The organism is Aeromonas sp. S5(2024), assembly GCF_041403025.1.
GTDB classification, from domain to species: Bacteria; Pseudomonadota; Gammaproteobacteria; order Enterobacterales; family Aeromonadaceae; genus Aeromonas; species Aeromonas hydrophila.
On sequence record NZ_JBGLRI010000017.1, the window covers coordinates 1 to 46,286 of the forward strand.

48 protein-coding genes are annotated in these 46,286 nt (G+C 63.0%); 21 read left to right on the plus strand and 27 right to left on the minus strand.

Annotation, left to right across the window (positions count from 1 at the left end; translation table 11 throughout):
• Positions 1 to 324 precede the first annotated feature (324 nt).
• Positions 325 to 864, plus strand: coding sequence for a gamma carbonic anhydrase family protein (locus ACB032_RS21625; protein WP_371138739.1), 540 nt, complete (start codon positions 325 to 327; stop codon positions 862 to 864).
• A 79-nt stretch (positions 865 to 943) separates the two neighbouring features.
• On the opposite strand, the gene polA is transcribed toward ACB032_RS21625, so the two are convergent.
• Positions 944 to 3,697 (minus strand): DNA polymerase I, encoded by a 2,754-nt coding sequence (gene polA, locus ACB032_RS21630; RefSeq protein ID WP_371138740.1) that lies wholly within the window; start codon positions 3,695 to 3,697, stop codon positions 944 to 946.
• 400 nt (positions 3,698 to 4,097) lie between these two features.
• On the opposite strand from polA, the gene elbB reads away from it, so the two are divergent.
• Positions 4,098 to 4,748, plus strand: a complete 651-nt coding sequence (gene elbB / locus ACB032_RS21635; RefSeq protein ID WP_371138741.1) for an isoprenoid biosynthesis glyoxalase ElbB — start codon at positions 4,098 to 4,100, stop codon at positions 4,746 to 4,748.
• Positions 4,749 to 4,820: 72 nt separating this feature from the next.
• Here the strand turns inward: elbB and ACB032_RS21640 are convergent, their stop codons facing one another.
• The 4 genes from ACB032_RS21640 to ACB032_RS21655 form a co-directional block, all read right to left on the minus strand.
• The gene (locus ACB032_RS21640) at positions 4,821 to 5,030 is read right to left on the minus strand and encodes a cell division protein ZapB (protein WP_016349028.1); all 210 of its coding nucleotides are present in this window, start codon (positions 5,028 to 5,030) and stop codon (positions 4,821 to 4,823) included.
• A 223-nt stretch (positions 5,031 to 5,253) separates the two neighbouring features.
• On the minus strand, positions 5,254 to 6,534 hold the full coding sequence (locus tag ACB032_RS21645; protein ID WP_171281895.1) for a hypothetical protein: 1,281 nt from the start codon (positions 6,532 to 6,534) through the stop codon (positions 5,254 to 5,256).
• Between the two features lie 21 nt (positions 6,535 to 6,555).
• A complete protein-coding gene (cysE, locus tag ACB032_RS21650) occupies positions 6,556 to 7,335 on the minus strand; it encodes a serine O-acetyltransferase (RefSeq protein ID WP_371138742.1) in 780 nt (259 codons plus the stop codon).
• An 8-nt stretch (positions 7,336 to 7,343) separates the two neighbouring features.
• Positions 7,344 to 8,255 carry a cation diffusion facilitator family transporter gene (locus tag ACB032_RS21655; protein WP_016349026.1) on the minus strand — a complete coding sequence of 304 codons (912 nt, stop codon included), beginning with the start codon at positions 8,253 to 8,255 and terminating at the stop codon, positions 7,344 to 7,346.
• An 86-nt stretch (positions 8,256 to 8,341) separates the two neighbouring features.
• Here ACB032_RS21655 and ACB032_RS21660 point away from each other — a divergent pair, with 86 nt between their 5' ends.
• From ACB032_RS21660 to trmL, 3 genes are all read left to right on the plus strand, one after another.
• Entirely contained in the window at positions 8,342 to 9,037 is a 696-nt protein-coding gene (locus ACB032_RS21660) for a response regulator (protein WP_016349025.1), read from the plus strand.
• Positions 9,034 to 10,389 (plus strand): ATP-binding protein, encoded by a 1,356-nt coding sequence (locus tag ACB032_RS21665; RefSeq protein ID WP_371138743.1) that lies wholly within the window; start codon positions 9,034 to 9,036, stop codon positions 10,387 to 10,389. Before ACB032_RS21660 ends, ACB032_RS21665 begins: the two co-directional genes overlap by 4 nt.
• 68 nt (positions 10,390 to 10,457) lie before the next feature.
• Positions 10,458 to 10,928, plus strand: a complete 471-nt coding sequence (gene trmL, locus ACB032_RS21670) for a tRNA (uridine(34)/cytosine(34)/5-carboxymethylaminomethyluridine(34)-2'-O)-methyltransferase TrmL (protein WP_371138755.1) — start codon at positions 10,458 to 10,460, stop codon at positions 10,926 to 10,928.
• A gap of 28 nt (positions 10,929 to 10,956) precedes the next feature.
• On the opposite strand, the gene dinF is transcribed toward trmL, so the two are convergent.
• The 4 genes from dinF to lexA form a co-directional block, all read right to left on the minus strand.
• A complete protein-coding gene (gene dinF / locus ACB032_RS21675; protein WP_371138744.1) occupies positions 10,957 to 12,342 on the minus strand; it encodes an MATE family efflux transporter DinF in 1,386 nt (461 codons plus the stop codon).
• Between the two features lie 22 nt (positions 12,343 to 12,364).
• Positions 12,365 to 12,991, minus strand: a complete 627-nt coding sequence (locus ACB032_RS21680; RefSeq protein WP_045790911.1) for an SCO family protein — start codon at positions 12,989 to 12,991, stop codon at positions 12,365 to 12,367.
• A 221-nt stretch (positions 12,992 to 13,212) separates the two neighbouring features.
• On the minus strand, positions 13,213 to 13,500 hold the full coding sequence (locus ACB032_RS21685; protein ID WP_101150965.1) for a hypothetical protein: 288 nt from the start codon (positions 13,498 to 13,500) through the stop codon (positions 13,213 to 13,215).
• Between the two features lie 439 nt (positions 13,501 to 13,939).
• Positions 13,940 to 14,563 carry a transcriptional repressor LexA gene (gene lexA, locus ACB032_RS21690; RefSeq protein ID WP_011704201.1) on the minus strand — a complete coding sequence of 208 codons (624 nt, stop codon included), beginning with the start codon at positions 14,561 to 14,563 and terminating at the stop codon, positions 13,940 to 13,942.
• A gap of 204 nt (positions 14,564 to 14,767) precedes the next feature.
• Between lexA and plsB the strand changes: the two genes are divergently transcribed.
• Positions 14,768 to 17,191 carry a glycerol-3-phosphate 1-O-acyltransferase PlsB gene (plsB, locus tag ACB032_RS21695; RefSeq protein WP_011704200.1) on the plus strand — a complete coding sequence of 808 codons (2,424 nt, stop codon included), beginning with the start codon at positions 14,768 to 14,770 and terminating at the stop codon, positions 17,189 to 17,191.
• Between the two features lie 65 nt (positions 17,192 to 17,256).
• Here plsB and ubiA read toward each other — a convergent pair whose 3' ends face one another.
• A complete protein-coding gene (gene ubiA / locus ACB032_RS21700) occupies positions 17,257 to 18,120 on the minus strand; it encodes a 4-hydroxybenzoate octaprenyltransferase (RefSeq protein WP_011704199.1) in 864 nt (287 codons plus the stop codon).
• Positions 18,117 to 18,653, minus strand: a complete 537-nt coding sequence (locus tag ACB032_RS21705) for a chorismate lyase (RefSeq protein ID WP_041216379.1) — start codon at positions 18,651 to 18,653, stop codon at positions 18,117 to 18,119. The genes ubiA and ACB032_RS21705 overlap by 4 nt, the downstream gene beginning before the upstream one ends.
• Positions 18,654 to 18,798: 145 nt before the next feature.
• On the opposite strand from ACB032_RS21705, the gene ACB032_RS21710 reads away from it, so the two are divergent.
• Positions 18,799 to 19,233, plus strand: coding sequence for a flagellar basal body-associated FliL family protein (locus tag ACB032_RS21710; protein WP_011704197.1), 435 nt, complete (start codon positions 18,799 to 18,801; stop codon positions 19,231 to 19,233).
• 105 nt (positions 19,234 to 19,338) lie between these two features.
• Positions 19,339 to 19,509 (plus strand): hypothetical protein, encoded by a 171-nt coding sequence (locus ACB032_RS21715; RefSeq protein WP_005307551.1) that lies wholly within the window; start codon positions 19,339 to 19,341, stop codon positions 19,507 to 19,509.
• A 13-nt stretch (positions 19,510 to 19,522) separates the two neighbouring features.
• Here ACB032_RS21715 and ACB032_RS21720 read toward each other — a convergent pair whose 3' ends face one another.
• The 4 genes from ACB032_RS21720 to ACB032_RS21735 all read right to left on the minus strand — a co-directional run bounded on the left by ACB032_RS21720 (position 19,523) and on the right by ACB032_RS21735 (position 22,223).
• Positions 19,523 to 19,864 (minus strand): DUF2799 domain-containing protein, encoded by a 342-nt coding sequence (locus tag ACB032_RS21720; protein WP_371138745.1) that lies wholly within the window; start codon positions 19,862 to 19,864, stop codon positions 19,523 to 19,525.
• 129 nt (positions 19,865 to 19,993) lie between these two features.
• Positions 19,994 to 20,116 carry a hypothetical protein gene (locus tag ACB032_RS21725; RefSeq protein ID WP_016349017.1) on the minus strand — a complete coding sequence of 41 codons (123 nt, stop codon included), beginning with the start codon at positions 20,114 to 20,116 and terminating at the stop codon, positions 19,994 to 19,996.
• 74 nt (positions 20,117 to 20,190) lie between these two features.
• The gene (locus ACB032_RS21730; protein WP_011704193.1) at positions 20,191 to 21,171 is read right to left on the minus strand and encodes an MDR family oxidoreductase; all 981 of its coding nucleotides are present in this window, start codon (positions 21,169 to 21,171) and stop codon (positions 20,191 to 20,193) included.
• A gap of 29 nt (positions 21,172 to 21,200) precedes the next feature.
• Positions 21,201 to 22,223: a LacI family DNA-binding transcriptional regulator gene (locus ACB032_RS21735; RefSeq protein ID WP_024946139.1), complete on the minus strand. Its 1,023-nt coding sequence runs from the start codon at positions 22,221 to 22,223 to the stop codon at positions 21,201 to 21,203.
• Positions 22,224 to 22,475: 252 nt separating this feature from the next.
• On the opposite strand from ACB032_RS21735, the gene ACB032_RS21740 reads away from it, so the two are divergent.
• The 3 genes from ACB032_RS21740 to ACB032_RS21750 are packed head-to-tail and all read left to right on the plus strand — an operon-like array spanning position 22,476 to position 24,556.
• A complete protein-coding gene (locus ACB032_RS21740) occupies positions 22,476 to 22,919 on the plus strand; it encodes a PTS sugar transporter subunit IIA (RefSeq protein WP_005307534.1) in 444 nt (147 codons plus the stop codon).
• Positions 22,920 to 22,951: 32 nt separating this feature from the next.
• Positions 22,952 to 23,239, plus strand: coding sequence for a PTS sugar transporter subunit IIB (locus tag ACB032_RS21745; RefSeq protein WP_026142047.1), 288 nt, complete (start codon positions 22,952 to 22,954; stop codon positions 23,237 to 23,239).
• A 60-nt stretch (positions 23,240 to 23,299) separates the two neighbouring features.
• A complete protein-coding gene (locus ACB032_RS21750) occupies positions 23,300 to 24,556 on the plus strand; it encodes a PTS ascorbate transporter subunit IIC (RefSeq protein WP_011704190.1) in 1,257 nt (418 codons plus the stop codon).
• Between the two features lie 66 nt (positions 24,557 to 24,622).
• Here the strand turns inward: ACB032_RS21750 and waaA are convergent, their stop codons facing one another.
• Together waaA and waaF are read right to left on the minus strand one after the other, a co-directional pair.
• Complete coding sequence (gene waaA / locus ACB032_RS21755; RefSeq protein ID WP_371138746.1) at positions 24,623 to 25,888, minus strand: lipid IV(A) 3-deoxy-D-manno-octulosonic acid transferase; 1,266 nt, start codon at positions 25,886 to 25,888, stop codon at positions 24,623 to 24,625.
• 1 nt (position 25,889) lies between these two features.
• Positions 25,890 to 27,005, minus strand: coding sequence for a lipopolysaccharide heptosyltransferase II (waaF, locus tag ACB032_RS21760; RefSeq protein ID WP_016349010.1), 1,116 nt, complete (start codon positions 27,003 to 27,005; stop codon positions 25,890 to 25,892).
• A 241-nt stretch (positions 27,006 to 27,246) separates the two neighbouring features.
• Here waaF and ACB032_RS21765 point away from each other — a divergent pair, with 241 nt between their 5' ends.
• Entirely contained in the window at positions 27,247 to 28,035 is a 789-nt protein-coding gene (locus ACB032_RS21765) for a glycosyltransferase family 2 protein (protein ID WP_042067291.1), read from the plus strand.
• Between the two features lie 69 nt (positions 28,036 to 28,104).
• Here ACB032_RS21765 and ACB032_RS21770 read toward each other — a convergent pair whose 3' ends face one another.
• Positions 28,105 to 29,148, minus strand: coding sequence for a glycosyltransferase family 9 protein (locus tag ACB032_RS21770; RefSeq protein ID WP_039214867.1), 1,044 nt, complete (start codon positions 29,146 to 29,148; stop codon positions 28,105 to 28,107).
• A gap of 223 nt (positions 29,149 to 29,371) precedes the next feature.
• Here ACB032_RS21770 and coaD point away from each other — a divergent pair, with 223 nt between their 5' ends.
• Positions 29,372 to 29,854 (plus strand): pantetheine-phosphate adenylyltransferase, encoded by a 483-nt coding sequence (gene coaD / locus ACB032_RS21775; protein ID WP_011704185.1) that lies wholly within the window; start codon positions 29,372 to 29,374, stop codon positions 29,852 to 29,854.
• 54 nt (positions 29,855 to 29,908) lie between these two features.
• Here the strand turns inward: coaD and ACB032_RS21780 are convergent, their stop codons facing one another.
• The 6 genes from ACB032_RS21780 to radC all read right to left on the minus strand — a co-directional run bounded on the left by ACB032_RS21780 (position 29,909) and on the right by radC (position 33,586).
• The gene (locus ACB032_RS21780) at positions 29,909 to 30,790 is read right to left on the minus strand and encodes a VirK/YbjX family protein (RefSeq protein ID WP_011704184.1); all 882 of its coding nucleotides are present in this window, start codon (positions 30,788 to 30,790) and stop codon (positions 29,909 to 29,911) included.
• A 178-nt stretch (positions 30,791 to 30,968) separates the two neighbouring features.
• The gene (mutM, locus tag ACB032_RS21785; RefSeq protein ID WP_371138747.1) at positions 30,969 to 31,781 is read right to left on the minus strand and encodes a bifunctional DNA-formamidopyrimidine glycosylase/DNA-(apurinic or apyrimidinic site) lyase; all 813 of its coding nucleotides are present in this window, start codon (positions 31,779 to 31,781) and stop codon (positions 30,969 to 30,971) included.
• A gap of 29 nt (positions 31,782 to 31,810) precedes the next feature.
• Entirely contained in the window at positions 31,811 to 32,266 is a 456-nt protein-coding gene (locus ACB032_RS21790) for a hypothetical protein (protein WP_371138748.1), read from the minus strand.
• A gap of 93 nt (positions 32,267 to 32,359) precedes the next feature.
• On the minus strand, positions 32,360 to 32,527 hold the full coding sequence (gene rpmG, locus ACB032_RS21795; protein ID WP_005307500.1) for a 50S ribosomal protein L33: 168 nt from the start codon (positions 32,525 to 32,527) through the stop codon (positions 32,360 to 32,362).
• Between the two features lie 11 nt (positions 32,528 to 32,538).
• Positions 32,539 to 32,775 (minus strand): 50S ribosomal protein L28, encoded by a 237-nt coding sequence (gene rpmB, locus ACB032_RS21800; protein ID WP_005307492.1) that lies wholly within the window; start codon positions 32,773 to 32,775, stop codon positions 32,539 to 32,541.
• A 136-nt stretch (positions 32,776 to 32,911) separates the two neighbouring features.
• Entirely contained in the window at positions 32,912 to 33,586 is a 675-nt protein-coding gene (gene radC, locus ACB032_RS21805; RefSeq protein WP_011704181.1) for a DNA repair protein RadC, read from the minus strand.
• A gap of 147 nt (positions 33,587 to 33,733) precedes the next feature.
• On the opposite strand from radC, the gene coaBC reads away from it, so the two are divergent.
• From coaBC to ACB032_RS21825, 4 genes are all read left to right on the plus strand, one after another.
• The gene (gene coaBC, locus ACB032_RS21810) at positions 33,734 to 34,936 is read left to right on the plus strand and encodes a bifunctional phosphopantothenoylcysteine decarboxylase/phosphopantothenate--cysteine ligase CoaBC (RefSeq protein WP_371138749.1); all 1,203 of its coding nucleotides are present in this window, start codon (positions 33,734 to 33,736) and stop codon (positions 34,934 to 34,936) included.
• Positions 34,937 to 34,976: 40 nt separating this feature from the next.
• Positions 34,977 to 35,435 (plus strand): dUTP diphosphatase, encoded by a 459-nt coding sequence (gene dut, locus ACB032_RS21815; protein WP_016349004.1) that lies wholly within the window; start codon positions 34,977 to 34,979, stop codon positions 35,433 to 35,435.
• Between the two features lie 68 nt (positions 35,436 to 35,503).
• Positions 35,504 to 36,100: a nucleoid occlusion factor SlmA gene (slmA, locus tag ACB032_RS21820; protein ID WP_371138750.1), complete on the plus strand. Its 597-nt coding sequence runs from the start codon at positions 35,504 to 35,506 to the stop codon at positions 36,098 to 36,100.
• A gap of 186 nt (positions 36,101 to 36,286) precedes the next feature.
• Positions 36,287 to 37,123: a mechanosensitive ion channel domain-containing protein gene (locus tag ACB032_RS21825; RefSeq protein ID WP_168756232.1), complete on the plus strand. Its 837-nt coding sequence runs from the start codon at positions 36,287 to 36,289 to the stop codon at positions 37,121 to 37,123.
• 125 nt (positions 37,124 to 37,248) lie between these two features.
• On the opposite strand, the gene ACB032_RS21830 is transcribed toward ACB032_RS21825, so the two are convergent.
• Positions 37,249 to 37,437: a holin gene (locus tag ACB032_RS21830; protein WP_005323764.1), complete on the minus strand. Its 189-nt coding sequence runs from the start codon at positions 37,435 to 37,437 to the stop codon at positions 37,249 to 37,251.
• 416 nt (positions 37,438 to 37,853) lie between these two features.
• Between ACB032_RS21830 and pgi the strand changes: the two genes are divergently transcribed.
• The gene (gene pgi / locus ACB032_RS21835; RefSeq protein ID WP_371138751.1) at positions 37,854 to 39,503 is read left to right on the plus strand and encodes a glucose-6-phosphate isomerase; all 1,650 of its coding nucleotides are present in this window, start codon (positions 37,854 to 37,856) and stop codon (positions 39,501 to 39,503) included.
• 148 nt (positions 39,504 to 39,651) lie between these two features.
• Here pgi and ilvC read toward each other — a convergent pair whose 3' ends face one another.
• Complete coding sequence (gene ilvC / locus ACB032_RS21840; RefSeq protein WP_371138752.1) at positions 39,652 to 41,133, minus strand: ketol-acid reductoisomerase; 1,482 nt, start codon at positions 41,131 to 41,133, stop codon at positions 39,652 to 39,654.
• Between the two features lie 217 nt (positions 41,134 to 41,350).
• On the opposite strand from ilvC, the gene ilvY reads away from it, so the two are divergent.
• The gene (ilvY, locus tag ACB032_RS21845) at positions 41,351 to 42,244 is read left to right on the plus strand and encodes an HTH-type transcriptional activator IlvY (protein ID WP_017411123.1); all 894 of its coding nucleotides are present in this window, start codon (positions 41,351 to 41,353) and stop codon (positions 42,242 to 42,244) included.
• Here ilvY and ACB032_RS21850 read toward each other — a convergent pair.
• Positions 42,233 to 43,105, minus strand: coding sequence for a substrate-binding periplasmic protein (locus ACB032_RS21850; RefSeq protein ID WP_371138753.1), 873 nt, complete (start codon positions 43,103 to 43,105; stop codon positions 42,233 to 42,235). The two genes, ilvY and ACB032_RS21850, sit on opposite strands and share 12 nt — an antisense overlap.
• A 183-nt stretch (positions 43,106 to 43,288) precedes the next feature.
• On the opposite strand from ACB032_RS21850, the gene ACB032_RS21855 reads away from it, so the two are divergent.
• Entirely contained in the window at positions 43,289 to 43,480 is a 192-nt protein-coding gene (locus ACB032_RS21855; protein WP_011704172.1) for a hypothetical protein, read from the plus strand.
• A 72-nt stretch (positions 43,481 to 43,552) separates the two neighbouring features.
• Complete coding sequence (locus ACB032_RS21860) at positions 43,553 to 46,129, plus strand: GNAT family N-acetyltransferase (protein ID WP_371138754.1); 2,577 nt, start codon at positions 43,553 to 43,555, stop codon at positions 46,127 to 46,129.
• Positions 46,130 to 46,286 lie beyond the last annotated feature (157 nt).

A 46,286-nucleotide genomic window follows, 5' to 3' on the forward strand; every position in this document is an offset into this window, starting at 1 on the left:
ACAGATTGCTTGATTCAAATTGTTAAAGAGCGACGCAGCTTTTGGCTGCTGCGGGAGTGGCATTCTACTCAACCGCCTTCTCGAGTCAAGCCTTATTTGCAAAGGCTTTTCAAGGCTACCGACCCGGTTGTTTGCGTTGCCGCTTGCCGTGTCGATGGAGGCGCATTATAGGGAACGGATTCTTTCTGGCAACCCCTCATCGGCAATAAAATTGCAAAAAACTGCACTTTTTTAGTTATTCATATCCAAGCACAGCTTTTATACAAACTTATCCACAGAAACCGGGCTCGAATTGCTAGAATGGCCGAAAACAAGGAGGCCGAGATGGACTTGCGACTGAGACCTTACAAGGGAAAACGCCCGCAATTGGGCAAACGGGTATATGTGGACCCCTGCGCCACCCTGGTGGGGGATATCCAGCTGGGTGACGATGCCAGTATCTGGCCCATGGTAGCGGCACGGGGGGATGTGAACCATATCCGCATCGGGGCGCGCAGCAACATTCAAGACGGCACAGTGCTGCACCTGACCCGCAAGAGTGCCAGCAACCCCGGCGGCTATCCGCTGCTGATCGGCGAGGATGTCACGGTCGGTCATAAAGCCATGCTGCACGGTTGCACCATCGGCGACCGGGTGCTGGTCGGCATGGGTGCCATCCTGCTGGATGGGGTGATCGTTGAAGAGGATGTGATGATCGGGGCGGGCAGCCTGGTGCCGCCTGGCAAGCGGCTCGAGGCCGGCTTTCTTTATATGGGCAATCCGGTCCAGCAGGCCCGAGCCCTCAAGCCGGCCGAGATCGCCTTCCTCAAGGCCTCGGCCGACAACTATGTACTGCTCAAGGATGAGTATCTGCAAGAGGCCTGATACCCCGCCACCACAAACAGGAAGCCCGGCATCATGCCGGGCTTCTCTTCTTATATAGCTATATGACCGTCAGACGGGATCAGTGGGCCTGATCCCAGTTGTCACCGGTACCCGCTTCCACCACCAGCGGCACATGCAGCTCGGCTGCGGCTGACATCTTCTCCTTGATGATGGCGATGTACTCTTCCAGCTTCTCTTCGCGGATCTCGAACACCAGTTCATCGTGCACCTGCATCAGCATGCGGATCGACTGGTCTTCAATTCCGAGGATCCAGCCATCCACGTTGATCATGGCACGCTTGATGATGTCGGCGGCCGTACCCTGCATGGGTGCGTTGATGGCGGCCCGTTCGGCCGCCTTGCGCAGACCTGCGTTGCGCGACTTGATATCCGGCAGATAGAGGCGGCGGCCAAACAGGGTTTCGACATAGCCCTGGGCATCCGCCTGCTGGCGGGTTCGCTCCATGTACTCCAGCACACCCGGGTAGCGTTCGAAGTAGAGATCCATGTACTTCTGCGCTTCGGCACGGCCGATCCCCAGTTGCTTGGCCAGACCGAAGGCACTCATGCCATAGATGAGGCCGAAGTTGATCGCCTTGGCACTGCGGCGCATGTCGCTGGTCACCGCCTCGAGCGCCACCCCGAAAACCTCGGCGGCGGTCGCCTTGTGGATGTCCTTGCCCTCGGCGAAGGCAGTCAGCAACCCCTTGTCGCCGGAGAGGTGCGCCATGATGCGCAGCTCGATCTGGGAGTAGTCCGCCGCCACCAGCTTGTAACCGGCGCACGGGATGAAAGCCTGCCGAATGCGGCGTCCCTGTTCGTTGCGCACCGGGATGTTCTGCAGGTTGGGATCGGTGGACGAGAGCCGGCCGGTCGCCGCCACCGCCTGATGATAGGAGGTGTGCACCCTCCCGGTCTGCGGCTTGATCATCAGCGGCAGCTTGTCGGTGTAGGTGGACTTGAGCTTGGCCAGCCCACGGTGCTCCATCAGCAGTTGCGGCAGCTCATAGGTCTCCGCCAGCTCGGCCAGCACCTCTTCCGCAGTGGATGGCGCTCCCTTGGGGGTCTTTTTGATGATCGGCAGCCCCAGCTTGATGAAGAGGATCTCCCCCAGCTGCTTGGGCGAGGAGAGATTGAACTCCTGCCCGGCCAGCTCGTGGGCCTGTTTCTCCAGCTCTGCCAGACGCACTTCGATCTCCTGACTCTGCTGGTGCAGCAGCTTGGGCTCGATGGTGGTACCGAGTCGCTCCATCCGCGCCAGAACCGGCAGCAGCGGCAATTCGATCTCGCTGAACACCTTGGCGAGACCCGGCTCGGCAGAGAGCTTGCCCCACAGCGCCTGATGCAGACGCAGGGTGATGTCGGCATCTTCCGCCGCGTAAGGAGCCGCCTGCTCCAGTTCAATCTGGTTGAAGGTGAGCTGCTTGACCCCCTTGCCGGCGATATCTTCAAACGAGATGGTCTCGGCATTCAGATATCTGCGGGCCAGCGAATCCATGTCGTGGCGGCTGGCAGTGGAGTTGAGCACATAGGATTCGAGCATGGTGTCATAGGCGATGCCCTGCAGATCGATACCGTGATTAAGCAGCACGTTGCGATCGTACTTGAGGTTCTGTCCCACCTTGAGACGGGTCGGATCTTCCAGCAGCGGCTTGAGCTTGCCCAGCACCACGGCCTCGGTCAGCTGCACCGGCGCCCCCAGATAGTCGTGGCCGAAAGGCACGTAGGCCGCCTTGCCCGGCTCGATGGCAAAGGAGACGCCCACGACGCGCGCTTCCATATAGTCGAGACTGGTGGTCTCGGTATCGAAGGCAAACAGCGGCGCCGTCTGCAGACGGGCCAGCCACTCGTCGAATTCGGCCTCGTCCAGGATACAGCGATAGTCGGTCTCGATGGCAGCTACCGGGGCGGCGCCTTCATCATCACCCTCGGCGCCGCTCTCCTCCGCGCCGCCGGACTCCAACTCTTTGATCAGGTTGCGCAGCTCGTACTCACGGTAGACCGCCAGCAGAGCCTCCTTGTCGATGGGGCCGAGCTGCAGCTCTTCCAGGCTCTGTTCCAGCGCCACGTCGGTCTTGATGGTAGCCAGCACGTAGGAGAGGCGCACCTGCTCCTCCTGCTCGCGGAACTTGTCGGCAAACGCCTTGGAGCCACGGAAGCCGAGCGCAGCCACCTTGTCGAGGTTGGCGGCGATCTCGTCGATGCTGCCGATCCCCTGCAGCAGGGCCAGCGCGGTCTTCTCGCCGACGCCGGTCATGCCGGGGATGTTGTCCACCTTGTCCCCCATCAGGGCCAGGTAGTCGATGATGAGCTCGGGCGGTACGCCGAACTTCTCGATCACCCCTTCCCGATCGGTCTTCACGTCTTTCATGGTGTCGATCAGGGTGACATGGTCGGAGACCAGCTGTGCCATGTCCTTGTCCCCCGTGCTGATCAGCACCGGCAACTGCTTCTCGGTCGCCTGACGGGCCAGAGTGCCGATCACATCGTCGGCTTCAACGCCTTCCACCATCAGGAAGGGGAAGCCCATCGCCTTGATCATCTGGTGGATGGGGGCAACCTGACTGCGCAGATCGTCCGGCATGCTGGCCCGGTTGGCCTTGTATTCGGGATAGATGTCGTCGCGGAAGGTCTTGCCCTTGGCATCGAACACCACGGCCACGTGGCAGTCGGGGTACTGCTTGCGCAGGCTGCGCATCATGTTGGCCATGACACGGACGGCGCCGCTCGGCAAACCAGTCGAGGTGCGCAAATCGGCCTGCTGGGAGGCAAAGAAGGCGCGGTAAAGATATGAAGAGCCGTCGACCAGAATAAGGGGATTGCTAGGGGCCATGAAATCGTCCTGCCAGAGATAAACAGCCGCTAGGATGCCACAGGGCCCCCCTCACACCAAGAGGGGCAAAGACCCTGCCGGCGGATCCTCACAGGCCATCAATCTGTGGATAACTCTGTGCTCAAAAATGGGGGGCAGTATGAACCACAGTGATAAAACTGTGCACAAAAATATAAAAACCAATAAATAACAATTGGTTGCATATGTAAAAACCGATCGCGAGACGACTTGAATGATCTCGATCAATGTGGAAAAAAATTTAAGGGAGTAAGTACGGCAGGATCTAAAACGAAACAATCCTAGCACAGCAAGATGACTTGACCAGCTGAGGACGAACGATAACCATACAAAAGTACAACAATCCATTCTGGCTCACATTTTCAACAACGAGGAGTCTGTCATGAAAAAAGTGGCCGTGATCTTGAGTGGCTGTGGCGTCTTTGACGGGGCCGAAATCCACGAGGCTGTCATCAGTCTGCTGGCGCTGGCCAGGCAGGGCGCAGCAGTCCAGTGCTTCGCTCCCAATGTTCCACAGCTCCATGTGATCAACCACCTGACCGGGGAAGTGAGTGAAAGCGAGCACCGCAACGTGCTGGTTGAAGCGGCCCGCCTCTGCCGTGGCCAGATAAGGGACGTGGCCGAGCTGGATGCGGCCGACTACGATGCCCTGCTGGTGCCGGGTGGCTTTGGCGCCGCCAAGAACCTGTGCGACTTCGCCATCAAGGGAGCCGAGTGCCAAATCCAGCCGGATGTATTGAAGGCGTGCCAGAGCTTCGCCAAGGCCGGCAAGCCGGCCGCCTACATCTGCATCGCACCGGCCATGATCCCGCTCATCTACGGGGCCGGCACCCTGGCCACCATAGGCCATGACGAGGGCACCGCCAACGCCATCGAGGCGATGGGAGGCAGCCATCTCAACTGCCCGGTCAACGAGTTCGTGGTGGATCAGGAGCGCAAGGTGATCTCCACCCCCGCCTACATGCTGGCCAACAACATAGTGGAGGCGGCGGACGGCATCGAGAAGACTGTCAAACAGCTGCTGGCACTCTGATTGCCAGACTGACCCAAACAAACGGGCCGCTCATGGAGCGGCCCGTTTTCAATTCTCGCGGATGGCGATGACTCAGATGCTTTCGCCCATCTGGTCCATCTTGCCCAGCAGGGCACGCAGACGCTCTTGCCAGGCGACGTGCTCGTTGCGCAGCTGATGGTTCTCGTCTTGCAGCTTGTTGTTCTGCTCTTTCAGCTCGTCCAGCTCCATCTTCAGCAGGGAGATGTTGTCGACGGCGGATTGTACTTTGGATTCGAGTTGCTCAAGGACTTCTAGTGACATATGCATACCTGTATGTTCAATTGCGATGCCCCACAGAGGGCGATTCAAGCGCGTGAAGCCAGCATACCCCGAGCCTATCGGCACAAACAAGCCGGTGCGCTGTAAAATGCGCCTTCCATGGATGTATTGCCTAAATATGCGTCTATTTTTCTCGCATCCTGCGCCCAGGCCACGGCCGGCCCCGCACAACCGCCCTACACGCCCTTGCCGCAAGCCCGCATCATCAGGCGTGCAGGGCGATATAGGCCCCCAGCAGCAGACAGGCGACCCCGTACATCAGCAGGCCGTAGAGCAGGTTGCCGCGCAGAATCGCCCCGGCACTCAGGTTGTAGCGGGAGGCCAGCGCCAGGTTGGAGCCGGAAAGCGGACTGGTGCCGGTAGCCAACCCCCAGCCCAGCAGGAAGCACATGCCAAGCAGGCTGGGATCCGGCGAGAGCGGCCACAGCAGCGGCGCCAATCCTGAGATGCTGATGAGCGGGTGCACCCCGACGATGGCCACCAGCAGGATCAGCAACAGAGTGAGCGAAGACTCCAGCCAGCCGAAGTGATGGAAGAAGGGCAAGCCGTGGCCGCCACTCAGCTCAAGCACCGACAGCGCACTGTTGATGCCGGCGGCCAGCAGACCCGCCCCCAGAAACAGCACCAGTTGGCCGCCGATGGCGGGGAAGCGTTCCACCACCTGCCGCTTGAGGGCCGGGCCGCGCCCCGCGCTCGGCATGAAGGCAAAGGCCAGCAGCGGTGCCACTAGGGCGATCACCGCCAGGATGCCGAGATCCGGCCAGATCTGCTTGATCAACAGCACCAGCAGGGCCAGTGCCACCGGCAATCCCAGGGTCTGCAGCCGCAGCGGATAGCCGGCAAAGTCCGCCACCCCCAGCCGCTCCACCTGCCAGGCGGTCAGCCCCATCGCCAGCAGGGTCGCCACCACCCCGAACGGCAGGATGCGCGACAGCTGCAAGCCGGGCGCATAGGTGAGCGCCACCGCCATGGCGACGAAGAAGGGGGACCAGAAGGCCGCCGCGCAGAAGATCCGGCTCAGCACCAGCACCTGACGCCGCTCAAGGGTGCCGTTACGTTCCAGCCGATCGCCGATGATGAACAGCACCGAGAGGTTGATGACGGCCCCCAGCAGGTTGAGGCTGGCCATGGTGCTCCACAGCCCCTTGCGCCCTTGCCATGAGGTGGTACCGGTCAAGAGACCCGAGGTGGCGAGATTGAGGGTGCTCACCGCCGCAAACATGGTGAGCATGTTGATGTTGGGCAGCAGCCAGTCACCGGCGGTGAGGCTTGCCCCCCGCCAGCAGGAGAAGATCAGCAGTGCCAGCGCCGCGCCGTACAGGGCCAGCGCCTGGCGCCGCGCCGCCCCCACCAGCCAGGGCCAGGTGAGCAGTGAGGCCCCCCAGGCCGCGATGGCCGCCGGCCAGGGGGAGAATCCCAGATAGAGGTGCAGCAGATTGAGCAGCCACATCCCCAGGATCAGATAACCCGACCAGCGCTTGGCCATCGATGCACCTCGGTCAGGGGATCAGAGACACTGATCCATGTCCAGCGAAGGCTTGTCGCACTCCGGACGCCCCACGATCTTGGCGGGTACGCCCGCCACCGTGGTGTGCGGCGGCACCGGGTTGATCACCACGCTGCCGGCGCCGATCTTGGCCCCCATGCCCACCTCGATGTTGCCGAGCACCTTGGCGCCCGCCCCTATCATCACCCCTTCCCGGATCTTGGGGTGACGATCGCCACTCTCCTTGCCGGTACCACCCAGGGTGACGCTCTGCAGGATGGAGACATCGTCCTCGATCACCGCCGTCTCGCCGACCACGATGCCGGTGGCATGGTCAAACATGATGCCCTTGCCGATGCGGGCGGCCGGGTGCACGTCCACTCCGAACACCACCGAGATCTGGTTCTGCAGGTAGAGCGCCAGCGAACGGCGCCCCTGGCGCCACAGCCAGTTGGCGACCCGGTAGCCTTGCAGGGCATGGAAGCCCTTGAGGTAGAGCAGCGGGGTGGAGAAGAGATCAACCGCCGGGTCGCGCTCCTGCACCGCACAGATGTCGGCCGCCACGACCGCCAGCAGCTGGGGCTCGCTGCGCAGGGCCAGCTCGATCACCTCGCGCAGGGCGATGGCGGGCATGGTGGCGCTGTCGAGCTTGTTGGCCAGCTGGAAGCTGAGGGCCGAACGCAGGTTCTTGTGATTGAGAATGGTGGAGTGGAAGAAGCTGGCCAGCATGGGCTCTTCGGTCGCCATGCTCGCCGCTTCTTGCTGAATTTTTTGCCAGGTTCTGGCAACCAGATCATCCATGTTGCAGCCTACTGTTGTTCTGAGGGAGTGCCTTGCTGTTCCTTGTGCACCACGGAGATGGGATCCATATGAATGATGACATCCATGCGCTCGAACGCCTGACGAACCGCCAGTTCGGCTTCATCGGCAATCTGATGGGCCTTGACCAGAGGGAGCTGATCGTCCAGTTCCAGATGCAACTGCACGAAACGGGTCGGACCGGATTGGCGGGTGCGCAGATCATGCACCCCGTGTACACCTTCGACGTCACAGCAGAGGGCCATTATTCTCGCTTGTTCCTCGGCTGGCAACTGACGATCGAGCAGCGCCTGCACCGATTCATAGCCGATGTGCAGCGCTCCCCACAGCAGGAACAGCCCGATCAGGATGGCAAACAGGCCGTCGGCCCAGTACCAGCCCTGCCCCGCCAGCACCAGTGCCAACAGCACGCCGCCGTTGAGCAGCAGGTCGGAGCGGTAGTGCAGCATGTCGGCCTTGATGGCCACGCTGTTGGTCTTGCGGATCACCAGGCTCTGGAAGCTGACCAGCAGCAGGGTCAGCACGATGGAGCCACCGCTGACCCACAGACCCGCCTCAAGCCGCTCCAGCGGCGCCTGCTTGAGCAGGGAGGAGATGCCGTGCATCACCAGCAGCAGGGCGGAACCGGAGATGAAGGCCGCCTGGATCAGCCCGGCCAGCGACTCCGCCTTGCCGTGGCCGAAGCGGTGTTCGTCGTCGGCCGGTGACAGGGCGTAGCGGATCGCCAGCAGGTTGATGATGGAGGCGCTCACGTCCATGAAGGAGTCGGTGAGGGAGGCCAGCAGGCTCGAGGAGTCGGTCATCAGCCAGGCGATCAGCTTGCCGGTGATCAGCAGGGTGGCGGTCGTGACGGCGGCCATGCTGGCCAGCGTCACCCAGCGGGAATATTGTTGATGGCTCAAAACCGGCTTTCCTCTTGCGGTTAAAAATCTATTATACCCTGACCCCGACGCCGGATTGGCGCGAAAAATCAGCGGAATGACTTCAGATGCACAAAATACTCCTGGTCGACGACGATCTCGAGCTGACCCAGTTGCTCACCGAAATTCTGACCCTGGAAGGCTTCCAGGTGACCGTCGCCGAGGATGGCGAAGAGGGCTTGCAACGGCTGGCCGAACAGCACTTCAACCTGGTGCTGCTGGACGTGATGATGCCCAAGCTCAACGGCTTCGCCATGCTGGCCCGACTGCGCAAGACCCACGACACCCCGGTGCTGATGCTGACCGCCCGTGGCGACAGCCAGGATCGGGTCAACGGGCTGGAGGCCGGGGCTGACGACTATCTCGCCAAGCCGTTCGACGATCGGGAGCTGCTGGCCCGGGTGCGCGCCATCCTGCGCCGAACCCAGGGTACCCAGCCCCAGCGCGGCGGCAGCTCGGAAGAGGTACGCTTCATGGATCTGGTGCTGCAACCCGGCCTGCAGCAGGCCAGCTGCCACGGCGAACTGCTGGAGCTGACCGCCACCGAATTCGGCCTGCTGGAGTGCCTGCTGCGCAACCCGGGCCAGATCGTCAGCAAGAGCCAGCTCTCCGAGCTGGTGCTCGGCAAGAAGCTGGAGCCCTTCGATCGCGCCATCGACATGCACCTGAGCAACCTGCGCAAGAAGCTGCCTGAGCGTACCGATGGCCAGCCCCGCTTCAAGACGGTGCGCGGCAGAGGTTATCTGTGGCTGGAACAGGCATGAGAACCGCCCGCACCTTCAACGGTCTCTCCACCCAGATCTTCCTCTGGTTCTGGTTCATGCTGTTGCTGGTGGTGGCCGCCGTGGTGATCCTGCCAACCCTGGATCCCCGCAACATCATTCCGCTGCCGGCCCACGAGATCACCCGCCTCAACAACAACCTGAAGGCGCTGCAGAAGGGGGCTGACCCCAATCAGGATTTCGATCTGGCCCAGGCCATCGATGCCGCCGGTCTGCTGCCGGTCGACAACATCTATTTGCGCGATGCCAAGGGGCAGATGCAGTCCAGCACCCGCCTGAGCAAGTTCGTGATCCGTTTCATGCTCGACTCGGACAACCCCGCCAAGCCCATGCTGGGCAGCGAGCACAAGCGGGCCATCGCCGGCCCCTTCCAGATGACGCATCACGGCCAGATCTACCACATCTACTTCGGCCTCAATGTCGAGAACTCCTATCTGTTCCTGTTCATCCAGATCCTGGATCACCCGATCCAGATCCTCGGCATCGCCATGCTGGTCAGCACCCCGCTCTGTCTGCTGCTGGCCTGGCGGCTGACCCGCCCCATCCTGCAACTGCAGCAGTCGGTCTCCCAGCTGGCGGAGGGCAATCTGGAGGCGCAGATCCCCAACCTGGGGCGGCGGGACGAGATCGGCCAGCTAGCGGATCACGTCAGCCACATGGTCGATACCCTCAAGAACATGATCCAGAAGCAGAAGCAGCTGCTCTCCGACATTTCCCACGAGCTGCGCAGCCCGCTCACCCGCATCCAGCTGGCGCAGGCGCTGATCCGCCGCAAACAGGGGGACAGCAACGAGCTGGCACGGATCGAATCGGAGATCGGCCGGCTCGACAAGCTGATCGGCGACCTGCTCGACCTGTCGCGGGTACAGCAGCATGTGGAAGCGCCGGTGGTGATGCCGTTGGCCGATCTGCTGGAGCCCATCCTGGACGATGCCATGTTCGAGGCCAACCAGAGCGGCAAGCAGCTCCGGCTGCCGCCGCTGCCGGCTGAATCGCTGCGGATGTGGCCTGATCTGCTGGCCCGAGCACTGGAGAACCCACTGCGCAACGCGCTCAAATACGCCCGCGAGTTCATCAAGGTGGACTGGTATCGGGAGGGACTGGAGTGGGTGATGACCATCCGTGACGACGGTCCCGGCGTGCCGGTGGCGCAGCAGGCCCAGCTGTTCCTGCCCTTCTTTCGGGTGGACGATGCCCGCAACGCCAAGACCGGCGGCACCGGGCTGGGGCTGGCCATCGCCGCGGAGGCCATTGCGCGCCACGGCGGCACCATCCGTGCCAGCAGCAATCAACCGGCCGGGCTGACCATCACCATCCGCCTGCCCATCAGCTGAGCAGACTCTTTTCATCCGCACGGGCGCTGGGTATGCTGGCGCCCTTTTCGCCCCATCAGGACGCCGTCATGCTCGACATCGTGCTCTACCAACCGGAAATTCCACCCAACACCGGCAACATCATCCGCCTCTGCGCCAACACCGGCTATCGACTGCACCTGATAGAGCCGCTGGGGTTTGAGTGGGATGACAAGCGGGTGAAACGGGCGGGGCTCGACTACCACGAGTTTGCCGAGGTGAAGCGCTGGCCAAGCTTCGAGGCCTTTCTGGCGGCGGTGGCACCGACGCGGGTATTCGCCTGTACCACCAAGGGGCGCACCGCCCATTCGGCGGTGCAGTTTGCCGCGGGCGATGCCCTGCTGTTCGGGCCCGAGAGCCGCGGCCTGCCCATCGGGATCATCGAGAGCCTGCCGTTCGAGCAGCGGTTGCGCATCCCCATGCTGCCCCAGAGCCGCAGCATGAACCTCGCCAATGCGGTAGCGGTGTTCGTCTATGAAAGCTGGCGCCAGCTGGGCTACGCCGGCTCGCTGCAGGAGTAATCCCGACAGATCCAGGCAGACGTCAACGTCAGGAGGAAGCCTGCTGCGCCGCTCCCACCCCGTGGGCTGAATGCAGCAGCCGGCCATCGCGCTCCAGCTGCCAGCAGAGCCAGCCCAGCGTCACCCCCCGCCCCGCCATCAGGGCCGCCATCGCGGCCCACAAGGCCGCCACGCCCCAACCCTGACAGAGCCACCAAACCGGGAAGAAGCCGCACAGTGCCGCCACCAGCATGCTGTTGCGCATCTCCCGCGCCCGGGTCGCTCCGATGAAGACCCCGTCCAGCAGGAAGCACCAGACCGCCAGCAGCGGCATGGCGATGAGCCAGGGCAGCTGCGCGTTGGCGGCGGCGATCACCGCCGGCAGATCGGTGATGTGCGCGATCAGCCGGCTGCCGCCCACCGCAAACAGCAGGCTGAACGTCAGGGCAATCAGCAGCGCCCAACCGAGATTGAGGACGATGGCCTCCCGCAACCCCTGCCGATCCCGCCGCCCGATGGCGCGGCCCACCATGGCCTCCACCGCGTAGGCGAAGCCATCCAGCCCGTAGGAGATCAGCATCAGGAAGTTGAGCAGCACCGCATTGGCCGCCACCGCCACATCCCCCAGCCTGGCCCCCTGCAGGGTCATGAAGGCGAAACAGAGTTGCAGGCAGAGGGAGCGGATGAAGATGTCCCGGTTCAGGGCCAGCAGTCGCAGCAACGCGGGCCACTGACGCCAGCGCTGCCAGGCACCCTGCCACGCCGATGCGGCCAGCCGGCGCAGGTGACGGCTCACCAGCCAGAGCCCCAATCCGAGTGCGCTGTAGTCCGCCAGCAGCGAGGCGGCGGCGACCCCTTTCACCTGCCAGCTCAGCCCCAGCACGAACCAGGCATCGAGCCCCATGTTGACCAGATTGGTGAAGATCAGCAGCAGCATGGGGCTGCGCGCATCCTGCATGCCCAGCAGCCAGCCCATGATCACCAGGTTGCAGAGCGCCGCCGGGGCGCTCCAGACCCGCACCGAAACATACTCGGCGGCATAGTGCTGCACCTCGGCGGAGCCACCGCTGAGCGCGATGAGAGTGGGGATCAACGGCAGCAACAGCAGCAGCAATATCACTCCCAGCCCGACGGCGAGCCCCAGCGCACGGGCCAGGGTGTCGAGCTGGCCGGCCGGGCTGCTGGCACCGTGAGCCTGGGCGGTCAGCCCCGTGGTGGACATCCGCAGGAAGCCAAGAAGCCAGAACAGCAGATTGATGAGGGTGGCGCCGACCGACACGCCGCCGAGGAACCAGGCCTGACCGAGATGACCGATCACCCAGGTATCCACCAGCCCCAGCAGCGGAGTGGTGACATTGGAAAACACCATGGGCAGGGCCAGGGCAAACACGGCGCGGTGGCGCCGCCCGTCCCGCCACCAGACAGGGGTCAACATGTCGCAGGGAGCCCGTTGCTCATCATGCGTCGTCCAGCCGCACTATCTTGGCAAAGTCCGACACCATGCTCGCCATGACGACCCTGGGCACACTGCCCTCGCTCACACGGGGGCGAAACACGGCCTCCAGCTTGCCGGCTGGATTGATCAGCACGATGGAGGCGGAGTGGTCGATCAGGTAATCCTTCTCACCCTGGTCGGCGATGGAGTAGATGAGCCCCAGATTGCGCACGAAGGGGAACAGCTTGTCGTGGGGGCCGGTCGCCGCCTTGAACTCCGGGTTGAAGAAGGCGGTATAGGTCTTGAGACGGGCCACGTCATCCCGCTGCGGATCCGCCGAAATGAACACCACCTGGCTGCTCGGGGCGATCTTTTTCAGCTCGGGGTAGACGGAACGCAGATCCGCCAGGGTGGTCGGACAGATGTCGGGACAGAAGGTGTAGCCGACGAACAGGAAGGTCCAGTGGCCGGTCAGGCTGGCGGGGACGAACGGCTGACCATCCTGATCGGTGAAGGCGAACGGATTGATGTCCCGCCCCGCCGGGTAGTAGTCGGCATGCTCGGGCAGGGAGGGCTGGTTCCAGTAAAATCCGGCCATCATGCCCCCGACCAGCAGCAGAAACAGCAAGGGGTAACGCGGTTTAACCATAAGAGAACAGACCCTTTCACTTCGACATACCCGCCAACCGGGCCCGAATGGAAGAGCCATTGTAACCCAGCCGGCGCCACACCGGTCACCCCCTTGTAGCGGATGCCCGTTCGCTGGCCAACTTCCGTCAGAAGATGACGCAAGGGCCGATGATGCCGGCCCGAACCCGCCCAAAACAACAGCCCCACCATGGGGTGGGGCTGTACAAGAAGCAGTGACGCTCAGGGCTGCTGTCGACGCCGCTCATGCGGGCGTCTGGATTGTGCCCGCAGCGGGATGACGGGGGCGGTCCAGAGGGCGTCGGCCAGCCCGCCGTCATGATGGCTGTGAAACAGGCGCACCAGCCGGACAATCTTGTCCTTGGGGCACCCCAGCCAGATGGTCCAGCAGGCACCCTTGTGGTGTACCCAGAGGGCATAGAAACGGGTCATCCGGTTACCCTTGATGAAACGGGTGATGGAAGAAACGGGCGATGCCAGACCCGGATCCCATGGCGAGCTTGAAGCCATACCTGTCCTCCTCGATCAACAGGTCACGCCAACCGGCACCGCCCATCACCACCTGGGTGAATGAGTCGATGACTGCCGCGTGTCGACTGCGCGAGTGTGCCGCTGCGGTGCCGACTGCCGGCGCCCTGCTGACCACTCTCCCTTCTATCCCGCAAGCGCCTCTTTGCCAGGTGTGCGCTGCACACCGCACGAGGCTGTTGTTTTTTCCGGCTGCCCTCCGGGTTCCTGCTATCAGCGATCTGGATAACGCGCGTCATGGCGAGCAGCGGGGGCGGCTCAAGCCAACGAGTCCGCCCTACCAAATGATATATCTGAAATGAATCGCCTGCGGTCACCGCCCGCAGACAAAAGTGACGGGTATCAGGATCTGATTGAAATCATGGGGAAAGGAGTACAGAAACGAAACGGCCTCCCGCAGGAGGCCGTTTCATGGCAGGGATTACATCCAGTCGGCGTTGCGAATGACACCGACCGCCAGCCCCTCGATGGTGAGCTGTTGGCAGGAGAGATCCACCTCGATGGGGGAGAGCTCTTCGTTCTCCGGCAGCAGCCACACCTGGCTGCCCTTGCGCTGGAAGCGCTTGACGGTGACATCCTCGTCGAGCCGTGCCACCACCACCTGGCCGTTGCGCACCTCCTGGGTCTTGTGTACCGCCAGCAGATCGCCATCCAGAATGCCGATGTTCTTCATGCTCATGCCCTGCACCCGCAGCAGGAAGTCGGCCCGTGGGTGGAACAGGGCCGGATCCACCTGGTAGTGGCTCTCGATATGTTCCTGCGCCAGGATGGGCTCACCGGCGGCCACCTTGCCAATCAGCGGCAGACCGCTCTCTTCCAGCGGCTCTTCCTCTTCGAGCAACAGGCGGATACCGCGGGACGTGCCCGGCATGATCTCGATGACCCCCTTTTTGGCCAGGGCCTTCAGATGTTCCTCGGCCGCATTGGCCGACTTGAAACCAAGCTTCTGGGCTATCTCGGCGCGAGTCGGCGGCATGCCGGTTTCGTTCATGTTCGCCTTGATCAACTCCAGCACTTCGGCCTGGCGGGGAGTAAGGGGTTTCATAGCATGGGCACCTGTCTTTTTATACAGCACACTGGCAGTATATACAGTGCAGTGGCCAAGGCAAGGCGCAGCTGACATTTGTCGCGGCCCGGCGCTCATTTGCTGCAGATTTGATCCCGCGCAGCCGACTCATCGTACCTCTCGGCGACAAGCAGTCGGTGATTTGCTATGCTCACGCCGCATTTTTTTGGAGAGCAGACGCACATGTCCCTTGGACAGAACATTTCCAGAGCCATCTTGCAATGGCCGGTCAGCGGCTTGGTCAATCACAAGAGCCTGCCGGAAAATCCCATCACCGAGCTCAAGCTGGATCCGGCCAGACCCATCGTCTACGCCCTGAAGACCAGCTCGATCACCGACCTGATGACCCTGCAACAGTGCTGCGAGGATCTCGGCCTGCCCGGCCCCTTCACCCCGCTGGAGCTGAACGGCCAGTTGCTGCCCCGTTATGTCTGTCTGGACCGTCCGCCTCCCCTGTTCGGCAAGCGCAGCAAGCCGCTGCCCTTCCTGCAGGAGTTCCACCAGCTGCTGGATCTGCACAAGCAGGATCCGGCGCTGGATATCCAGGTGGTGCCCGTCACCCTGTTCTGGGGCCGTGCCCCCGGCCGGGAAGGGGAGGAGGCCTCCGGCTGGAACATCATCAGCAGCCTGGCGCCAAACCGCCTCAAGAAGGCGTTGATCGTGATCCTGAAAGGACGCGAGAACCTGGTGCGCTTCTCCCCGCCGCTCTCCCTGCGTCACATGGCGGACAAGCACGGCACCGACGAGGCCATCGCCCACAAGCTGGCGCGGGTCGCCCGCACCCACTTCAGCCGCCAGCAGCTGGCCGCTACCGGCCCCAAGCTGCCCAACCGCAACCTGCTGTTCAAACAGCTGCTCGATTCGAACGTCATTCAGCAGGCCATCGAGGAAGAGGCCCAGCGCGAGGGGATCAGCCTGGAGAAAGCCCAGAAACGGGCCCACGGCTACATGGACGAGATCGCCTCCGACTTCTCCTACCGGCTGATCCGGCTCGGCGAGAGCTTCCTCGGCTGGCTGTGGAACAAGCTCTACCGCGGCCTCTCCGTCAACGGCGCCGAGAAGGTGCGCCAGCTGGCCCAGGAAGGGCACGAGATCGTCTATGTGCCCTGCCATCGCAGCCACATGGACTACCTGCTGCTCTCCTACGTCATCTACCACCAGGGCATGGTGCCGCCCCACATCGCGGCGGGCATCAACCTCAATTTCTGGCCGGCGGGCCCGATCTTCCGCCACGGCGGTGCCTTCTTCATCCGCCGCACCTTCAAGGGCAACCCGCTCTACAGCACGGTATTCCGGGAATACCTCAACCTGCTGTTTGCCAAGGGTTATTCGGTGGAGTTCTTCACCGAGGGCGGGCGTTCGCGTACCGGCCGCCTGCTGCCGCCCAAGACCGGCATGCTGGCGATGACCCTGCAGGCCATGATGCGCGGGCTGGACAGACCGGTGACCCTGGTGCCCGTCTATCTGGGCTACGAGCACGTGATGGAGGTGAACACCTACCACAACGAGCTCAAGGGCAGCCGCAAGGAGAAGGAGAGCTTCCTGCAGGTGCTCGGCATCCTGCGCAAGCTGCGCAACTACGGCCGCGGCTTCGTCAACTTCGGTGAGCCGCTGACCCTCAACAATTACCTCAACGAGCACGTGCCCAGCTGGAAGGAGCACATCGGCGAGGAGGAGCGTCCCGAGTGGATGGCGCCCACCGTCAACCAGCTGGCCGAGCTGCTGATGACCCGCATCAATGGGGCTGCTGCCGTCAACGGCCTGACCCTGAGCGCGCTGGCGCTGCTGGCCGCCGAGCGTCATGCGCTGACCCGCGACGAACTGCAGGCCCAGCTCAACACCTATCTGGACCTGCTCAAGCAGGTGCCCTACAGCCCGCACAGCACCATCCCGGACGAGGATGCCAAGACCCTGCTGGATCAGGCGATGGAGCTCAACAAGTTCGAGGTGAGCGAGGACAAGCTGGGCCAGATCGTCAGCCTGGACCGCTATCAGGCGATCCTGCTGACCTACTACCGCAACAACATCCTCCATCTGTTCGCCATGCCCTCCCTGGTGGCGGCCCTGATCGAGCGCTGCGAGGGGATCTCCCGCAGCGAGATCGTTGCCCGTTGCATCGACATCTACCCGCTGCTCAAGACCGAACTGTTCCTGCGCTATGAAGAGGACGAGCTGCCGGAGCTGGTCGATGCCCTGCTGGCCGAACTGCAGCGCCAGCAGCTGATCGAAGCCCGCGACGGCGGCTTCTGGGTCAATCCGGTCAACCAGACCCGCCTGCTGCTCTTGGCCGAGAGCATCCAGGAGACCCTGCAGCGCTACGCCATCGTGCTGACCCGGGTGCTGGCCCAGCCCCGCATCGAGGCCGAGCAGCTGGAGGCGGACGGCCTGATGATGGCGGAGCGCCTCGGCACCCTGCACGGCATCAACGCCCCCGAGTTCTTCGACCAGAAGCTGTTCAGCACCCTGATCCACACCCTGCGCAGCGAAGGCTACCTCGACCCGGGCTGCAAGCCGGATCTGGGCCGCTTCCAGGCGCTGGCCGACAATATAGTGCCGCTGCTGAGCACCAAGATCCGCCGCACCATCCAGGCCGGCAACCGGCTCTGACCCCGCTCGCACGACACCATAAAAAAGGCCGCAACATGCGGCCTTTTTTCATGACAGGGGCTGGCTCACAGGTAGTTGATCACTACCCCGGCAAAGATCAGCGCCCCCACGTAGTTGTTGTTGAGAAACGCCTGGAAGCAGGCCTCCCGCTGCCGCTCGCGGATCAGCCGCTGCTGATAGACGAACAGCGCCGCCGCCGCCAGCAGCGACCAGTAGTAGCTGGAGCCCAGCTCGCTCAACTGCCCCACCAGCAGCAGGATCAGCAGGGTCAGCAACTGCAGCGCGCCGATGATCCGCTTGTCGTGGCGGCCGAACAGGATGGCGCTCGACTTGAGGCCGAGCTTGAGGTCGTCGTCCCGGTCCACCATGGCGTACTGGGTGTCGTAGGCGATGGTCCACAGCAGGTTGGCGAGAAACACCAGCCAGGCCACCGCCGGCAAGGCGTTGGCCTGGGCCGCATAGGCCATGGGAATCGACCAGGAGAAGGCCATGCCGAGCACCAGCTGCGGGATCGGGATGTAGCGCTTCATGAAGGGGTAGCAGACCGCCAGCAGCAGGGCCGCGAACGACAGGCCGATGGTGAGCGGGTTCATGGTCAGTACCAGGGCGAACGAGATGAGTGCCAGTACCGCAAACAGCGCCAGCACCTCCCGCGGCTTGACCTTGCCCATGGGCAGCGGCCGGCCGGCGGTGCGCTTCACGTGACCGTCAAAGTTGCGATCCGCATAGTCGTTGATGACGCAACCGGCGGAGCGCATCAGAAACACCCCCACCACGAACACCAGCAGGGTCCAGAGATCCGGCAGGCCGTCAGCCGCCAGCCACAGCGCCCACAGGGTCGGCCACAGCAGCAGCAGGGTACCGATGGGCTTGTCGATGCGGGCCAACTGCACGTAGGCCAGTCCCCGCTCCTTGGTTAACAGATTCACTCCAGCTCCTTGTTGCATGACAGAGAGGGCAAGAAGAGTTCATGGACCAGCAGTGGCCATTGCCCCAGAAACAGACGGGAACGACGTCCCCAGACGATGCCGGCCGGACACCAGGGATTGCTCGCAATCTCGAAACAGGCCAGTTGCAGGTGATCGCGCCGGGCAGGCTCGTCACCAAAGATACGTTCGCCCAGGGGTTGCTCACCCAACTCGCGCAGACCGCTCTCTTGCAGCGCGGCTTCGGCAAACAGGGTCCAGCCCAGTACGGCCGGCCCATGATCGCCGTGCAGGATCACCTCGCGGCACAGGCCCATGGGATGCTCGGCGACCACCAGCTGCTGCTCGTCGGCATCGAGGGCGACGCTGCGATTGCCAAACAGTTGTACCGAGAAGTGGCGATTGTGGCGACGCAGGCGCCGGGTCATGGAATCGGCCTCCAGCAACCAGGGCAGCAAGGCCTCGGGCGGCTCGCACTGCGCGGGCGTCTGCCAGGGCACGAGCCGGGCAAGGGGAACAGTCAACTCGGACTTCACAGCTTCACCATCCGGAGATTTCCGTTATCAGGTTAAAATCCGGTTTATTATCCGTAAATCAATCGAGAATTGTAAGAACATCCGTGCTTGACGGCCCCGATGGCAGCATCAAAAATGGGGTATCTCTTGCTGATGAGCCATCCCTATGAAGCTATTCAAATTTCTGCTGGTGTTGTTGCTAAGCTGCGGTGCACTTCAGGCCTATGCCTCCGAAGGGGGGGAAGCCCCTGCAGAAGGGGAAGCTGCCGCCGCCAAGCCGGGTTTCTTCTATCACCTGCTGGATCCCGACATCATCACCAACTACCTGAGCGATGGCAAAACCCTCGGCTACGTCCGGGTGACGGTGGAGCTGATGGCCGAGAACGAGGCCGACCTCAAGCTGCTGGAGCAGCATGACCCCCTCATTCGTGACGCCATCATCCGGCTGATGGGCAGCAAGAGTGCCGACCAGATCAAGTCGCTGGTCAGCCGTGAAGACCTGCGCAAAGAGTGCCAGACCCGGGCCAACGAGCTACTGGTGAAGGAGACCGGCAAGAAGGCGGTGCGCGAGCTGATCTTTACCAAGTTCCTCTATCAGTAATCTCCCGTCACCACGAGCGGGCCACGAGATCATCCTGGCCCGCTCGCTGTTTTAGAAATGAAAATTGATTACACTAGGGCCCACCGAGTTGTCGAGGTAGTCGAGATGGGCAACAAGACCCTGTGTGAATGGCGTCGCAGCGAGATCCCGGCCGATCTCAAGACCCTGCGCAAAATCGTGCGCAAACCCAAGTTCGTCTGTGGCAAATGTGCCCGCAGCGCCAACGACAAGAGCTATCTGTGTCAGCCGCTGCGGTTGAAAGAGAAAGAAGCCTGAGTCGCCAGCCCGGCTACTGATCGGTCCAGCCCTGGCGGCCCTGCTCGAACAACCGGCGCGCCTGGACGTCATTGGGGCAGACCCCGCGATACTCGCCACCGGAACGGCCCGCCAGATAGAGGTGCTCCGGCCGGCAATACCAGGCCAGTCCCTTCTGATGCCCCTGTTTCCACAGCTCGGCATCCACCTTCTCGCCGCACTGGGCCTGATGAAACTCGACCCGCTCGGCGTTAAAGCCCAGCTTGCCGTCGGCCTCCCCCACCTCGCTCCACACCTTCTCGCACGGATCGTCCGAATGGGAGGCGCAGCCCCCGAGCAGAACGGCAAATACTATCACCGAGAGTCGCATAATCATCCTTGAGTGTCGTTTGAGCAGTTCATTCTAGCCAGAGCCGCAGCCCCCTCCAAGCACCTCTCCCCATTCCTGTGAGCCGCCCAAAAAAACAGGCGGGCCCGAGGCCCACCTGTGTATTCAATGCGCGGATTACTGGTCGTCGAGAGGGTCATCATCCTGCCAGCTCTCGTCTTCCCATTCATCCAGCTCTTCTTCCCAGGATTCCGGCTCCCAATCGTCATCGAGGTCGTAATCCGGCTTGTGTCCACCCATGCTCATTCTCCTTGGATAGTGCACCCGCACTCAAAGTCTATCCAGAAAAATGGGGCTCGCCAGTCAGGGCTGGATCAAAGTTTGACCAGGGTGCGCCCCGCGATTTGCCCTTGGGTGATGGCTTCGGCGGCCTCCGCCACCTGCTCCAGCCCGATCTCGGTGACCGCCTGCGCAAAGAAGCTGGCGGGCAGATCCCGCGCCAGTCGCTGCCACGCCAGTTGGCGGCGCGCCAGCGGGCACATCACCGAATCGACCCCCTGCAACCGCACGTTGCGCAGGATGAAGGGCATCACGCTGGTAGGCAGATCGAAGCCACCCGCCAGCCCGCAGGCCGCCACGGCGCCGCCGTAGTTCATCTGGGCCAGCAGCTTGGCCAGCACCTGACTGCCGACGGTATCGACCGCCCCGGCCCACAGCTGCTTCTCCAGCGGCTTGGCGGGCTCCAGCAGCTCGCTGCGCGGCACGATGCGGCTGGCACCGAGCGCCGTCAGCAGCTCGCCCTGCGCCTCTGGGCGGCCGGTCAGGGCCGCTACCTGATAACCCAGCGCGGCCAGCAAGGCGACGGCGGTGGAGCCCACCCCGCCGGCGGCGCCGGTCACCAGGATCTCGCCGCTCTGCGGGGTCACCCCCGCCTCTTCCAGTGCCAGTACGCAGAGCATGGCGGTCAGACCGGCGGTACCGATGCACATGGCCTGGCGCTCATCCAGCCCGGCCGGCAGCGGCACCAGCCAGTCGGCCTTGACCCGCGCCTGTTCGGCCATGCCGCCCCAGTGCCCTTCCCCCACGCCCCAGCCGGTCAGCACCACCTTGTCGCCCGGCTGATAGCGGTCGTCGGCAGATTCCAGCACGGTGCCGGCGAAGTCGATACCGGGCACCAGCGGCCACTGGCGCACTATCTTGCCCTTGCCGGTGATGGCCAGCCCGTCCTTGTAGTTGAGGGAACTGTAGCTCACCGCCACCCGCACCTCGCCGGCCGGCAGCTGACTCTCGTCCAGCCGGGTCAGGGTCGGCACCGTCTTGCCGTCTTGGTTTTCCAGTAACAGAGCCTTGAACATGGTTGCCTCTTTGATGAGTGTGAAAGGGGTCAGCTGCTTTGCCGCTTCTGCAGCTGGAAATCGAGGGTCAGCGCCGAGCCCATGACGGGTTCACCGGCCAGCTGACGCAGGATGAGATCGGCCGCCTCCTGTCCCATCCGCTGATAGGGGATGCGGACCGAGGTGAGGGCCGGATAGCAGGCCCGCGCCACGTCCAGATCGTCGAAACCGGCGATGGCGAGCTTGCCCGGCACGTTCAGGTGGCGGCGCTGGCATTCGAACAACACCCCGGCCGCCAGCTCGTCGTTGACGCAGACCAGTGCATCCAGTTCGGGCCAGCGCAGCAGGAACTCCCCCAGCATGGCCGCCCCCGTGCTGAAGCTGGGCCGCTCCGAGGTGTTGATGATGGCATCGGGGGAGAGGTAGTTGTCCAGCAGCGCCTTCTGCCAGCCCTGCATGCGCTGCTGCAGCATCCACTGCTCCTGGCGGGCGCAGAGAAAGCCGATATTGCGGTAGCCGCGCTCGATCAGGTGGCGGGTCAGCTGGTAGCCGGCATCGAAGTTGGAGACCCCGACGTTCATGTCGATGGGGCTGCGAGCCATGGCCCCCACCTCCACCACCGGCAGGCGGGCCGCCTGCAGCCGCTGGCGGATGGTCTCGCCGGGATCGCTGCCAAACAGCACCACGGCCGCCGGATTGTGCTGCAGAAAGCTGGTCAGCAGGCTCTCCTCCTGCTGCTTGAGGTGCTGGGCATCCCCCAGCATGATCTGGTAGCCCTCGCCCCGCAGCGTCTGCTGCAGCCCGGCGATCACCTCGCCGCAGCCGCACTCGGTCAGGCTGGGCACGATCACCACTATGGTCTGGGAGGTGGCGGACGCCAGCGCCCCCGCCGCCCGATTGGGGATATAGCCGAGTTCGTCCACCGCCGCCTCGATGCGCTCGCGCATCTTGTCGGACACCAGCTCGGGGGTGCGCAGGGCGCGCGACACCGTCATGGCCCCCACGCCGGCCAGCTGGGCCACATCGTTGAGGGTCACCCGACCCGTGCTACGGCGTTTCTTCGCTTCTGACATCCTTTCCCTTCCTCGGCATACGGGTGCTCACTTTAAGGCAAAAGCGGGGCACTGACTATTTGCTCAAACCGGATTTTACCTCCTTTGAGCCAGAGAAGGGGCAAGATGAATCCCTTCTATGGGAGAAATGATAGCGCTATCACAGATCGATGTTAGCGCTATCTGGTAGCGCTAACTTTCGCGATCAGGCTCACAGTTATCAGCCGGCAAGATCGCTAGATTGGCGCCATCTTATCCAGCCCGGACATTGCCATGCTGACCCAATTGCTGACCGAGGAGGTCATTTCCATCGAAGCGGGTGCCCGCGACTGGCGTCACGCCATCGAGCTGGCCACCGCCCCCCTGCTGGCCAACGGCACCATCGAGCCCTCCTATGTGGCGGCGCTCTATCGCTCCCACGAAGAGCTCGGCCCCTACTACGTGCTGGGCCCCGGCCTCGCCATGCCCCATGCCCGCCCGGAAGACGGAGTCAACCGGCTGGGACTGGCGCTGACCGTGCTGAAGGAGGGGGTCAACTTCGGCTCCGAGGGCAACGACCCGGTCCGGCTGCTGGTCACCCTGGCCGCCAGCGACAGCAACTCCCACGTGGAGACCATCGCCCAGCTGGCCGAGCTGTTCATGAATGAAGAAGACGTGGCGGCCATCATGGCGGCCACCAGCAAAGACGACATCCTGCGCATCCTGGCGCGTTATTGAGTGGCGCCCTGCGCCCGACAGAGGAAGAGCACATGAAGATTCTGGTTGTATGCGGACACGGCCTGGGCACCAGCCTGATGATGGAGATGAGCATCAAGAGCATTCTCAAGGAGCTGGCCGTGACGGCTGAGGTGGATCACCGGGATCTCGCCTCCGCCGGCAGCGAGCGCGCCGAGATCTTTGTCGCCACCCGCGACATCGCCGAACAGCTGGTCAGCATGGGCGTCGACGGCCGGTTGGTGTCGCTGGACAACATGGTCGACAAGGCTGCCATGAAAGAAAAACTCGCCATCGCCCTGCGCGAGCTGGGCGCACTCTAACCCCTTTGCGACTATCTGGGCGGCCGGTGAGCCGCCGCTTCCATCTGCTTGGAGCTGACCATGGAATTTTTCAATTTTCTGATGTTTGACGTGCTGTCGGAGCCGGCCGTGCTGGTTGGCCTCATCGCCCTCATCGGTTTGATCGCCCAGAAGAAACCGGTGACCGAGTGCATCAAGGGCACGGTCAAGACCATCATGGGCTTCGTCATCCTGGGGGCCGGCGCCACCCTGGTGGTGAACTCGCTGGGCGACTTCGCCACCATCTTCCAGCACGCCTTCGGCATCAAGGGGGTGGTGCCCAACAACGAGGCCATCGTCTCCATCGCCCAGCAGTCGTTCGGCAAGGAGATGGCGATGATCATGTTCTTCGCCATGCTGGTGAACATCCTGATCGCCCGGCTCACCCCGTGGAAATTCATCTTCCTGACCGGTCACCACACCCTGTTCATGTCCATGATGGTGGCAGCCATCCTCTCTGCCGGCGGCATGAGCGGCATTCCGCTCATTGCGGTGGGCAGCCTGGTGGTCGGCGTGACCATGGTGCTGTTCCCGGCCCTCGCCCACCCCTACATGAAGCAGATCACCGGCTCCGATGACGTGGCGCTCGGCCACTTCTCCACCTGCTCCTACGTGCTGGCCGGCTGGATCGGCGCCAAGTTCGGCAACAAGGCCCACAGCAGCGAAGAGGTGCAGGTGCCCAAGAGCCTGCTGTTCCTGCGCGATACCCCGGTGGCCATCTCCTTCACCATGGGCATCATCTTCCTCATCACCTCCGCCTTCGCCGGGCCCGAGTTCGTCGCCAGCGTCGCCAAGGGCAAGCACTGGTTCATGTTCTCCCTGATGCAATCCATCACCTTCGCCGCCGGGGTCTACGTGATCCTGCAGGGGGTGCGGATGGTCATCGCCGAAATCGTGCCGGCCTTCAAGGGGATCTCCGACAAGCTGGTGCCCAACGCCAAACCGGCGCTGGACTGCCCCATCGTCTTCCCCTACGCCCCCAATGCGGTGCTGATCGGCTTCCTGTCGAGCTTTGCCGCCGGCCTGGTGGGCATGGTGCTGCTCTACCTGCTGGGGCTCACCGTCATCATTCCAGGCGTGGTGCCGCACTTCTTCGTCGGCGCGGCAGCCGGGGTGTTCGGCAACGCCACCGGCGGCCGTCGCGGCGCCCTGCTGGGGGCCTTCGCCAACGGCCTGCTGATCACCTTCCTGCCGGTATTCCTGCTGCCGGTGCTGGGGGATCTCGGCTTTGCCAACACCACCTTCAGCGATGCCGACTTCGGCGTGGTGGGGATCCTGCTCGGCCTGATCGTGCGCTGAGCCAGCCTCGCCAAAACAAAAACGGAGCGCCATGCGCTCCGTTTTTTTATGTCCGCCTGCCCGGATTCAGTCATTCTCCAGGCTGGCGAGGCAGTGAGACAAGGTGCGCGCCAGCGCCCCCTGGTTGCGCAGCACCACGGCGCGGGCCTGCTCGCCCATCTCCCGACGCTGGCTCTCGTCGGCCAGCAGCACACTCACCTGCTCCCCCAGCTCGGCGGCATCGGCCACCACGGCGGCGCCCCCCTGGGCCACCAGCTGGCGGGTGATGTCGCTGAAGTTGAAGTAGGCGGGGCCGCTCAGACAGGGTTTACCCAGCGCAGCCGGCTCCAGCAGGTTGTGGCCGCCCACCTTGACCAGGCTGCCGCCGACGAAGGCCACGTCGGCCGCCGCCAGCATCAGCGGCAGCTCGCCCATGGTATCGCCCAGATAGATCTTGTCGCGCTCGCCGACCGCACTGCCCGCCGTGCGCCGCACGCAGCCGTAGGGGGCGCACTGCGCGGCCACCCGCTCGAACCGTTCGGGGTGGCGCGGCACCAGGATCAACAGGGCCGACGGCTGCGCCGCGAGCACCCGGTCGAAGGCGGCCAGCACCTGCTCGTCCTCCCCCTGATGGGTGCTGGCGGCGATCCAGACCGGCCGATCCGCCCCCAGCAGTTGGCGCAGGGCACGGCCCTTGGCCTGCACCTGCTCATCGAGCTGGATGTCGAACTTGATGGAGCCGGTCACCGCCAGCCGCTCGCGCCCCAGCCCCAACCGATGGAAGCGATCCGCGTCGTCTTGGTGCTGGCAGAGCAGGTGGGTCAGTGGCCGGCTGAGGGCATCGAACGCCCCCTGAAAGCGGCCATAGCGCCGGCAGGATCGCTCCGAGAGGCGGGCATTGATGATGGTCACCGACAGGTGGCGCGCCTCGCAGGCGGCCAGCCAGTTCGGCCACAGTTCGGTTTCCATCACCCAGAGCGCGCGCGGTTTGACGGCATTGAGGAACGCCGCTACCGCCCAGGGGTAGTCGAGCGGCGCGTAGCGGTGCTCCACCAGATCCCCCAGCCTGGCAGCCTGCTCGGCGCCGGTGCGGGTGGTGGTGGTGAGCAGGATCGGCAGATCGGGCCGCTCGGCCTTGAGGGCGCGGATGAAGGGGCTGATGGCCAGCGTCTCCCCCACGCTCACCGCATGGATCCAAAGCGGCGCCTCCTGCCCGGTGGCGGGCGTTCGCCCCAGGTGCTCGGCCCAGCGCTTGCCAAAGCCGGGCTTGCCCTTCTTCGGCTTGTAGAGCGCCAGCAGCGCCAGCGGCAATCCCAGATGGATCAGCAGGTTGTAGAGCAGCCGATAGCCCATGCTAGTGCGGCTCCCCGCGCTTGCCCGGCTCGGCGACGAAACGGGGCGGTTCGCCAGGCGGCAGCGCCAGCGGCGGGGCCGGCGTCTCGCTGCACTCCAGCCGGCGGCCAGCCTCGATGACCTGCTCCGGCATCAGCTCGATCAGGCACTTGAGGTGGCCGAACTTGCAGGTGCGCTTGAAGCAGGGGCGGCACTCGATGTCGGTGTGGACGATCTCGACCCGGTCCGCCAGCGGCGGGGTGTAGAGCGGCGAGGTGGAGCCATAGACCCCGATCAGCGGCCGGTTAAGGGCGGCGGCGACGTGCATCAGGCCGGAGTCGTTGGCGATCACCCGCCCGGCCAGCGCCATCAGGTCGATCGCTTCGTACAGATTGGTCTTGCCCGCCAGCACGTGGCAGTTGGGGCGCGACAGCGGGTTGATCCGATCGCGGATGGTGTTGGCCACCGCCGCGTCCTTGGCGGAGCCGAAGATCCACACCTGCCAACCCTCGTCGAGGTGTTTTTGCGCCACCACGGCGTAGTGGCCCTCCGGCCAGCGCTTGGCCGGGCCGAACTCGGCCCCCGGGCAGAGCACCAGCACCGGGCGGGCGCGATCCAGTCCGAGCCGCTCCAGCGCCTTCTCCTGGTTGATGAGATCGACGTTGAGGGCCGGCTGGGGAATGGTCGGGATGTCGGCCCGGCTCTTCATCTGTGCCTTGGGATAGGCCAGCGCCAGGTAGGCCTCCACCATCAGCGGAAAGGCGGACTTGTTGCTGCGCATGTCGTTGAGCAGGCCGAAGCGGTGCTCCCCCTTCCAGCCGGTGCGCACCGGGATGCGGGCAAACCAGGGGATCAGCGCCGACTTCATGGAGTTGGGCTGGATGATGGCCTGATCGTACTTCTCGGCCGCCAGCTGCTTGCCGAGCCGGCGGCGGGCCCCCAGCTTGAAGTCGCCGTGGCCAAGCGGCATCGGGATGGCTTTGTCCACCTCCGGCATCCGCTCCAGCAGGGCACCACACCAGGCGGGCGCCATCACGTGCAGCTCGCTGTCGGGGTGATTGGCCTTGATCGCCTTGTAGAGGCTCTGGGACATCACCATGTCGCCGACCCAGGAGGGGCCGATCACCAATATCTTCATCTCGCGCGTCTCTTGGGCCAAGCCCTGCGGTTAATCGTTGCTGGCCGAGATTATGCCCCAAGAATGGCCCGAGAAATAACAGAAGATCCCCGCACCACCCGCTCTCATGCCAAAAAGCATCCCATTTGAAACTGACGCAGCCCCGGCAGCCGGAACCATGCCCCGCCTGCCGTTTTAGGCTAGAATGGGCGCCAATTTGAGCATGGCCCGCCAGCCGGGCGCCAACAAGAGCCTTTAATCCGTGAACAAACCGACTCTGGCGGCTGTCCTTATCGTCAAGAATGAAGCCGAAAACCTGCGCCCCTGCCTCGCCTCCCTCGATGGGCTGGTCGACGAGATCGTCATCATGGACTCCGGCAGCCAGGACGAAACCCCGGCCATCGCCGCCGAATTCGGCGCCCGCTTCTTCGTCAACCCGGTGTGGCCGGGCTTCGGCCGCCAGCGCCGCCTCGCCCAGTCCCACGTGCAATCCGACTGGGTACTGTGGCTGGATGCGGACGAGCGGCTCACCCCCGAGCTGAAAGCAGCCATCGCCGCCGTCATGGCCAACCCGGCCAGCGACACCATCTACTCGATCCCGCGCCTCTCCTGGGTATTCGGCCGCTTCATCCGCCACAGCGGCTGGTATCCGGACCGGGTGCTGCGCCTCTATCCCAAGGCGCTCACCAGCTACAACGAGGTGCTGGTGCACGAGAAGGTGGAAGTGCGCGCCAACATGAAGATCGTCAACCTGCACGGCGACCTGCTCCACTTCACCTATCGGGATCTGGAGCACTACCTGGTCAAATCGGCCGGCTATGCCCGCGCCTGGGCCGATCAGCGCACCGCCCGCGGCAAGAAGGGCTCCCTCGGCCAGGGGCTGGTGCACGCGCTGGGCTGCTTCCTCAAGATGTACCTGCTCAAGGCCGGCTTCCTCGATGGCAAGCAGGGGCTCTTGCTGGCCATCCTGTCGGCCCACTCCACCTTCGTCAAATACGCCGACCTCTGGATCCGCCAGCAGCCGCAGGCACCGGATCAGGCGGACAAGTAAGCCGCAGCACTTCCCCTCATACGAGACAGGGCCCTTCAAGGGCCCTGTCTGCATTTACATCATCTGGTATCAGTGTTCAGTGCGCCAGAACGGCGGCGCCCAGCGGGCGATCGCCGCCGCCATGGTCTTGGGATCGAGCTGGCTCATGTCTTCCGGGTGATCGCTGTCTTCCGGCGGGCTGAACGCCAGATGGCGCCCTTCGCTGTTGAGCGGACGCCAGCGCAGCGGCGTCGCCGAACGGTGGGCCGGGAAGAAGCCGATGGTGGGCACATCCAGCGCCGCGGCGATGTGCAGCGGCCCGGTGCTGCCCGCCACGAACAGGGCGGCGTTGGCCATCACCTGGCAGAACTTGGGCAGCCCCTCGTCGGAGCGGTAGATCCAGCCATTGCCGCCGTGGGCCAGCAGCTCGGCCGCCAGCTGTTCGGCGATCTTCTCCTCCCCCGGCCCCGCGGTCAGGATGCACTGCAACTCGGGACAGGCCTGGTTGAGCTTGATGATGAGGCGGGCGTACTGCTCGATGGAGAGGTTGTTGGCCGAGCCGCCACTGCCGGCATGCACCATCAGCCAGGGGCGACCGGCATCGAGCCGCAGGCGGGCGGCGACCTGCTCGCGCACCTGTTGCAAGCTCTCGGCATCGAAGCTGAGGTAGGGGCCCTGCGGCTCCACCGCGCTCACCTGCTGGTCGGCAAGGAAACGGCGCACCAGATCCAGGTTGTATTCGTACTCCGGCTTCTGGGAGCGGGAGCGGCGCTGGATCAGGCGCTGGTTGTAGAGCACCTGGGCCAGCTTGGTGGCCGGCGCCAACCGGTAGGGAATGTGCGCCTTCCACACCAGCATGGCGTTGCGGGAGTTGGAGAAGAGGCAGATGGAAGCATCGAAGGCGGCGGCCTTGATGCGCGCCTGCAAGGCGCGTTGCTGTTCCTTGTCGGCCCGTGAGCCCGGATCCAGGATGATCTCGTCAATCCAGGGGCAGAGGCGGGCCAACGGCGCCGTGTAGGCAGGAACCAGGGCAGTCACATGACACTCCATGGAGCGCTTGAGCATGGCAAAGCTCGGCCAGGCCAGCATGAAGTCACCAATCTTGTCATTGCGGACTACCAGAATACGTTTCATAAAAAATCCCTTTGCTCCCTGTCACCAATGCAAGGAGGCTTGATGCGCGGTGCGGGTATTCTTGCCTGATGTATCGCTATTCTCAAGCGAAGAGACCCGGTGACCCCGATTTGGATCGGCAAAGCCGGCATCGGGGCGCCAAAACTCGCCCCAAGGCGGTCGCGCCAATCCCCCAACAGACCCTATAATGCGACCAAATTTCCCGGTTGCAGGAATCAGCAGCATGACCAACAAGGTAATCTATCCCGGCACCTTCGATCCCGTCACCAACGGCCACACCGACCTCATCGGCCGGGCCGCCAAACTGTTTGATGAAGTGGTGGTCGGGGTGGCCAACAGCCCGAGCAAGCGGCCGCTGTTCGATCTGGACGAGCGGGTGCAGCTGGCTCGCCAGGTGACCGCCCATCTGCCCAACGTCAAGGTGGTCGGCTTCTCCGGCCTGCTGGTGGATTTCGCCAGGGAGCAGCAGGCCAACGTGCTGATCCGCGGTCTGCGCGCCGTCTCCGACTTCGAGTACGAATTCCAGCTGGCCAACATGAACCGCCGCCTGATGCCGGAACTGGAGAGCGTGTTCCTCACCCCGGCCGAGGAGAACTCTTTCATCTCCTCCACCCTGGTGAAGGAGGTGGCCCTGCACGGCGGCGACATCCGCCAGTTCGTCGACCCCGCGGTGGCCGCCGCCATCAAGGCCAAACAGACCAAGTAACAACGAAACAGGCTACCCGAGGGTAGCCTGTTTGCTGCTGGGGGCCTGTGCGGCTCAGCCCGCCAGACGCGGGCCCAGCAGTTGCTGACTCGCCAGGGTCAGCTGATCGAGCCACTCGTAACGGCGCCGGTACATGGCCCGCTTCTTGGAGGCGATCTCCTCCAGCGGCTTGCGCTGAGCGGGCTGCAGCCGCACGAAGTTGCTGTCCAGATCGATGGCGCCAAACTCCTGCCACAGCTCGTCATAGTCCGCCTGCAGACAGGCTTTCTTCTTCTTGCTGTAACGCCGGGCCTGATAGATGTGGGCCTTCATCCGCACCGCCGAGATATGCTCGGCCTGCATCGCCTCGGCCAGCTCCATCACCAGCATCACCACCAGCGACTTGGGCCGCAGACCGTGGCCCTCCTTGGTCAGCGCACGCACCTTGTCCTGCGCCTGCTCGATGCAGGGCTCAGGCCCCTGTACCGAACCGATCACCACAGCCAGCCGGTTGGGGGTGCCGGCCAGCGAGAAGGCACAGCTGTAGAGCCGCTTGCCCTGCGGGTCGACGATGGAGAGGGCCAGCTCCGCCTCGCGGCGGAAGGTGCCGTCGTGGCGCAGCACGATGCGGCAGCCGCTCTCGGGATAACGGCCGAGCTCGATGCCATCCCCCAGATAGAGCGGGTCGATCAGATCCGGGTAGCGAGCCAGCATCAGCCGGTAGTGGTTTTCCAGCATCTCGGCCCGCTCGGTCGCGGTGGAGCCGGCAAAGCGATAGGGCCGCATCGGCTTGTCGAGCAGCTCGGGATAGTGGGCAGGCAGGGCCTTGAGCGGTTCGGCCTGAAACAGCTCGAACACCCGGCTCAGCTGCTGCCGATAGAGCAGGCTGCGCAGCACGAACTTGGCGCGATTGAAGGTTTTGCGGGCGCTGTCATCGGGATAGAGGAAGCGCGCCATTTTTTGGGCACAATAGTGCCCCTGCCGGGACAAATGGTCCCAGTCTATTGATTTAGCTGTCATTTTATTTTCTCAAACCGCCTGAACGGTCGAGATAGTAGTGACAGGCGAGCAAATCTTCAACAGACTGGAAATACTCTCTTACAACTTGGCCATTTCAGGCCAAAAAAACCGCGATTCAGCGCTGGCAGTGGGAACAGAACACGGTGGTACGCTGCCCCAGCCGGATTTCACTGAGCAGGGTGTGGCAGTGGAAGCAGGGCTGGCCGCCCCGCCCGTACACCTGCAACTGCTGCACGAAATAGCCCGGTTTGCCGTCTGCGCTGGTGAAATCCTTGAGGGTGGTACCGCCCTGCCGGATGGCTTCGGCCAGCACCTGCTTGATCTCGGCCACCAGGGTGCCCAAGCGCTCGGCGCTGATGTTGCCCGCCGCCCGTTTGGGGTGAATGCCGGCGGCGTAGAGCGCCTCGTTGGCGTAGATGTTGCCCACCCCGACCACCACCTGGTTGTCCATCAGGAAGGTCTTGATGGCGGTGCTGCGCCCCTTGGCACGCTCACGCAGGTAATCGGCATTGAACGCGTCGGTGAGCGGCTCCGGCCCCAGCTTGGCCAGCAGCGCGTGCGCCTCGGCCGGCTCGCGGGTCCACAGCAGGGCGCCGAAGCGGCGCGGATCGTTGAGCCGCAGCAGCTTGCCGTTGGCCAGCTCGATGTCCACGTGATCGTGCTTCTCGGCCGGGGTGCCGATGTCCAGCACCCGCAGGCTGCCCGACATGCCCAGATGGAGGATGGCGGTGCCGAAGTCGGTCTCCAGCAGCAGGTACTTGGCGCGGCGGCTGACCCGGTGGATGGTGAGATCCACCAGCTCCTGGATTTCCCCCGGCACCGGCCAGCGCAGACGGCCGTCCCGCACCACCACTCGGGTGACCTTGATGCCGGTAAGCCAGGGCGAGATACCCTGACGGCTGACTTCGACTTCCGGTAATTCAGGCATGGGATCCTCGTGCTGACGCTGAAAAGGGGTTAGGGAGCGGGACGCAGCAGGCTGCGGTATTGCTCCTGGCTCAGGCTGAGCCAGGTCGAGGGCAGCAGCAGGGCGGCAAACTTGCCGCTGTCCTGATACAGGCCCACCTCGATGGGATCGCTCTGGCCGGCGACCCAGATCTTGAGGGTAACCGGGTTGCCGCGCACGGATTCGCCAGGCGGCAGCAACCAGCCCTGCCAGGCCTCGATGTGTGCCGCCAGCTGGGCACTGCTGAGCCCCAGATCCGGCCCGCTGCGCCAGCCCTGCCCGATCCGTTCGATCTGCCAGCTCGGACCCTGCCAGGTGAGTACCACGGCGCTCTCCGGCAGCAGCGGACGCGCCCGCTTGGCGCTGTTCTCCTGCTGGGCCAGCTCCAGCCGGTGCAACAGGGTGATCACAATCAGCACCACCACGATGATCACGTTGTTCCAGCCTTTGCGGCTCAGTTTGAACATGGCAAGCCTCCCTTAAAACCGGCAGTGTACTGAATTTCGGCCATAAAAAAACCCGGCACTAGGCCGGGTTTTTGGGAATGCAGCATCAAGCAATTACTTGATTTTGCCTTCCTTGTAGATCACATGCTGACGAACAACGGGATCAAACTTCTTGATCTCCATTTTTTCGGGCATGGTGCGCTTGTTCTTGGTAGTGGTATAGAAGTGACCAGTACCGGCGCTGGAGTTCAGGCGAATTTTCTCGCGAATACCTTTAGCCATGATCTAATTCCTTATACCTTAACACCGCTGGCGCGCAGTTCAGCCAGAACCACTTCAACGCCACGCTTGTCGATGATACGCATGCCTTTTGCGGATACGCGCAGGCTTACGAAGCGTTTTTCACTCTCAACCCAAAAACGGTGAGTGTGCAGGTTCGGCAGGAAACGACGCTTGGTAGCGTTGTTAGCGTGCGAACGGTTGTTACCAACTGCCGGGCGCTTGCCGGTTACTTGGCATACTCTAGACATGTCAGTCTCTCCAAATCTTACTTCATTGCTCGAGCAAATATCTGCCCCGCTGGCCTTCGATTGCGGGGCAAACAGAAGGCGGCATTTTATACAGCATCCGTGATCAAAGATCAACTAATACGGCGCCAGAGCACAGTCATAACCAACCGCGCTCGGCGAAAGAAACCGTGATGCCGTCACCGATCACCAAGTGATCCAGCACTCTGATATCGATCAGGGCCAAGGCGGCCGTGATCCGATCCGTGATCTGGCGGTCGGCCCGACTGGGCTCGGCGACGCCGGACGGGTGATTATGCGCCAGAATCACGGCGGCTGCATTATGTTTGAGTGCGATCTGCACGATTTCTCTGGGCCAGACGCTCGCCGAGTCGAGGGTGCCGTAAAAAAGTTCAACGAATTGAATCACTCGGTGCTGGTTGTCGAGCAGCAGCAGGGCAAACACCTCCCGCGGTCGATCCCGCAGCTGGGCCTGCAGATAGTCCCGGGTCAACTGGGGCGAGGTGAGCGGATCGCCCCTTTGCAACTGCTCGGCCAGATGGCGCTTGCCCATCTCCAGCACGGCCTGCAGCTGGGCATATTTGGCCGGCCCGAGACCGTGCGCCGCGCAAAAAGCCCGCTGTTCGGCACCAAGCAGCGCCCGCAGCGAACCAAATTGCTGCAACAGATGGCGGGAGAGATCGACCGCACTCAGGCCGCTGACCCCGGTACGCAGGAAGATCGCCAGCAGCTCGGCGTCGGACAAGCCGCCAGGCCCCTGACGCAACAGCTTCTCGCGCGGGCGTTCATCTTCCGGCCACTCCTTGATGCTCATTTGTCTCTCCCTCATACCTATTGAGAGAAAACATAGCAAAAAATCGCGGGAGCCCGACCACAACTCCCCCATGTCAGCCTCTGTCGTCGTCCGCTGCCTGTGGTATCTTAGCCGACCAGTCAGAGTGAGCCGGAAGAGAAGCAGCAGATGAGATTGGCCGATAAACGCATCCTGTTGGGTGTCAGCGGCGGGATCGCCGCCTACAAGAGTGCCGAACTGGTACGCCGCCTGAAAGATCAGGGGGCCGAGGTACGGGTGGTAATGACCCGTTCCGCCAAGGAGTTCATCACCCCGCTGACCCTGCAGGCCGTCTCCGGCCACCCGGTGGCCGACAGTCTGCTGGATCCCGCCGCCGAGGCGGGCATGGGTCACATCGAGCTGGCCAAGTGGGCCGATCTGGTGCTGATCGCCCCGGCCAGCGCCAATCTGATGGCCCGCATGGCCGCCGGCATGGCTGACGAGCTGCTCACCACCCTCTGCCTGGCCACGCCGGCACCGGTGGCGCTGGCGCCTGCCATGAACCAGCAGATGTACCTCAACGCCGCCACCCAGGCCAACCTCAAGACCCTGGCCAGCCGCGGCATCCTGCTGTGGGGGCCTGATTCCGGCAGCCAGGCGTGCGGTGACGTGGGCCCGGGCCGGATGCTGGATCCCCTCGAACTGGTTGAACGCTGCTGCCAGCAGCTCGCCGCCGAGCCGCTGCTGGCCGGGGTCAGGCTGCTGCTCACCGCAGGACCGACCCGCGAGGCGCTGGATCCGGTGCGCTACATCAGCAACCACAGCTCCGGCAAGATGGGCTACGCCATCGCCCGCGCCGCCCGTGAAGCGGGCGCCGAGGTGACGCTGGTGAGCGGCCCGGTGGCACTGGCCCCCCCGGCGGGCGTCACCCGTGTCGATGTGGAGAGCGCCGAGCAGATGCATCAGGCGGTGATGAGCCGGGTCGGCCAGTGCGACCTCTTCATCGGCTGCGCCGCCGTCGCCGACTACCGCCCCGCGCAGGTGGCCAACCAGAAGATCAAGAAGACCGGTGACAACGACCAGATGCAACTGACCCTGGTCAAAAACCCCGACATCATCGCCGCCGTGGGAGCTTTGTCAGACAAGCCCTTCACCGTCGGATTTGCCGCAGAAACCGTGGATGTGGAACAATACGCCCTCGACAAACTGCAGCGTAAGCGGCTGGACCTGATCGCCGCCAACGACGTATCTCGTGCGGGCCAGGGCTTCAACGCCGATGACAACGCCCTGACCGTGTTCTGGCAAGGGGGTCAAGCACCCCTGCCCCTGGCCGATAAGCTGACGCTGGCTCGTCATCTCATCGCCCTGATTGCAGACCGCTACCGGCACTGAGCCAGTCAATCGACCACCTCCACTCCATTAAAAACGATTTATGACAACACAAATTGAACTGAAGATTCTGGATGCCCGCATCGGCACCGAGTACCCGCTGCCCGCCTATGCCACACCGGGCTCCGCCGGCATGGATCTGCGCGCCCTGCTGGATGCGCCGCTGACCCTGGCCCCGGGTGATACCACCCTGGTACCGACCGGACTGGCCATCCACATTCAGGATCCGGGCCTGTGTGCCACCATCCTGCCCCGCTCCGGCCTCGGCCATAAGCACGGCATCGTGCTGGGCAACCTGGTCGGCCTCATCGATTCCGACTACCAGGGCCAGCTGATGGTCTCGGTGTGGAACCGTGGCAATGACAGCTTCACCATGCAGCCCGGCGAGCGCATCGCCCAGCTGGTGATCATGCCGGTCGTTCAGGCCAGCTTCCAACTGGTCGATGAGTTCAATCAGAGCGAACGGGGTGAAGGCGGTTTTGGTTCTTCTGGTCGCCAATAACAGACCACACCTGCCCGTGCGGCGGTGCCTAATAACAGAATCAGGCCATTGTTTTTTTAGGGGAATCCATGGCAAGCAGTAATCAGAAACAGAGTCGGCGCGATCAGATCCTGCAGGCACTCGCCCACATGCTGGAAACCAGCCCGGGCCAGCGCATCACCACCGCCCGGCTGGCGGCCGAGGTGGGCGTCTCCGAGGCCGCCCTCTATCGACACTTCCCGAGCAAGGCGCGGATGTTCGAGGGGCTGATCGACTTTATCGAGGATTCCCTGCTGTCACGGGTCAACCTGATCATGGCCGAGGAGAAGGACACCATGGCCCGCTGCCACCACATACTGCAGCTGCTGCTGGTGTTCGCCGAGCGCAACCCCGGCATCACCCGCATCCTCAACGGCGACGCCCTGCTGGGAGAGCACGACCGGCTGCGGGATCGCATCAGCATCCTGTTCGACAAGCTGGAGACCCAGCTCAAGCAGGCGCTGCGGGAGAAGCGGCTGCGCGAAGGCCAGGGCTTCCAGCTCGACGAGACCATGTTGGCCAACCTGCTGCTGGCCTACACCGAGGGACGCATCAGCCAGTTCGTCCGCTCCGAGTTCAAAATCAAGCCCACCGCCGGCTTTGAAGATCAGTGGCAGTTTATCCGCAGCCAGCTGCTGCAGAGCTGACAAGCTCAATTTGCAATCAGTAGCGGCCACGCCACTCCAGACGGGTTGCAGTAAAGAGGGAGGCCTTGGCCTCCCTTGTTTTTTGTGGCACAAAAGAGACGATGAGCACCAGATGCGACCCGGATTGTCGCATTCCAGTGTTAGATTCATGTGTCATAAACCTTTTATCGCCTGACAGGACACCCTATGGAACCCGAAATCATCACCGAAGCGCAGACCTGGCTGGTCAACAACCAGGGCCTGCTGATCGAGTACGCCGTCAACATCGCGGCCGCCCTGATCACCCTGCTGGTCGGCTATATCGCCGCCAACCTCATCAGCAGCGCCGTGGTCAAGGTGATGCAGGCCCGCAAGCTGGACACCACTGTCACCCACTTCGTCGGCAGCATCCTCAAGTACGCCATCCTGGTATTCGTGGTGATCGCCGCGCTGGGCCGGGTCGGGGTGCAGACCGCCTCCTTCGTCGCCATTATCGGTGCCGCCGGTCTGGCCATCGGTCTGGCGCTGCAGGGCTCGCTCTCCAACTTCGCCGCCGGCTTCCTGCTCATCATCTTCCGCCCCATCAAGGCAGGTGAGTTCATCGAGGTGGCAGGCACCAATGGCGTGGTGCAATCCGTTCAGCTGTTCACCACCACCCTCACCTCCGGTGACAACAAGATGGTGGTAGTGCCCAACTCCGCCATCCTCAACGGCACCATCGTCAACTACTCGCGCATGGATACCCGCCGGGTCGACATGACCTTCGGCATCGGCTATGGCTCGGATCTGCGCAAGGCCAAGCAGATCCTGGAGCGGCTGGTCAGCGAAGAGCCGCGCATCCTCAAGGAACCGGCCGCCACCATCGCCGTCGCCGCGCTGGCCGACTCCTCGGTCAACATAGTGGTACGCCCCTGGGTCAAGACCGGCGACTACTGGGGAGTCTGGTTCGACTTCCACGAGAAGGTGAAGCTCACCTTCGATGCGGAAGGCATCGAGATCCCCTTCCCGCAGATGGTCATGCACATGCAAAAGCCGCAGGTCTGAGCCTTTTCCTGAATGACACAATGCCAGCCTCCGGGCTGGCATTGTCGTTTCCTGCCCCCTGACGGGCATAAAAAATCCGGCCACCCTGGGCCGGACTTTGTTTTCAACATGCTGGGGGCGTCGACTCACACCAGCCGACGAGCCACCCGGTTGAGCAGCGGTTGCACCAGCACATAACCACCCAGCACGGCACCGATCACCGCCAGCACCCGTAACGGCAAGGTCGGCGCCGCACTGGTCAGTACCATGGTCAGCAGGCCGATGAGGCCGGTGGCGATCAGGCTCAGAGCAAACAGGGACAACACAGCTTTCATAGCGATCTCCTCATTCCAGATAGTGGCCATCCCTGGGAGATCTCGTCCATTCGCTCATATGCTAGCCAGCCTCCAGTACCAACAACTTGCGCCTGCGCATGAAATGAGCAAAAAGGCGTCTGTCGAATACTCTTTTGGCTGCCAGGCCAAACTGCCACCCCACTCGCAGCAGGCTCTCGCCCTGAAAGCCCTTTCAACGGCGGCAAGCCCGACCAAGTATGCGCAAACGCAAGATCCGGCTGCCATCAGTGACTCATAATCGCAGCGTTTTGGTTGTAAACTCGGTCGATGGCAGACAATTGGTAAAGCTCTGTTACACGGGCGGCGCAGCTGGCCCGGTATAATGCTCGAATAATAAGGTTTGGCGGGAGCCTTGCCTGCAAGGTTCATACACAACTTGGAAGACTGATAATCCTATGAAAAACATCAATCCAACCCAGACCCAGGCCTGGCAGGTACTGGAAACCCACTTTGCAGCGAACAAAGAGACCCGGCTCAAGGATCTGTTTGCCCAGGATCCCCAGCGTTTCGACAAATTCTCCCTCACCTTCGGCGGCGACATCCTGGTCGATTACTCGAAGAACCTGATCACCGAAGAAACCCTCAAGTTGCTGGTTGATCTGGCCAAAGAGACCGATCTTCGCAGCGCGATCGACGCTATGTTCAACGGCGACAAGATCAACATGACCGAAGGCCGTTCGGTGCTGCACGTAGCCCTGCGCAACCGCTCCGACCGCCCCATCGAGAGCGACGGCAAGGATGTGATGCCGGAAGTGAACGCCGTGCTGGCCAAGATGAAAGGCTTCTGCGAGAAGATCATCTCAGGTGAGTGGAAAGGCTACACCGGCAAGGCGATCCAGCACGTGGTCAACATCGGTATCGGTGGCTCCGATCTCGGCCCGGTGATGATCACCGAGGCACTGCGCCCCTACAAAAACCACCTGCAGATGCACTTCGTCTCCAACGTCGATGGTACCCATATCGCCGAGACCCTGAAGAAGATCGATCCGGAAACCACCCTGTTCCTGGTGGCCTCCAAGACCTTCACCACTCAGGAGACCATGACCAACGCCCTGACCGCCCGCGACTGGTTCATCAAGATCGCCGGTGACAAGGCCCACGTTGCCAAGCACTTCGCTGCGCTCTCCACCAACGGCAAGGCCGTGGCCGAGTTCGGCATCGACACCAACAACATGTTCGAGTTCTGGGACTGGGTTGGCGGTCGCTACTCCTCCTGGTCAGCCATCGGCATGCCCATCGCCCTGTCTGTCGGTTTCGAGAACTTCGAAGCCCTGCTGCAAGGCGCCTTCGAGATGGACATGCACTTCGCCACTGCCTCCTATGAGCAGAACGTGCCGGTGCTGCTGGCGCTGATCGGCCTGTGGTACAACAACTTCTACGGTGCCGAGTCCGAAGCCATTCTGCCGTACGACCAGTACATGCACCGCTTCCCTGCCTACTTCCAGCAGGGCAATATGGAATCCAACGGCAAGTACGTGGATCGCAATGGCAAGCCGGTTGACTACCAGACCGGCCCCATCATCTGGGGTGAGCCGGGCACCAACGGCCAGCACGCCTTCTACCAGCTGATCCATCAGGGCACCAAGCTGATCCCCTGTGACTTCCTGGCGCCGGCCATCAGCCACAACCCGATCGGCGACCACCACCCGAAACTGCTGGCCAACTTCTTCGCCCAGACCGAGGCGCTGGCCTTCGGCAAGAGCAAGGAACAAGTCGAAGCCGAGTTCCTGGCGGCTGGCAAAACCCTGGAGCAGGTCAAGGATCTGGTGCCGTTCAAGGTGTTCGAAGGCAACCGCCCGACCAACTCCATCCTGTTCAAGAGCCTGACCCCGAAAACGCTTGGCTCTTTGATTGCCATGTACGAGCACAAGATCTTCGTACAGGGCGCAATCTGGAACATCTTCAGCTTCGACCAGTGGGGCGTGGAGCTGGGCAAACAGCTGGCCAACAAGATCCTGCCGGAGCTCAACACCGATGCGGCTGTCACCAGCCACGACTGCTCCACCAACGGTCTGATCAACACCTGGAAAGCGTGGAAAGCCTGATTTAGCCGGCCTTTCTGAATGCAAAAGCCCCGCTCGATGAGCGGGGCTTTTTTGTGGCCGGGTTTTCTGGCTGGCCGGTCGGGTGTCCAGCCCGACCGGCGACGGGGATCGTCATCCCCGCCCCTTTATCATCCTGCCTTATGCCGGCTTAACCGCCGACGGCGATGCGCTTCATGTCCTTCATGTAACCGCGCAGTACCTGACCGATCGCTTCGATGGGGTGGTTGCGGGTCGCTTCGTTGGCCGCCAGCAGCGCCAGGTTGTCGACGCTCTGCCCTTCCGCCTTGCTGGCACCCAGGTCGCCCGCTTTCAGGGTCGGCATGAAGTGCTCGCGCAGCAAGGGCACGGCGGCGTTGGCGAACAGGTAGTTGCCGTACTCGGCGGTGTCGGAGATGACCACGTTCATCTCGTACAGACGCTTGCGGGCAACGGTGTTGGCGATCAGCGGCAGCTCGTGCAGGGATTCGTAGTAGGCAGACTCCTCATAGATGCCGGAGGCCACCATGGTCTCGAACGCCAGCTCGACACCCGCCTTGACCATGGCCACCATCACCACGCCATTGTCGAAGTACTCCTGCTCGGCAATCTTGCCTGCAAACGCCGGCGCGTTTTCGAAGGCGGACTTGCCGGTCTCTTCGCGCCAGCCGAACAGCTTGGCATCGTCTTCGGCCCAGTCGGCCATCATGCCGCGGGAGAACTCACCGGCGATGATGTCGTCCATGTGCTTCTCGAACAGCGGGCGCATCAGGGTCTTGAGCTGCTCGGAGAGCTCGAAGGCGCGCAGCTTGGCCGGGTTGGACAGACGGTCCATCATCAGGCTGATGCCGCCCTGCTTCAGGGCTTCGGTGATGGTCTCCCAACCAAACTGGATCAGCTTGCCGGCATAGGCCTTGTCGGTCCCTTCGGCAACCAGCTTGTCGTAGCAGAGCAGGGAACCGGCCTGCAGCATGCCGCAGAGGATGGTCTGCTCGCCCATCAGGTCGGATTTCACTTCCGCCACGAAGGAGGACTCCAGCACGCCGGCACGGTCGCCGCCAGTGGCAGAGGCCCACGCCTTGGCGATGGCCATGCCTTCGCCCTTGGGATCGTTCTCCGGGTGAACGGCGATCAGGGTCGGGACGCCGAAGCCGCGCTTGTACTCTTCACGCACTTCGGTGCCCGGGCACTTCGGCGCCACCATCACGACCGTGATGTCGGAGCGGATCTGCTGACCCTCTTCCACCACGTTGAAGCCGTGGGAGTAACCCAGGGCGGCGCCCTGCTTCATCAGCGGCATCACGGTTTTGACGACGTCGGAGTGCTGCTTGTCCGGGGTCAGGTTCAGCACCAGATCGGCGGTCGGGATCAGATCTTCATAGGTGCCGACCGCGAAGCCGTTGTCGGTGGCCTTCTGCCAGGAGGCGCGCTTCTCGGTGATGGCGGCCTTGCGCAGGGCGTAGGAGATATCCAGCCCGGAGTCACGCATGTTCAGGCCCTGGTTCAGACCCTGGGCACCACAGCCCACAATCACCACCTTCTTGCCCTTCAGCACGTTGCAGCCGTCCGCGAACTCTTCGCGCTGCATGAAACGACACTTGCCCAGCTGGGCCAACTGCTGACGCAGGTTCAAGGTGTTGAAATAGTTAGCCATGGTGATTGCTCCGTTCGATTGATTCCATGCCGGATGGCGGCGTTGTCGAAACCACTATAGCGCGGGACACTTATTGCCTGAACTGATATATTCGAAACAGTACGTTGCAATAATTGAAACGTTAACCCTTCATCATCGCCGTCAGGATCTAGCGCCAGATGGCAGATGCCAGCCGCCCAGGCTCTCGGCCAGAGATGCCGCACCAGGAGTTGAAAAGATGGACCTTCGCAATCTCGAGCTGTTTCTCCACCTCGCCGACTCCCTCCACTTCGGCAAGAGCGCCGATGCCATGGCGGTCAGCCCCTCCACCCTCAGCCGCGCCATCCAGCGGCTGGAGCAGGAGACCGGCTGCGTGCTGTTCGAGCGGGACAACCGCTCGGTGCGACTCACCCCGGCGGGCGAAAAGCTGCGCGAGTTTGGCGGCGCCCTGCTGCAGGAGTGGCGCCAGCTCAAGCAGGAGCTCAAACGCAGCGATGAGCCGCTGCAGGGTCGGCTACGGGTGTTCTGCTCGGTCACCGCCAGCTACTTCCTGCTACCCGAGGTGCTGGAGCGCTTTCGTCGCCGCTATCCCCAGCTGGAGATCAAGCTGGAGACCGGCGACCCGGCGCTGGCGGTGGACAAGATCCTGGCCGACGAGGCCGATCTGGCCATCGCCGCCCGCCCCGATGCCCTCTCCGCCAAGTTGGAGTTTGCCAGCCTGCAGCAGGTGCCGCTGGTGTTCATCGCCCCTCGCACCGCACCGCAGCAGAGCCAGTGGTTCTCCCAGGGAGAGCCAGACTGGGAGCGGCTGCCGCTGATCCTCTCGGAGCAGGGGCTGGCCCGCAAACGCTGCGATCAGTGGCTGCGCAACAAGGGGATCGCCCCCAACATCTATGCGGAGGTGGCGGGCAACGAGGGGATTGTCGCCATGGTGGCGCTCGGCTTCGGGGTGGGGCTGGTGCCGGCGGCAGTGATCGACCACAGCCCCATGGGTGAAAAGGTGCGCATCGTCGAGCCCAAGCCGGCGCTCAAGCCGTTCGATGTCGGCATCGCCGTGCTCAAGAAGCGGCTGGAAGAGCCGCTGATCCGTGCCTTCTGGGATACGGCACGAGGCCAGGGCTCACTGCGCTGACACGGCGGGCAGCGCCGGAGCATAGATGAGCGAGGGATCCTGCATCATGGCGCGGCTGCCGGCCGGCAGATCGGGATTACTCAGCTCCAGCATCACCCGCCGATCAAGCTGCAGCCGCCGGATGGTGCTGCCAAAGCCAGCCTCGAAAACCCGCTCATAGTCACCGGACTGACGGGCTCGCTGCAGGCCCAGCTCGATGCGCTTGGCCAGTTCCGGGTACTTGGGGGAGACGAAAAACAGCAGCGCCAGCGGATAGCGAAACACCAGGTGCGGCTCGATGGCCAGCTCAGGGTGTTGCTTGAGCTCCTCCTCGATCTCGATGACCGAGCGCAGGAAGCAGTCGAAGCGCTGCTTGCGCAGCATGTTGAACAGGGCATCGTAGAGGCTGCCCACCACCACGTTGAGGCCGTTCTCCTTGAGCAGACGGGTATCAGGCCAGGATCTGTGCTGGCCGATGCGAAGCCCGGCCTGCTGCCAGTCGGCCAGCGATCGTATGTTGGCGAACCGCCCCTCATCCCCCTGCCGGATGAGGCATACCCGCCAGCCCAGCAACCCTTTTGCCAGCGGAACATGAATGGCCAGCAGGGTACGTTCGCGCTCCTCGTCGGGGGCAAACACCCCGATCTGCACCAGCTCGCCGCTTTGCAACTCCTTGACCGCCCGTCCCTGCTCCATCGGCGGGCTGGCAATCAGCCGATAGGGGCCGTATTCGGGCACGGTCAGATCGAGCGAGAGTCGCAGCAGACCGGCCACAGCAGGATTGGGATGGTCCAGCAGCAGGTTCCAGGCCCTGATGGATACCTCTGTCGCCGGCACGCTGCCGGCAAACAGCATGACGCAACACAACCAGATCCTGCTCATCGCGCACCTCCCCCCACCATCCATTCACTATAACCTCAGGCCTGGCCCTCTTGACTCATTGCGCCACAGATGTGTGAGCCACTTCGTGTCAAATCTGACAATGGTCAGCCTGAAAAGCAGCACACAGACTAGACTGGATGTTCAGCCTGGATGTTCAGCCTGGATGGAACAAGGAGCCGCGCCATGATGCCCCATCTGATCGAAATCAACAGCTCGCTGCTGTTCGATGAGTACCTGCAGAGCCTGGGAGTACCACAAACACAGCTTGATCAGGAGCAGGATATCTATCTGCAGGAGCGCCACCTGGCAGCGGTACGCCAGATCCAGGGTGAGCTGAAGTTTTACCTGCGAGCCAGTGCCCTGACCAGGCAGTGATCCGCAACCGGTCACAGAACCGGCGCTGAAAGCGTATTACACTGGCACCATCCGCCACCCACGGGAGTGCCCATGAAACCAAGCGGCCTGGATCGGCTCTTCAAACCCCAGTCAATCGCCGTCATCGGTGCCTCGACCGACCCGCAGAAGGCGGGTCACGTGGTGATAAGACACCTGCTCGCCGGCCAGTTCAAGGGCCCCATCCTGCCTGTCAGCCCGCACAGCAAGGCCATTGCCGGTGTGCTGGCCTATGCCGATATCGACAGCCTGCCGCTGGCCCCGGATCTCGCCATCGTCTGTACCCGGCGGGAACGGGTACTGACCCTCATCGAAGCGCTTGGCAAGCGGGGAACGGGCGCCGCCATCATACTGGCGGCAGACTTCACTGCGCCGGAGCGGGAGCAGCTGCAGCAGCTCAGCCGGCAATACGGCATCCGCCTGCTCGGCCCCAACAGCATGGGGATGTTGTTGCCTGGTCAAGGCATCAATGCCAGCTTCTCGCCGATTGCAGCCAAGCCCGGTCAGGTTGCCTTTCTCTCCCAGTCGGCCGCCGTCAGCACCACCATCCTGGATTGGGCCAAGCAGCATGAGCTCGGCTTCTCGGCCTTCATCTCCCTTGGCGATCACTGCGACATCAACTTCGGCCAGCTGCTGGATCAGCTCTCTCGCGACAGCGTGACCCGCGCCATCCTGCTCTACATGGACAAGCTGCAAGACGCCCGCCATTTTCTCTCGGCCGCCCGCGCCGCCTCCCGCAACAAACCCATCCTGGTGCTCAAGAGCGGCCGCCATGAGCCGGACAACGGGCTCGACAACGTCTATGACGCCGCTATCCGTCGGGCTGGTATGCTGCGGGTACGGGATACCCACGAACTGTTTGCCGCTGTCGAGACCCTGAGTCACTCCTTGACCCTCAAGGGGGAGCGGCTCGCCATCATCTCCAATGGCCGTGGCTTGGCCAACATGGCGATCGACAAGCTGCTGGAGCGGGGCGGCAAGCTGGCGATGCCGCCCCGTGACATCGGCAGCGACGCCGACATCAATGACTATCAGCAGGCACTCGACGACCTGCTGCAAGGGGATGAGGCTGACGCCATCCTGCTCATCCATGCCCCTTCACTCACCGCCCGTGGCGCCGCCTTGGCGCGCAGCCTGATCGACTACGTCAAACAGCACCCCAGAGCCAGACGCTTCAATATCCTGACCAACTGGGCGGGGGAATATTCGGCCCAGGAGGGGCGTCGTCTGTTCAGCGAGGCAGGCTTCCCCACCTACCGCACCCCGGAGAGCGCGGTCGCCGCCTTTATGCACATGGTGGAATACCGGCGCAACCAGAAGCAGCTGATGGAGACCCCCGCCTCGCTGCAGGGTGACAGGCTCAACCTCGAGCTGTGCCAGCAGTTGATCCGACAGGCGCTGGAACGCAAACAGCTCACCCTCGACACCCATCTGGCACACCCCATTCTGCAGGCCGCTGGGCTCTCCACCCTGCCGACCTGGATCGTCTCCGATGCCATCGAGGCAACCCTGACCGCGGAGCAGATCGGCTATCCCGTTGCGGTTAAGCTGCGCTCGCCGGACATCCTTCACAAGTCGGCGGTACACGGCGTCATGCTCAACCTGCGGACCTCGGCCGAAGTCGCCCAGGCTGCGGACGCCATTCTGGATCGGGTCAGGCAGCACGATCCCGGCGCCCGTATCGAAGGCCTGCTGGTGCAGCGTATGGCGCGGCGTAGTGGAGGGCTGGAGCTGCGGATCCGGCTGCAACAAGACCCCGTATTCGGCCCCGTCATCCTGCTCGGCGAGTCAGGAGCCGAGCCGCAGGAGATGATGGCGGCCCTGCCGCCGCTGAACCAGGCGCTGGCGCGCTACCAGATCATTGGAGCGCTCAAGAGCCGCAAGATCCGCGAGCAGGCCAGTCCGGAGCAACTCGATATCGATGCCCTCGGCCAGGTGTTGTGCCAATTGTCGGAGTTGCTGCTCGCCTTCCCCGAGATCCAGCAACTGGATCTGCACCCACTGCAGGCCTGCGGCGCCGAAATGGTGGTGCTGGATGCCAGCCTGACTCTGCAATCTGCTGCAGAAGGCCGCTGCAGACTGGCTATCCGCCCCTATCCCACCGAACTGGAAGAGGGGGCCTGGCTCAAGGATCAGAGCCATGTGCTGTTGCGCCCGATCCGACCGGAGGATGAACCGGCTCACAAGCAGTTTGTACTCAAGGTATCGGACGAAGACAGGTACAAGCGCTTCTTCGCCGACGTGGGGGAGCTGGGACATGAAGAGCTGGCCCGCATGACCCAGATCGATTACGACCGGGAAATGGCGTTTGTCGCCGTGGGGCAGGAGGGTCCGTTTGACCAGCAGATCCTGGGGGTAGTACGCGCCATTTCCAACCCGGACCTGTCTGATGCAGAGTTTGCCATCCTGGTGCGCTCCGACCTGAAAGGGCTGGGGCTTGGCAAGCTGATGATGGAGAAGATAGTACGCTATGCCAGAGAACGCGGCATTGGCCAGCTGTCGGGCATGACCATGCCCAGCAACCGCGGCATGATCAACCTGGCCAAACGGCTTGGTTTCAAGATCGATATCCAGCTGGAAGATGGGGTGGTCAACATGGAGCTGCCCTGCGCCAGTCAAGGGCAGGCATAAAACAGAAAAATCAGCGGTTTATGGCCATAAATCGCTGATTTTAGATAATAAAAAACCCCGCTCAGATGAGCGGGGTTTCTCGTGTTGGGTGCCTGGCAGTGTCCTACTCTCGCATGGCGAATGCCACACTACCATCGGCGCTACCGCGTTTCACTTC

Bases quoted from the DNA above. Each gene is read 5' to 3' on its own strand.
- ACB032_RS21625 (WP_371138739.1), top strand. From the start codon at position 325: ATGGACTTGCGACTGAGACCTTACAAGGGAAAACGCCCGCAATTGGGC.
- polA (WP_371138740.1), bottom strand. From the start codon at position 3,697: ATGGCCCCTAGCAATCCCCTTATTCTGGTCGACGGCTCTTCATATCTT.
- elbB (WP_371138741.1), top strand. From the start codon at position 4,098: ATGAAAAAAGTGGCCGTGATCTTGAGTGGCTGTGGCGTCTTTGACGGG.
- ACB032_RS21640 (WP_016349028.1), bottom strand. From the start codon at position 5,030: ATGTCACTAGAAGTCCTTGAGCAACTCGAATCCAAAGTACAATCCGCC.
- ACB032_RS21645 (WP_171281895.1), bottom strand. From the start codon at position 6,534: ATGGCCAAGCGCTGGTCGGGTTATCTGATCCTGGGGATGTGGCTGCTC.
- cysE (WP_371138742.1), bottom strand. From the start codon at position 7,335: ATGGATGATCTGGTTGCCAGAACCTGGCAAAAAATTCAGCAAGAAGCG.
- ACB032_RS21660 (WP_016349025.1), top strand. From the start codon at position 8,342: ATGCACAAAATACTCCTGGTCGACGACGATCTCGAGCTGACCCAGTTG.
- ACB032_RS21665 (WP_371138743.1), top strand. From the start codon at position 9,034: ATGAGAACCGCCCGCACCTTCAACGGTCTCTCCACCCAGATCTTCCTC.
- trmL (WP_371138755.1), top strand. From the start codon at position 10,458: ATGCTCGACATCGTGCTCTACCAACCGGAAATTCCACCCAACACCGGC.
- dinF (WP_371138744.1), bottom strand. From the start codon at position 12,342: ATGTTGACCCCTGTCTGGTGGCGGGACGGGCGGCGCCACCGCGCCGTG.
- ACB032_RS21680 (WP_045790911.1), bottom strand. From the start codon at position 12,991: ATGGTTAAACCGCGTTACCCCTTGCTGTTTCTGCTGCTGGTCGGGGGC.
- ACB032_RS21685 (WP_101150965.1), bottom strand. From the start codon at position 13,500: ATGGCTTCAAGCTCGCCATGGGATCCGGGTCTGGCATCGCCCGTTTCT.
- lexA (WP_011704201.1), bottom strand. From the start codon at position 14,563: ATGAAACCCCTTACTCCCCGCCAGGCCGAAGTGCTGGAGTTGATCAAG.
- plsB (WP_011704200.1), top strand. From the start codon at position 14,768: ATGTCCCTTGGACAGAACATTTCCAGAGCCATCTTGCAATGGCCGGTC.
- ACB032_RS21710 (WP_011704197.1), top strand. From the start codon at position 18,799: ATGAAGCTATTCAAATTTCTGCTGGTGTTGTTGCTAAGCTGCGGTGCA.
- ACB032_RS21715 (WP_005307551.1), top strand. From the start codon at position 19,339: ATGGGCAACAAGACCCTGTGTGAATGGCGTCGCAGCGAGATCCCGGCC.
- ACB032_RS21720 (WP_371138745.1), bottom strand. From the start codon at position 19,864: ATGATTATGCGACTCTCGGTGATAGTATTTGCCGTTCTGCTCGGGGGC.
- ACB032_RS21725 (WP_016349017.1), bottom strand. From the start codon at position 20,116: ATGGGTGGACACAAGCCGGATTACGACCTCGATGACGATTGGGAGCCG.
- ACB032_RS21730 (WP_011704193.1), bottom strand. From the start codon at position 21,171: ATGTTCAAGGCTCTGTTACTGGAAAACCAAGACGGCAAGACGGTGCCG.
- ACB032_RS21735 (WP_024946139.1), bottom strand. From the start codon at position 22,223: ATGTCAGAAGCGAAGAAACGCCGTAGCACGGGTCGGGTGACCCTCAAC.
- ACB032_RS21740 (WP_005307534.1), top strand. From the start codon at position 22,476: ATGCTGACCCAATTGCTGACCGAGGAGGTCATTTCCATCGAAGCGGGT.
- ACB032_RS21745 (WP_026142047.1), top strand. From the start codon at position 22,952: ATGAAGATTCTGGTTGTATGCGGACACGGCCTGGGCACCAGCCTGATG.
- ACB032_RS21750 (WP_011704190.1), top strand. From the start codon at position 23,300: ATGGAATTTTTCAATTTTCTGATGTTTGACGTGCTGTCGGAGCCGGCC.
- waaA (WP_371138746.1), bottom strand. From the start codon at position 25,888: ATGGGCTATCGGCTGCTCTACAACCTGCTGATCCATCTGGGATTGCCG.
- waaF (WP_016349010.1), bottom strand. From the start codon at position 27,005: ATGAAGATATTGGTGATCGGCCCCTCCTGGGTCGGCGACATGGTGATG.
- ACB032_RS21770 (WP_039214867.1), bottom strand. From the start codon at position 29,148: ATGAAACGTATTCTGGTAGTCCGCAATGACAAGATTGGTGACTTCATG.
- coaD (WP_011704185.1), top strand. From the start codon at position 29,372: ATGACCAACAAGGTAATCTATCCCGGCACCTTCGATCCCGTCACCAAC.
- ACB032_RS21780 (WP_011704184.1), bottom strand. From the start codon at position 30,790: ATGGCGCGCTTCCTCTATCCCGATGACAGCGCCCGCAAAACCTTCAAT.
- mutM (WP_371138747.1), bottom strand. From the start codon at position 31,781: ATGCCTGAATTACCGGAAGTCGAAGTCAGCCGTCAGGGTATCTCGCCC.
- ACB032_RS21790 (WP_371138748.1), bottom strand. From the start codon at position 32,266: ATGTTCAAACTGAGCCGCAAAGGCTGGAACAACGTGATCATCGTGGTG.
- rpmG (WP_005307500.1), bottom strand. From the start codon at position 32,527: ATGGCTAAAGGTATTCGCGAGAAAATTCGCCTGAACTCCAGCGCCGGT.
- rpmB (WP_005307492.1), bottom strand. From the start codon at position 32,775: ATGTCTAGAGTATGCCAAGTAACCGGCAAGCGCCCGGCAGTTGGTAAC.
- radC (WP_011704181.1), bottom strand. From the start codon at position 33,586: ATGAGCATCAAGGAGTGGCCGGAAGATGAACGCCCGCGCGAGAAGCTG.
- coaBC (WP_371138749.1), top strand. From the start codon at position 33,734: ATGAGATTGGCCGATAAACGCATCCTGTTGGGTGTCAGCGGCGGGATC.
- dut (WP_016349004.1), top strand. From the start codon at position 34,977: ATGACAACACAAATTGAACTGAAGATTCTGGATGCCCGCATCGGCACC.
- slmA (WP_371138750.1), top strand. From the start codon at position 35,504: ATGGCAAGCAGTAATCAGAAACAGAGTCGGCGCGATCAGATCCTGCAG.
- ACB032_RS21825 (WP_168756232.1), top strand. From the start codon at position 36,287: ATGGAACCCGAAATCATCACCGAAGCGCAGACCTGGCTGGTCAACAAC.
- ACB032_RS21830 (WP_005323764.1), bottom strand. From the start codon at position 37,437: ATGAAAGCTGTGTTGTCCCTGTTTGCTCTGAGCCTGATCGCCACCGGC.
- pgi (WP_371138751.1), top strand. From the start codon at position 37,854: ATGAAAAACATCAATCCAACCCAGACCCAGGCCTGGCAGGTACTGGAA.
- ilvC (WP_371138752.1), bottom strand. From the start codon at position 41,133: ATGGCTAACTATTTCAACACCTTGAACCTGCGTCAGCAGTTGGCCCAG.
- ilvY (WP_017411123.1), top strand. From the start codon at position 41,351: ATGGACCTTCGCAATCTCGAGCTGTTTCTCCACCTCGCCGACTCCCTC.
- ACB032_RS21850 (WP_371138753.1), bottom strand. From the start codon at position 43,105: ATGAGCAGGATCTGGTTGTGTTGCGTCATGCTGTTTGCCGGCAGCGTG.
- ACB032_RS21855 (WP_011704172.1), top strand. From the start codon at position 43,289: ATGATGCCCCATCTGATCGAAATCAACAGCTCGCTGCTGTTCGATGAG.
- ACB032_RS21860 (WP_371138754.1), top strand. From the start codon at position 43,553: ATGAAACCAAGCGGCCTGGATCGGCTCTTCAAACCCCAGTCAATCGCC.